Raw genomic sequence first — 57671 nt, 5'->3', positions numbered from 1 at the left:
ATACCGCCAAGCTGGTAGAACAACACGGTAATATTGCGAAGGTTGTTTTAGATACTACATTGTTTGGCAAACCGGATGATAAATTGACACTAACGATTGAATATGTAAATGATAAGTGGCTTCTGGCATCACCACTTGTACCTACTCTGCCAATATAGAAGACACAATGGAGTGCTGAACTAACGGAGAAAGATAGTGAAGGAGCTTACTTCGCGGAAGATCTTTTTTTGTTCGTTCAAGTAAAGGGAAGATTAGCTAAATGATATAATGTGGTTAGCGTTGTTTATCGATTGAAGGAGGTCTCTATGAATTACATATGGTTTAATTATGAAACGCCAATCTTAGAGCAGTTACCTCATCCGTTTAAAGAAGCAGCGATATTACTCAATCCGTTTATTATAATGCCAATTGGTTGGACAGATATGAAGAAAAAGAGTGAATACGAACATGTTTATCCAGAATTAGAGGAGTCAATAAAACTTGGCAAACCCAAGCCTTGGAAAGAAGTCATGCATGAGACAGGGATAAAATCTTATGAAGAACTTGCTGTTGCTCTAAAGACATCTATATCAGCATTAAAGAAAGAATTTGCTCGAGAAGATTTAGCAGAATTACTTAATTACAATCTATCCAAAGAGTTTTACTATCCTCGCGAAGACAATATATCCGAATATTTAATTACGGGTATTCTCGAGGTTCTGAGTTCTAATGGAGCAAATTCTTTCATGTATTCTGATCCGATTTTTGATCAATCTGGTGAGTTGCGAATAAAGGATGCCACCGAACTGGAAATGTGTGAGTTAGCTCCTAAAGAAATTGTCATAACAGACGAAAGAATGGATTATGCGTTTTTAAGTGTTTACGACTCATTTATTACCTTGTTCCTCTCCAAAGAAAAGAAAATTGAAGAAATCATCAATAAAAATAAATGGGAAGCAGTAATCTGCGGACCAGAAACCTATATTAGTTGGTATTTTGGCAAAATAGAATTTGGCTCAATTGATTAAGCTAATGGAGAACAATAGCACCATGACGAACAGGCAGCCGGCATATCGGCTGCCTGTTCAACTATTGGCTAAGATATTTCAATAGACAAAATATCGGAACATCAAATCTATATATAGGTGATGGCTTGTTTTCCCATTTGTTCCCAAGCTGCAATGAACTTACTTTTCGCAAGCTTTTTATTTTTTCCGTAGGAATCTAGCGGGTCATTGATATAAACGTAATTCGCATCATAGCCAGTAACTAAAACCGAGTGTTCATGCCAGGTGATTTTGACGGGTCCCGACTTCGTATACCATGTCTCAAACGAGTTCGGATCCAGTTGTTTAAATCTCGTGTTGGTAATGATCCAGACCGGAGTTCCTTTCGTTATCCCATTGATGACGCTGCTGAAATCCGAGCCGGTTAAATCTGTGACTCGACCCGGCATGTATTGCGAGGCTAATTCGTAGATCGGGCCATAGTACACCCCGTATCCCGGTTGATTGAGATCATACATATTCCCGACAAAACCCTCGTAAGGGTTTCCGTGAAAGCCATCCTCCCTATAAGGGGCTTTTTTAACCTGAGAAGCAAGTGTCATTTTATCAACATGGATGCCTGCATAATTTAACATCATTGCAAGAGAAGTCACTTCACATCCGCGTGGCAATTCAGGCAATTGAAGGATATGAGGCGCGTCAAGCAGCCTGCCAGTAGATGATTGTATGTAGCCTAATGCGGACCAAGTAATCGGCCCCACTATGCCATCTACGACTAAACTAGTTGCTTGCTGGAAAGCCTTTACGGCTTTTAATGTGCGGTTGCCAAAAATCCCGTCCGCGGCTCCCGGATCTAAGCCTCTGGCGGAAAGGGCTTTCTGCAAGGTGATAACATCATTACCGGTATCCCCAATACGCAGTGTTTTATTAGACATGGATGCACCCGCCAATCTTATGAATTTTAGTAGTGAGTAGAATAGAATATGCATGAATGGGTCTCATGGAGTGGACATGTAGCCTTGGCCATAAGAAATAAACGCCAGCCTCAAGGGCAGACGTTTATTTTCGTTGAGTTCGAAAAATAGTTGACTGAGAAGGGAGTAACCCGGCCCTCGAATTTCTTGTTGATGAACGAACGATACCAGAAGGACTTCGGCGTGGCAGTCCTTCACTCCGCTAACGGGCAGTAATGTTGAATAAATAAAAGATTAACTTATGGTCACGGGATAGGTTATTATGAAAGTATTCTAAGCTATACGGATTGGGTAGCAACCAGTCGTGATGATAATGTTAGTTGAAATTGATGGCTATTTTCACCGAGTTCATATTACAGGTGCCAAGTGTAATAAACAGGAGTTAATACAAAAGTATTTACAAGCAAAAAGGCTGATTTCTAATATTAGAGATTTACCTGAAGTATTTTGCAATCTCCATAGTTTTGAGCAAATACCTCTTGTGATGCAGAGGTTGATTTCGTAATTGATACAGATACTGATAGGATATACAAACCGATTTATTGAGCTAACGAAGAACGATAGTTTGCTTACGACATGATGGCAGCTGGTATATGATCGGCTGCCGTTTTCTATTGAAGTAACGGGCAGTAGAGCGTGGTGGATACTTTTGTATAGAGTTATTTGTGACCTCATAATAAGACCAACGAAGAGTGGGCAAGATTGAACGCTTTATTAACTCCAATAATGTTGTAATATAGACTTAACTCAAAAAATTGGGGTGTGATGGTTTTGAGGTTACAAATTAAAGATTTGAACGGTAATTCGACTCCAACGGTTTTCCATAGATTTTCAATGATTGACAGTATCAGGGATTTCAACCTTGCAATCGAGTCAGGCAAAATATACGGATTAGTTGGTTCTCTTGGAATGGGAGGATGGCTAGTAAGCTATCTCCTCGCAGGAAGAGACCCACGGTTTTTTGAAAACTTGGGGTTATCGAATTCTCCAATAACAATTGATGACCGACCAGCCAACAATGAACTTCTAAAAAGCATTTCTTGTTATATTGGTGAGGGAGTAGCAGAAATTCCTTATAAGGAATTTAACTCATATCCCTCAAAGTTAACTTGGAAATTAAGAAAGATAAAAACAGTAGCAGAGCAGATATCTGAGGGGATCACAAGTAGTGCAAATATCTTATCTTTACAAGAAATTGCAAATCTATTTGAACTATCAGGTATTAATGAGCCTGGATCTGGAAGAATTTATAGACCCCTTGAGTTTAATAGTGGCGAACGATGGAGAGCTACACTTGCAATAGGATTTGCTTTCCAGAAGAAATTGTTTTGTGCACCATGGATTGAGCCACATGGCATTGAGTACATATTAAGCGAATATAACAGAAAATATTTAAAGATACTCCAGGAGGCAGGAGCTTCAATAATTCTGCCTGTTAGTAACGTGAAATATGTAGCTGGAATTGCTGATGAAGTAGTCTACCTTAAAGAAACATTTATCTCCACTACTCAGAGCTAAAGTAACTCATTTTACGCGTTGGGTTGTTGGAACTTAGTACCACTTAGAATCCGTTATGACTAAGCTATCGGAGAACGATAGCTCAATAAAAACGAAGAAACGTTAGCCTGTATAATTGGTTGACGTTTTCTCAACTAAAGGGCAATTTTGTGGAACAATGTTGTGGTAATATGAAGAAGGGGGACCTGAATTTCACAAGGGGGATACTATGGGGAAAATTTTATTGTCTGAAGAAATGACGGTCCAAGTAGAAAGCAAATTAAGAACTGTATGGGATATCAATAAAGCGTACTGGTATCCCTTATTTGATTGTAAGAGAAATGATGTAATTGCATTTGATTCAGAATACATTCACGTACCAGTGAAATTAAAGTTATTAAAGGAAATATTTGAAGAACATAATATAACGACAGCATATGAAATAAGGGAAGATCGTTCTTCTTTTATAATTTCTGATTTTTTTAAGTATGAAATGTGGGATGAAGAACCGTATTTTGAGGTTAGTGAATGTTATTGGTTTGATAATAACATGGATTGGATTATATACGTTTCCCATGAAGGTACAACTACTTTTGGTGGTGAGTGGTTACTGTCAAAAGTAAAAGAAGAGTGGAATGATTGGAAAAATCATATTTCTTGGGATACAAAAAATTAAGATAGGGTTTATTACGCTAACGAGAAACGATAGTTCAATCATGACATGACGGCAGCTGGTATACGATCGGCTGCCTTTTCTATTTACGTAACGGGCAGGATAGCGTGGTCATTTTGCGAATACCTTAAGGTATGGCGAATAATGGAGTTTACGAAGATGAACTAGCCCAAGTGCGAGGTGCATAAAATGAAAAAAGCTGAGTTGATTAAACAAACACAGAGTGAATTTGATGCAATGTTATTAGACAAATCCATCGAAACTCTGAAGATATGGAATTGTAAAATTAAGGACTTTTCAAAACTAAACACTCTGAACGACCTACGGGAATTAGAGATTTTTTCATTTGAAACTGGAACATTAAATAATCTCAAGGAATTGAAGAACTTAGAGAAGCTTAGAATAATCCATCTGCCTCAAATTCATTCACTTGAAGAACTGACTAACTTGGAGAGTTTAACCGAATTATCACTCGAATCATTACCTGGTTGGGATTCATCAGGAAAGACTTTAATTTTTGATAACTTGAATTCTTTAAGTTCACTGACAAATCTAAAGAAACTTGTATTAATGAAAGCTAAAGTGCTCAATCACGGATTATCTCCACTTGAAAAACTAAATAAATTAGAAGTCTTTGAGACTGACAATACATTTTCAGTTAGGGACTTTGCAAAATTGTCACTGAAATTACCGAAAGTAAAATGTGCATATTTTAAGGCATATCATTCAGTAAATTATTCAAAGTGTAAGAAGTGTGATTCATTTAAAGTGAAATTAACAGGAATAGAGAATAATAAAATGCTTTGCCCGATTTGTAATATAGATAAGTTAAAAAAATATGAAATTGAATTTGAGAAACTAAAGAATGAAGGATAGTTCGAGAAGCGACCCATTAAGCTAACGGTAACGATAGTTGAATATCTGCACAAAGATGCTGCCCGCGGGATTCGCTTGGCAGCGTCTTTACGCTAACTGGCAGAATTACACAACAAATACTATTGTTTTAACGTCTAATTGTTAGGTTTCAAGGCTTCAAACTAAAAATGAGGTGTTATATATATATGGCAGTGGAAGCTGAAGTCTTACCATTATTAAAAACAGGGTTTGTGATTATAATGAGCCTGATATTCCTAGTGATTATTACCCTTCTAGTAAAATACAAAAAAGCTGGATATGGATGGTTATTAATGCACTCTATTTTATTCAGTTGGGCATGTTGGGGTTTGATTGATTTATTAGGAGTTAGAGGAACTGATGGCACTATGGCTTCAGAAGAAAATTCTTTGAAAATCGGAATGATTGGTATTATCTGGGCAGCCAGCATGATTTGTATGGCAATAGGATTAATAAAATTAAGACCATCACAGCGTAAAACGGAATAAACAGGGGCTACGATAGTAGGGCAACTTGTCAGAAGTGTTATTACGCTAACGGATAACGATAGTGTAAGATGAATATTCAATAAAAGTGTTGTATTGGTTGGAGGCAAAATGAATGATTATAAGAGAAATGATTGCAGATGACATTACAGAACTTGCACAGTTATATAAACAATTTTGGGACGAAGAATCTTGTATTGAAACAATGCAGGAGCAGTTTAATAAATTGCAAAAAAATAATTCGTACATATTCATAAGTGCGATTGAAAATAAAAAGCTAATAGGTTCTGTTATGGGAGTGGTTTGCGAGGAACTATATGGTGATTGTAAACCTTTTTTAGTTCTTGAAAACATGATAGTTGATAAGAATTATAGGAAAAAAGGCGTAGGGAAAGCATTAATATCCAAGCTTGAAGAAATTGCTACTAAGAAGAATTGTACCCAAGTTATACTTGTAACAGAAAGTAATAGGATTGATGCATGTATGTTCTATGAGTCAGTAGGATATACGCCACAAACTAATAGAGGGTTTAAAAAGAAGCTCAAATAATGTAGTGAATTTACACATTTGTATTCAACTAACGGGTAACGAGAGTTTAATAACCAATTAGGAGATAAAGAACGTGGGAATATTTGATTTATTCAAGAAAGATATAGGAAAAGAGTATATTGAAGAAATAACTAATAAATTGGGTTGTGACTATTGGATTATTAAAGAGAAAGATATTAAAGGTATTATGGCACGGTATCGTCGAGCCCTCATAGAGGGCAAAAAGGAAGGATATAATCCACTTATCATTATTCCTTCAGAGATGATGTTAGAGATTGTTGATGATAGCAATGGGGCTAAAGAATACTCTAAAGATAATCGAGAAACAATCATAGCCAAATCAAAGGAAATTGATGTAAAAAAAATATTAAAGAGACAGCTAGATGAAGTCATGCCAGAGGAAGACGATACTATCACTGGTGAGTTTTCTATTAAGGAACATGTAGACCATTTTCTATCACTTGAGGAAGGCATTAATAAGAAAATAATGATTGTAAAAATTCCTACGGATAAACCTTGGGAAGTAGCAGCTTGGGTTCCGATGGGGGGATTTAATGATTGTCCTATGCCCGAAGAGCAAGTTGCAATATTCAAATACTGGTTTGAAAAATATGGAGCTAGACCGGCTTTAGTAACTTCTGAAGTATGGGAGTTTTTTGTTGAAAACCCACCTAAAACACAAGAAGAATCAGAATCTTTAGCGTGGGAACAATTTGGATTTTGTGGTGATATAGTTTGGCAAGGGGTGGGGACAGTAAATTCACTTGCAGGAACACTAATTAATTCTTCCCAATGGTATTTTTGGTGGGACTAAACAGCAATCTGATAACCAGATTAGAGTTAAGGATGAAGCTTGGCTATTCTAGGTGGCATATGATTAACCTAACGGATAACGAGAGCTCAATAAACAATAAATGATGGCTGCCGATAACAATGGATCGGTAGCCTTTTCTACTAACGTCACTGGCTGACGCACAGTCAGACGTACCTCTTTTTTTTGAAGTATTAATCGTGGCTTTGCTCGGCTTCCGCAGCTCGGTTCCGAAGTAATGGGATGACAGCCCTTCAATAATTGGTCTATAGACCTAACACCACGTCTGCCGATAATTAATAAACTACTCTTGAAGTGACTTGACTCCAAGGGGATGACATTGTCGGATGGAAAAAAAGGCGACGAGAAAACGGCAGACGCATGTTCATGAATTTGAGGGAAGCACGAAGCTGGCAGAGGAAGGAGCGGACAGACATAATCATCGATTTGCAGGTGTAACAGGGCAAGTGATTCGGAGCGGCAAAAGCCATATTCATGAAATCGATCTATCGAATACGGACTTTTTAGACCATTTTCATAATCTCAAAAAAATCAGAACAGGGCCCGCCATTCCTGTCGGCAACGGCAAGCATGTGCACTTCGTCACCGGAATGACGACGCAGAATGATGAGCATAGACACCAATTCAATTTTGCTACGTTAATTGATAGACCGCTTGTATAAACAAACAAAAAAGGCCGGCCAGAGCTTTCTGGCGGGCCTTTTTGTCGGGTGCACTCCGCTCCGTCAAAACTCTCTAAACTTTGACAATATTTCACCTTTGAGGGAAAAATAATTATTTAGCACAACAAACAAGGAGCAGTTTGCCGCGGCAGCTGCTCTCTGTTTTCATTTAAGTAACGGGCAGATTACGCTAATGATAAGTGGTATAATTCAAGTCAACGTGTACATGGGATAATGACGGAATAATGAATCGATTTATGAGAACTAAAGCGGAAATTTTATTTGAGGAAGCGCTAGGAGAAATATATAAAGCAAATAATTATCGAATAATTGGTGAATTGATTGATGTTTTAGAAGATAATACTGAACACGAAGAAGTCATGTGGGGGATAATTCATACAATAGAGTATTTATGTAAATTTTCACCGTATGATGCCTTGAAGCTCCAGATAAACTCCATTCCAGATAACATTGAAAATTGCAGAGAATGGATTGATATTCTTCATTACAGGATTCTGAACCACGATGAATACAGAGTAGTATTTGCATCAGTATTAATAGATGTTAAAAAACAAGTCCAGAAAAAAATTACGTTATTAAATGATATTAAGAATGAGGACCCTGGAAAATTCGAGGGAAAAGTTAAAGAGGGATTAACAATCTGTATAGCTGATTAGAAAAGGTAGACTGATACACGGACCTTATTAAGCTAACGAGGAACAATAGTTGAATAAGTAAGAGGCAGACAGGAACATTGGTCTTATGCTCCTAGCTGCCTACAATTGAAATGTAGCTCACCAATTTAAGACGTTATTTTGACCGATCGGATATAACAGGAAAGTGATCAAGTGCTCATCTTTCGACACAATAGCATAACCGTCATCTTTGAAGGTTAGCGTATTATGGTTCATCAATATATTCTTCTTCATTCGGAATGCTGTTCAAAAGGTTTGTATCTTTTCTTTTCTGATCTTGCTCGGTGTCGCAGTTAACAATACACTTCATGATTTCTTCGGAGTTGTCTTGAATGTTAGTGTACTCAACCATGGATGTACCTCCTTTCATCGAGATTAGATTTTCCAATATCAAGAAAATTATTCGAGTGGTGATATGGATGCTTTCATTGAAGGGGCAACCCATTACGCTAACGGAGAACATTAGTTCAACATTCATATCTAAGGAGGCTACCGAAGATTTGCTCGGTAGCCTATTGTGCTTTCGTGCAGTATTAGGTAATAGAATTGTATTGGAACTTCAATATCTGCGTTCGTAAAATAGAACATTGGGACAATATCGATCAATACGAGTACCGAGCCGACATAACCTTTGAACGGCAAAATTTCGCGCGCACATGCTGAGTAATAATTACTAATACCTCAAAATGGGTTGTGGAAAGAATTGAGGTTATTAGCGATATGACAAAATAGTTTGAAACATAAAATCAAGAGGAAACGATTTTTTTGAAATATTATTTTAGATATTCGACAAATAGTAACAACCTTATTGTATCTGTCTGTTTTATAATATCTTAGTCGACTTATTGAACAGAAACGGAGATACGTGAAATGGAGCAATTCCTCTTAGAAAAAATCGAAACAGTGCGTCTTCAAATGGTTCAAGAAGCATTAGTACAAGGCAGTCTTACAAATGAAAATGTTGTTGCAATTAGCCACGAATTGGATAGATACATCTCTTTATATCAGAAGCTAAAAGTGGATACAGTACGAGTAATTGAGCAATATGAGAAGTTAGTAGTTGCATATTAGGAAATACGCCATATTAACGTTACTTTTTTAGATTAAATAAGTATACGTTCTGGCACGAGAATTTCCTTAAATCGTGAAGAAGCACCGATATAAATGGTAGTCATTTTTGCTTTTGTTTTTTCATTACAGTTCCTGTCGGATGACAAGCTCAATGTCCGGATCAAGTTCTTTTGACGTAGGTGCATTCAGTTGAAAATTGAATTTCCGTTACGCTAACGGAGAACTATAGCTTAATTAACCAAAGGGCTGCCGCGTGGCAGCCCTTTGCTCAACTAACGGGCAGATTTGTTTAATTGTGCAATAATGAACACTTCATTGCGTATGTATAAATAATACAATTTGTGGAGTTGATGGAAGTGCCAAAACACATCATTATATTATCTTGGGTTCATTTTTATTCTTGTGCATTTGGACAGCTATTGCTTTGTTTGGAGTGATTAAAGGAAGAAGTGTGGGGTAAATAGCAGATGGGGGTGTGTTAGTTGGATGAAGAAACCAGATTTAAAGTATATAAGGATTGGGCAGAGCGATTTGATTGTGATATTTCATCAATGACTATTCCGAACGTCATAGTCCGTGAACACTCCAAGACTTTGCAAGGATATAATGGTATTTATTGCTTTTTTAATGGAACGACAAGCATTATATCGTCTCCCACTAAGTATACCTCATATATAAAAAGGGCCATCAGTGGTAGACATCCAATGGAAACTTTTGATGCGAATTTTCTTGTAAAGTCAATTGATATAGGTAAATACAAGGTTATTGGTCCTGCATTTCAGGGATACATTGATAGGGCTTCATTTCTTGAAGCATCTTCCATTGAAGTTGTAGAACTTGTAACTTCAGATCAACTATCTCTACTTAATGATTTGCGTAAATCTTGCTCTGAAACAGAGTGGGAGCATAGCTCCATGGAAATCAATAGACAACCAATACTAGCAAGGATATCTGATGAAAGAATTGTAGCAGCAGGTTCTTGGAGAGTAGAGGAATCTGGTTTTCTTAGCGTAGGTATTTTAAGTCACCCAGATTTTCGAGGTAAAGGAAACGCCAAAGCAGTTGTAAGTGCTTTAACTAGGAAAGGGTTAGAAGATGGTTTCACGATGCATTATCAAACTTTAATGTCCAATAGTTCGTCAGTAGCTATTGCTAAATCGCTGGGATTTGAAAAATTAGCTTGTACTTTGGCTATAAGGATTCTTGAGTAATTCTTGGATTGGTTTTAGTCGGTAATTAATTTAAGTGGTTAGTTATTCTAGTGCTAATGAGGAAATATAGCTAAATAAACATTAGGAGAAGGCTGCCGAAATTAATTGATCGGCAGCCTTCTCAGCTAACGGGCAGTTATGCAAGCAACAGCACATAACCCTGCACCACGTATCCTAAGTGTATGTAGAGGGCATTATATGAGCATGTTTCGTGTATGGGGTGAATGATAATGATTGGAATATATGCAGCCCTTGTTATGTTCATCATAATCGGTACTATCGGGTATTTGATGTATAGGGAGATCAAGTATATTGATCGTGAAAATGTATCCGGCTTAGACTTCAATCAGATCAAGGCTGCAAAGCAAGTGGAAGAGGTAGCCAAGGACGTAGGCGAAAGCCTTGAAGAGCTTAGAAAGATCCATGCTGATATGGTCCAAAGGCAAGATGAAGAGAAAGTAAAGACGAAGGAACCAAACAGTCATTAAGCTAACGGGTAACGATAGCACAATGATCAACAGGCTGCCAGAATAATTGGCAGCCTGTTCAGTTATCGGGCAGATTTGCTTATCAACAGTAATGAGCTGAGAGAATGCTTGGCACAAATTTTTTAGGTATTGTAATTAGCCACGCATCGTATTATGTATTGTAGGAAATTCTATCTTCATCAGGAAGGAGTGGGTAGGATGAAACAAGAGTCAAAAACTGAAACGGGATCATTGAATGACAATAAAGAGGATTACGATTTGATTCGCGAATATGCTCAACAGCTCAATTGGGGAATAGAAGCTCTTGATGAGGATTCGGAAGTTACAAGTCACCAATCAATTGATGAATATAATCATATTTAAAGAGTTATTCCCAGCTGGTTTCGACTGAAGGACTATATTTTCTCGTCTTTATGGTATGGGACTCTTGACAAAGTATTCAATAAAAAGCCGATGATCCACTACAAAATATAGTGGATCATCGGCTTTTGTAATTTTATAGGTAGAGGGTGATGAGACATGTCTGGAGATTTTTATTGTGATGAGGTTTTAAGTAACCGAACTCCTGTAGTGAAAGTAATTGTTGTCAAAAAGGTAGCTTCCAGAGTGGTATCCGAATATGGAGCTTGTAGAGTAATAACGAATCTTGGGAAATATCAAGATTCGAAACATCTCCATTTCCACGTGGTTTACGGTCAGCCCATAAACGGAGCAGATTGAGCTAACGCAGAACTTTAGTTTAATCATGACATGACGGCAGTCGGCAAACGATCGGCTGCCGTTGTCTGTTGAAGTAGGGGCAGTTTAGCGCAACTATTGGTGATTATACGCGTCTTGATATGGGGGGATTTGCAAACACGGAAACAAGCTGATGAGGTGAAATATGATTCAGGGAGTAATTATCGAAGGGTTATCTAAATAAACATGAAGAAACGGCAACCTGCATATAACCGCATTATCTCCTCTGCTTCCCCAATTAGGAAACAACTATGTCTAATGGACGGTCTATAAAGTTAAAAACCGCCTCAAGGCGGTGAAGAGTACTTACATCAATTGGCTCGACGATGGTTATGTTTAGCTTTAATGATGCGGTAACAGAGCTTGATAGAATTCGGCACGGAAAATACTTTTTCAAAAAGATATGAGAATGCTGAACGGTTTCCTCGTTTCGTGTTGCATTCAATGCAAGAAGCGAGTAAGTTTTGGGGAAGATCTGAGCCTCCTTTGCTTGAAGGGACAATATGATCTACAGTCGTTGCGGGACGTCCACACCACAAACAAGTGTAATGATCCCGTTTTAATGCAGCTTTTCGATAGTCTCGAAATAAAAATGGGTTGTAAAGTAATTGGATTGTCTGCTCGTCAATCCAGACTGCACGGGCTCGATTAACTTCCCTCCAAGCCCGGTGAAGTAAACATGGGGTTAGTTTTTGGCCATCCACATTGAGTACTCGTATCATAATGAATCGCCTCCTAAGGCTAATTTTAGTATAACCACAGACAATTTGTTTATTTGATACGTTGTTATGTCTGTTGGAGGAGAGAGGAGTGTCGGATAAGTTAAATACCTTAGCAGCTCGATAATAGAAGCCTCGCTGGGAAAGCTCCCGCGGGGCTCTTTTTGTTAGGATCTACCATTTGAAAGCTTGGTCAAAGAACGAACAGAGCATGATTGGGGCCCATCGATTTAACACAAAAAAGAACCTTGATTTATCATTTATCAAGGTTCTTTTTCATTTGTGGAGATCTTCTTGTTGTATTTTTCATGACATGTCTTCCGAATTCCCTTATTTTTTAACCACAGGCACCCAAAATTCGCCGTAGAAAGTGCCGTCGCCGTTATCTTTGCGATAAGTCGCATTTGGACCACCAATGTAAGCATAATCAGTGATTTGGCTCAAGACTTCGCCAAAAGCACGGTAAGTCAGCTTATCAAACAAAGTTTCCTTGTCGCCATTCCCTGCGACCACGATGTACTCGCTCTCTGGAAACTCGATGATGCGCGTTGCGTCAGCCACTGATTTGCCAGCTTCTACCGCGAAATAATTCCACGGTTTTCCTTGATAAACCTCATTGACTGACCATTCGCGATCATCTTTTGCAGCGCCTTTGAGCTTATTAAAACGCCCGTCAGCCTTTAGTTTGTCCCAAAATTCGGTCTTTTCTTTTTGCAAAGCTGGCATGTCTTGAAAATTCGACTGGATTGAAAAACCATAAGCGGTCAATGTGAATGATTTTTTGTGTTCAAGTGTGTAAACTGTCATGTGCGTGCTCCTTTTATCGGTATAACTTCTGGGAGGTCAGGCTCTATTTGTTTTTTTCGACTTTATTTACACGAAGCCACATTTCGCCGTAGAATTCACCTGTTTCATTTGCTTTAACGAACGTTGAGTTACCAGGGCCAACGTATTTGTATTCTGTGATTTCTTGGATAAGGCCGCCGAAAACTTTGCCTGTGATTTCGTCAGCAAGGCGGTCTTTGTCAGCGCCTGTCCCAGGCACGACGAGGTAATCGCCAGCGAGGAAATCGAGGACGACCGCGCCTTCCACGTTGAACTCACCCATTACGCCGAAGCCGCGCCAAGGCTTGTGGTCGAGGTTGTAATTGATTTGATATTCTTGCCCGTCAGCGAGTGCGAGAAGTTTAGCAAGCTTGCCGTTTTCAGTGATTTCAGCTTTTTTCGCTGCAGTTTTTGCTGCATTACCTGCCCAGTCGTTGTAGTCGTCAAATGAAACACCGAAAGCAGTCATTTTGTAGTTTTCTGAGATTGTTTTGATGGAGTAATTAGACATTTTGTTCTCTCCTTTGTGGGATTTAATCTTTACAAGACTGATTCTATTCGCCAAATGTATCAAAAATTGATACTCTTTATTGGAAAGCGGAAATGTAAATCCGTCGATGCAGACATTTTATGCTACATTTTTGATATAATAAAATCATGAAGAAAACAGAACGAGTGAACCTGATCATGCGTTACATTAATAACCGCGCGCATTTTACGATTGCCGAGATTCAACGAGAGTTTAAGATTTCCCGCGCGACGGCGATACGCGACATAAACGAGATTCAAGCAATGGGTTTTCCGCTGACGTCCGAGCTTGGGCGCGGTGGTGGATACAATGTCCTGCAAAATCAATATTTGCCCGCCGCCCGCTTCACGCCAGATGAGCTGAAGGCGATATTTATCAGCTTTATCGCCTCGAAAAATTCGCAGCTACCTTATCTGCAAAATCGCCGCTCAATCACTGAAAAACTTATCGGCATCGCATCGCAAACCCAGCAAGACGAGCTGATCGAGCTGAATAATATCTTGCTTTTCGAAAATACAAATCCCGCCAATCCGAATCTTTTGGAGCTCGATGATACGGCACCTGCGGAGCTAAACCAGCTGATTTCGCTTGCTGTGAGGGATAAACATTTACGCGTGACTTATGAGCTGAGTCTTGGTTGGCCGATGTTGCTGGACGTTTTTTTGCTGCATATATTTAACTCGAACGCTCAGTGGCTGGTCGAGGTTTATGATTTTGATACGGATGAGTTTCGTTATTTGCCTGTTGAGATGCTGCGGGATTCGGCAATTTCTGAGCAGGAGATGAAGTTGTCTAAACAAGAGATTTTAAACAAGAAACTGCTTCGTGCACGTGAATCTAACCTTGTTGTGAAACTTGATACAATTGGGATTCAGCGCTTTAAGCGTATGCACCCACCTGGAATAATTTTGTCCTTAACTGGGATGTTTCAGTCGAGCGGGACTTTCAATGTTCAGTTGGATGTGACCGATGTTGAGGCGCTGGCGTATTACGCGGATTGGCTTTTGTTTTTGGGGAAAGGGGTCGAGTTTGAGCGGATTCCTGATGAACTGCGTGTGATTTTGGAAGAGCGTTTAGCCAATTTAAGATTCTCTTGAGGCTTATCTGAGATTTTTCTTTTTGCGATAAACCAGTAGGTACAACGAAAGTCGCATAGTACGCGGCTTTTTTTATTGATTGTATCGAAGTTCTTGTCGTATGTTCAGAGAAGGGAGGATTGGGTTTAAGGTTGTTTTATAATATAAAACATGGAGGACGAAATGGCCTGGAGTAAATTGAAACAACATCTAGAGAGTTTTCTCAGTCCTGCGCTATATGGAAGGGTCGAATACCTTTCAACCAGCTATCGCTATTTACCAGATAAAACAGGACTTTGTTATATTGCGGTAGATAAAAAGAACGTACTCAATATGAGTAATACCTTAATCAGATGGTATCAGACAGAGTTGGAAATTAAGAATGATTCAGATATCCAGATTCCAATTAACAATGAAGAAATCGAAGCGGTCAGGAAAGAAACCAAAGGGAGTGTTCCGGAGGATCGTTTAAAAGTAATAGCAAGAAGTAGAAAAATATCGGAATATGCAAAGGAGCTTTTGTCAGCACAGTCATCATTAAGTAAATCAAATTTTATCGTTATAGCAAACAAGTTTTTATCCATTTCTATAGAGGAAAGCATAGAGAGCAATGATATCTTATTGAATATTCTAGCTTTGGTTGACAGACGAGTTGGAAAAAAACGAATTTTAAACATGACCGAGAAGATGAAGTTAAAGCATCCAATTGTACAGTATTTTTTTGAACTACGACTTCGTACATATGAAAAATAAATAACTCATTCACCTACAAACGGGAGGTCTTTTTTGCGAACATTCTTGTTGTTTTTTGGAGATAGTAACTTCAATAAAAAATATCATTTCAGAGTTGAATAAAAATATTTTTGATTGGAAGGGAATTTGTGAGAACAAGAGGGAAGTACCTTCTAGCAGCATTGGTATGTATAATGCTTGGGATCGGTTCGAGGATGAATACCTCCGCGCTGCCCGAATTTGTGGTGAACCAGTTCGGTGACGCTCTCTGGGCGGCTATGATTTATTTCGGCGTTCGTGCAATATTCATCCGAATGTTATCTTTGAAAGCCCTGGTGCTTAGTCTTGGCTTCTGTTTTGTAATTGAATGCAGCCAATTGTACCAAGCAGAATGGATACGTTTTGTAAATCAAAACGAGGAGGTACTTTATGAGTTCCATTCTTTACGCTAACGCAGAACTTTGAGGAGGGGCTAACAGTTGGAAAGTAGGTTGCCATTATTTATTGTAACGGGTGCAAGTGGGTCAGGAAAAACATATGTGCTTAACGAATTACGCAGAAAAATGCCTGATTTTGATATATTTGACCCAGACAATATCATTGAGTTTATTGGGCATGATTGGGAGAAAATGCGTAATATTTGGTTACGCGTTGCGCGAAATATTGCACAAAGTGGACGAATGACTATCCTGTGTGGAACTATGATGCCTTGGGATAAATCCACCGATGCCTACTATTGATACAACAAAAGCTGAGGTAAGTTTTATTGCATCACAGATAAGGGATTGGGTTTTCCAAAACTCCGATACGGTTATAGCTAACGAGGAACTATAGCGCAGGAGCTGCACTGAAGCGGCTCTTTTTTATATAAGAGCTAATGAAAGGGAAATCAACCTATGAAGAAAATATGGACCGATTTTAAATGGTTCCATTAAGCCTTTTCGGATTCGGTGAGCCAGTAGATCGATTTATTTCAAGCAAATAATTAACAATGCGTGATCTCACAAATTTGGGTTAAAAAATGTTTAATTGAGAGCCACATTAAGAATAGCCCTCCTGCAAGAATAAACACTGCTCCCGCAATTGCAATCCAAATATGCGTCTTCGTTCTACCGATCTTGTTTCTATTTCTGTTATTCCGTTCATCCGTAGGTTTTATATAGCTCCCTCCTCTTCCTCACCAACCATACTCACCCCATACCGTGCCAACGCCTTCGTCGACGTCTCCAACATACGCATTTTCAAAAAATCCCCCTCAATAACCCGAACACGTTTCCCTAGAAAACGGATCTTGGAGAGGAGATACTCTACTTCGTCGCCAAACAAGATGACCCGCACGCGGTACAGATCATGCTCCGAATCGAATTCAACGTCTTTTTCGAAGCTGGAGAGTGCGTATAGGATACGCGACAACTCTCTATTGTAATCACGAACCACTTCAAGGAGAACTTCGCTTCTCCGAGCGTCGAGGGCCATCTTAATTTTTACAAGGATGCTTTCTGCTTCAATAGTTTGCAATGCCTCTGCAGTGACGGAAGCAATCTTATCCAATTTGGTACGCATGAATGTGTGTAGCCGAAGGTGGAACCAGAGTAGATACCATTCTCTTTTGACCATGGAATATTCTAATTTATAGGGCAGCCCTGACTGGTCCGAATGAATGCGTCCACCTTTGATCTCGTAAGATAAACGGATTCCACTTTTCTCAGTTATAAGCCTTCGTAAAGAACGCAGAAGCGGGTGATAGACCTGTTTCTCCCTGCTGCGGGCTTTTTCAATGAGATGGTCAGAGGTATCCATGACTCGATCTTGCCCTAGGATAGCGCGCAGCTTGCTCAACGTATCAGGAGTGAAAGCCTCAACTGCCGCATGATGCCCGAGCATCGTTTTCAGCCAGGCTCTTTCGTGCGAGGTGACCATGAACGTACCCGAGTCCTCAAGACGGGAAATAATCTGATAGTTAAAAATCTTCTCAAACAGATTCATAGTAAGCTTGAATCTCCTTCCATTCAGCGATCATTTCTCTGCGGAACTGATTAGGTGCAAGTACCTCACAGCTAGACCCGAAGCTGCGCAGCCACGGCTTAATTTCAGTCGTCCCGTTAACCGTGATCTCATAGATGAAAGAATGCTCGTCTTCATCCACGATTTGTCCCCATTGGCCTTGCAGCAATACGCGCTCCCTAACAAAGTTAGGCGCAGAACCTTCTGGATTGTAAAATCGGGCACGAACCATCACAGGTTGCCCGGTGTCAATCAGCCAGCTATAGCGAATTTTCTCCATAAGCTCGTTCGTCCTGTTCGCAAACACATCCTCGGGCACGGGTTCATCTTCTTCAATCTGTGTAATTCCTTCCAAACGATATTTCCGAATCCCCTCTCTGCCACTTGCGAGTAGATACCATCGTCCGTACTGGTGATCGTAGACCACTTTGATGGGGAGCGTTTTCTCCATCTTACCGTTGGTATCCCGTTCGAATAACGGGTTAGTGTTCTTGGAGGCGTAGCTTCTTTCGGACTTTGGTGAAAAATATAAGAATCGAATCTTACGAAGGCTGCGGATGGCAGTGAGGATCGTGAACAAATGCGCTTCATCTAAGATTCGGGAATAATAGTGATACTTATATAAAAAAGGCTCAATGGCCTGCTTCTCGGCTTGTTGGCGAGTAAGATGCTTCTTCAAGCCATCGCGCAGCAAATATCCTTGAACAGAAGGTACCTGTGTGTTCGCCATGACATCCACGAAATCATAGAGATCATAAAGTTCCTCGTCCGACAGTCCATGGATCAAATCATTTTGGATGCGGTAGCGATATGGACGAGCACCCGCCTTTCTTGTAATGACACCAACTTCTTCCAAATATTTGAGGTCAGAACGAATTGTTTTCTCATCTGGCAGAGATAAATCGGCAGACTGACTGCTACAGATGATGTCTAACAGCTCCATGGCTGTCAAAGCTTGTTCGTTCATCGCGGCTAAAAGCAACGAGATCCTCTGAGATTCCGATTCCTTCAGAGATTTGGCTCGAAATAAGAATAGCAGCATCGGATCGGTGGACTCGTAATAGCTGAAGCGAATCGTTTCGGCGAACTCTTTTCGCTCCTCCTGCGGTAAGTGTTGATATGAGGAGCTTGCGATCTCTTTTAACCGTCGAATGGTCTTGTCAAAAGTATGGATAGAAATGCCCAGTCTCTCTGAGAATTGCTGTCTGTTGTAGGCACCACTCGTTAGCACGAGCATGCGTAGGAACTGGATTTCTTTATCAAAGCTTTCCTTAGCCACCACAATCCTCCGTTCAATCTACATCTAACTTCATTGTAACAGGGGATGGATTTGGGCGAAATGGGAAACTTTCTCTGTTGTCGTAATACTTTTACCATGTTCGATTGGATGGAAATGAGCGAAGATAGGTACATAAGGCCGACACGATAACGTGTTGGAGATAACAATCATCGAGGCGCCTGGAAGGGTTACTTCGACTCCTAATCGGCAGGTCGTTGGTTCGAATCCAACTTCCTCTATTGTAGAGGAATAGCTCAGTGGTAGAGCAGCATGTGCCTTTCCGACACATTTCCTCGATGATTTTACACAAAAGTATAATTGGTGAGGCGCTGAGATGGGTTACTTCGAGCTAAATCGACGAATAGTATTACCCGGGCAATATGGCAGGTTCGACTCCTGCAGACTACCTATCTCGCCTTTTCCTCACCAGTTTTTAATTAAGGAGGTTTTTGAACATGAGCATAGCTAAAAAGCTGTTCGGGTCGCTTAGACCGAATACGGTTAACCATGACAACTTTCCAGCATTCGCGCGATCTGTGGAAGAGCAGTATCTACAGACACTTCTAACCAATACAATGAGCAATACGTTTTATGCGGATCAAAATGAGTTATTAACCGAGGCAGCGCAGCTTCATCACGAGATGGCGAATGCGAATCCGACGTTTATGGCCAAAGCGATTGTTTTTGCTCGAAATGAAGGCTTCATGCGGTTGCAGCCGTTGTTCGGTCTTGCGATTTTGTCACAATACCGTCCAGACTTGTTCGCCTTAATCTTTCTACAGGTCATCCGTATTCCATCTGATTTGTCGGACATTCTAATGATTCTGAATGGGCTTGGACGAGGAGAAGGCGGCCGTGCTGTGAAACGGCAGGTGAACCGCTTCTTAGCGGGCGTATCTGAATATTGGGCGATTAAGTATAACGGGCACGGTAGAGGGTATAGTCTAGGAGATGCGATCGCTACTGCACATCCGAAGCCAGAGGATTTGAAACAGCAAGCGTTGTTCCGTTATTTGCGGGGACAAGAGGCGAACCTTTCCTTGCTTCCGCAAGTGGAAGCGCTGGAGAAGTTGAAGCTTTCCACAACCGAGATAGATCAGATCGCATGGATTGAGCGTGGAAAACTGCCGTATGAAACCGTGACAGGTGTCATCAAGCCATCAAAGGCAGTTTGGGAAGCGCTGCTCTATCAGATGCCGACATTTGCGCTGCTTCGTCATATGAACGCATTGCTGCGGGCTGGGGTTTTAGATAATAAACAAAATCTGGATTATGTCATTCATCGCATCACTGACAAGCAGGCGTTACGTAAAGCCAAAAGCATGCCATTCCGGTTAGCAACCGCGTTCCGCCAAGTGGAGCACTCGGACTTGCGAGATGCTTTGCGTGAAGCGACGGATCTTACTTTTGACAATCTGCCGGAGCTTGGGGATCGTACTGCTATTTTCTTAGATATCTCGGGCTCGATGAACGGTCAGTATCTAGAAATTGGTTCAGTATTTGCCTTGGCCCTGTACAAAAAGACGCAAGGAAACTCCCTATTCTGGCTATTCGATACAGATGTCGTGGATGCAAAACCCTCTCGTAAGGATAGTATCCTCACGCAGGCGGCACAGATTCACGCTCGCGGCGGAACGGATACTGGGGCACCGGTAAGAAAGCTTATCCAAGAGCGCAAGAAAGTAGATCAAATCATCATCATCACGGATGAGCAGCAGAACAGCGGCAGTTCCTTCTACGAGGAGTTGAGAAGATATCGTACGAAGGTGAACCGTGATGTGAAAGCCTTCGTCGTCGATATAGCGCCTTACCGGCATGCGATGGTTCCCGTTCAGGATCCGCAAACCTTTTACATTTACGGGTGGAGTGATACCGTGCTTGCTTACATTGCGCAGTCGGTGCAAGGGTATTCAACACTGGTGGAGCGGGTAGCAGCGATAGAGTTAGAGGGTTGAACTTATACATGAACAAAGGAGGAAGAACCGCATGTCCGATGTACAACAACAAATCCTAGAAGAATTGAAACGGATCGAGAAGGAAGAAGGCATAGGCATCTTGTATGCTTGTGAATCAGGCAGTCGAGCATGGGGCTTCCCGTCCAAAGATAGCGATTACGATGTAAGATTTATATACATCAGGCCTGTGGATTGGTATCTATCGATTTTTGAGAAGCGCGATGTCATCGAGCGACCGATCAGTGATTTGCTGGATATCAATGGATGGGACTTGAAGAAGGCCTTGAATTTGTTTCGTAAGTCGAATCCGCCTTTACTAGAGTGGTTACAGTCTCCCATACTTTATATGGAGAATTTCACGATTGCCGATCAAATCCGTCGCATTTCGCCACTCACCTTTTCGCCAAAATCTTGTATGCATCACTATCTGCACATGGCAAAAGGGAATTATCGGGAATACTTGCAAGGTGATCATGTCAAAATCAAAAAGTATTTCTATGTCCTGCGTCCGATCTTGGCCTGTGAATGGATTGAGCGAAATAACACAATGCCACCCATCGAGTTTCAAGATCTTGTCGACCGTTTAGTACCAGAAGGCAGTCCGCTGAAGGCGGCTATTCAAGAGCTGCTTGCTCGTAAAATAGCAGGTGACGAGATGGATTATGAGCCAAGAATCAATCCAATTAACGAGTTTTTAGAGGCGAGAATAGCCTACTATGATCGAACCGCATCCACCATGCAGGTTGGTGAAGGTGGTCAGGATCGGCAGCTAGACGATTTGTTTCGCTCGGCATTGAGGGAAGTATGGGGATAGGGTTTACAATTTTCAAATACAGGAGCTGAACTACATGGCCTATCAAAATATAGACGGCGTACGTGTCTGGGGGCAACCAGATGAAGGCGCTTTGTCACAAGCGAAAACATGTTCAGAAACAGGAAGAGTCGTTCAAACGCTTTTAATGGCTGATCATCATAAAGGGTATAGCCAGCCGATAGGCGGGGTTGTCGTATACGATGGTCAATTATCCCCATCAGGCGTAGGCTATGATATCGCTTGCGGGAATAAAGCCGTTAGAACAGACTTAATGGCGACGGATATTAAGCCTCGCATGGTAGGCATGATGGATCAAATTGCACGTAAAATTTCCTTCGGTATCGGGCGTGTAAACAACGAGAAGGTTGATCATGCGTTGTTCGATGACCCAGATTGGGATGTGTATAAAACAATTGGTAAACAAGAGCATGACAAATTAAAGGCGCTAGCGCGTGATCAGCTTGGAACCGTAGGCAGCGGGAATCATTTCGTGGATGTGTTTGAGGAAGTGAGCACGGGCCGAGTGTGGGTGGCGAATCATTTTGGCAGCCGCGGTTTTGGCCATAAGACAGCGAGCGGTTTCATCAATCTGTCGGCCGGTCGCGAATTTCTGGGCAACGCACCAGGTGAGAAGATGGATCAACCGCCGATTCTTTTAGATTTGTCGAGCGAACTGGGAGACATGTACTACAGAGCCATGAAGCTGGCAGGGCGGTATGCCTATGCGGGGCGAGATTATGTGATGGAGCAGGTACTTGCTACTTTAGGAGCAGAAGCGGATTTCGCGGTGCATAATCACCACAATTTTGCATGGAAAGAGGTTCATAATGGTCAGGAGACCGTAGTGGTCCGTAAAGGGGCTACGCCTTCTGCACCTGGGCAATTGGGCTTTATCGGGGGCAGCATGTGTGATATCTCCGTGATTGTCAGAGGGAAAGATACCGAGGAGAACAGGGATGCTTTCTACAGCACCGTGCATGGTGCAGGCAGGGTTATGAGTCGGACGCAGGCAGCAGGCAAAATGAACTGGAAAACCCGCACCCGTAGCGGCGGACAAATATCAACAGATCGCATGATGGACGCGGTCAACGATTACGGTGTTGAGCTCCGTGGAGCAGGTACGGACGAAAGTCCCTTTGTCTATCGGAAGCTGGAAGATGTGCTGGGCGCGCATGAGGAGACGATAGAGGTTCTGCATGTGTTGAAGCCAATCGGTGTTTGTATGGCTGGGGCGGATGAGTTTGATCCGTATAAGGATTAAGTATAAGTTGATCGTAAAGCCCTGAGAAATCAGGGCTTTTTAGAGTTAACGTACTGTCAGAAAGTGTCGGTTATGCTATACTAATAGATGCTAGTTTACGAGAGGAAGGCCTATTTCATGACATACGATGACCGACACAATCCATTTAATACACAAAAAACGATTGAGGCTAATTTCATTCGTTCCTTACAATCGAAATCTAACGTAAATCTTTACAACGAACTTATTGAAATTTCTAATAAAGTGGGGGCTAACACGAAAATAGTAGAAGATATCAACGCTTCCATTTCGTATAAAAAATTAATTCTATCTATTAATGTGTTAAGTATCAAATTAAAATCGGTTTTGGCAAAAGAGCAACACATTGGCGTCTTTTTGCCGAATGCGATCGGGAACATTGTTACGATTTTTTCGTTGTTTCGGATCGGGAAAACACCAGCCATGCTCAATTTTTCAATGGGAGCTGAATCGCTAAATGATTGTTGTGAAACCGCTTCCATAAAAACCATTTTAACCTCCAGGCTATTTATAGAGAAAGGCAATCTTCATGGCGTAATTGACCACCTTTCAACAGGGTATCGTATTCTGTATTTGGAGGATATTCAGAAGGAAATTACGTTTGGTGATAAACTGAAGGGCTTGTTGCTGTATGTAACTGGGAAAAAAGCCTATTGTGAGGTCAACGAGATCATCCAGTTTACTTCAGGAACCGAAAGCAAACCGAAGGGCGTTGTGCTCAGTCATGACAACCTGTTTATTAATGCTAAGCAGGCACTTGCTGTGCTGGATATTAACAGCCAGGACAAAGTGTTCAATTCTTTACCCATGTTTCATTGTTTCGGTTTAATGCTGGTCATCCTGCCGGTGTTAAACGGATTACCGCTATATTTGTATCCAAGTCCGCTACACTACAAAGAAATTCCTCAAATGGTCCGCAGAACGAAATCGACGATCATGTGCGGAACTTCCACGTTTTTGGAGGGGTATGCTACATACGCAGGTGATCAAGATTTTTCAAGTATGCGTTATGTGATTGCCGGAGGAGAGAAGCTTAAAGAAGAAGTTGCTGGGCTATGGCACAATCGTTTCGGCATTACGATCCTAGAAGGGTATGGCGTTACAGAGACATCGCCGATTTTATCGCTCAATACGCCCGAGGCTATTCGAAAAGGAACAGTTGGACGTTTTGTGCCGGGAGTCGAGTTTAAGATTGTACCGGTTGAAGGTATAACAATGGGAGGCAACCTTCATGTGAAAGGTCCCAATGTCATGAAAGGGTATCTCATCCATGGAAAAGGTTATGTACCACTTGACGAATGGCATGATTGCGGTGACATAGCTTCCGTAGACGAAGACGGTTTTATAAGTATTCATTCAAGACTGAAGCGCTTTGCGAAAATTGGAGGCGAGATGGTTTCGCTGAATCTAGTTGAGAAGCTGGCGATGGAATGCTTTAGTCATACAGGCTTTTACGCGGTCAGCGTGCCCGCAGAGAAAAAAGGAGAGCATGTCATTTTATACACGACAAAAGAAGATACCGATGAAAAGGTACTTCGAAAATACATTATTCAGCAAAAGCGCTCAGCTCTTCTGATTCCAGCTAAAATGGCTTATACGCATTCCGTGCCTCTTCTTGGAAGCGGGAAAACGGACTATGTGACCTTTGCCGAAAAAGCAAAACAAATAAGTCTATAAAACATCTGAGGGAGACTGACATGTATAAATCGGGAGTCGTCACTTTTTCACAAAGAAAAGAGCGAAGAAAGCGTTGGCCACGGGTACTAGGCAGCATTGTTTTAATTATCGTTTTATTGGTTGCTTGTGCAAGCGGTTTTCTGTATTGGCTGGTGAACAAAAGCTTACCGGTCAGTACAGGGGAGTTAAAGATTAGGGGGTTGGAAAAGCCCGTCTCTGTTTGGCGGGACGCCTCGGGGGTGCCGCACATTGAGGCTCAGAGCGAGCATGATTTGTACATGGCACAGGGCTACGTGACGGCGCAGGATCGGATGTTCCAGATGGACTTGAGCCGACGTCAGGCGTCCGGACAATTGAGTGAAGTTGTTGGTGAAAAGGCGATCGATCGCGATAAGTTTTTCCGAGCGTTCGGACTGCGCCGAGCGGCAGAAGATTCGCTGAATGTGTATTCCGAAGAGTCTAAGAAGGTAATGGATTGGTATGCTCAAGGCGTGAACAATTATATCCGCCAAGCTAAGGAAAAAGGATCGCTGCCGATTGAGTTCAAGATTCTAGGCTACGAGCCGACGGAATGGTTGCCAGTCGATTCGTTGACCATTGGTAAATATATGGCTTACGATCTGGGCGGACATTGGCAGGGACAAGCATTTCGCTATCAGCTTGTTCAGCAAGTTTCCCCGGATATGGCGCAGTCGCTGTTCCCCTCCTATCCAAAGGACGGAGCTACGATTATTCAGGCTATGATGGACAATCCGGTGGATCTAACGGCATTAGCTTCGGCTGCGGTCATTCCAGATCCGTTCAACGGCAGCAACAACTGGGTCGTGTCGGGCGCTAAGTCAGCTTCTGGCAAGCCGATGCTGGCGAATGATCCGCATTTGGGCTTAAGCACGCCATCCATCTGGTATGAAACGCATCTGCATGCTGCGGATCTTGATGTGAGCGGTGTAATTTTCGCAGGTGTTCCGGGCATTATTCTTGGGCACAATCAGCATATTGCCTGGGGAGTAACGAATCTCGGACCTGATGTGCAGGATCTTTACATTGAGAAAAGGAATCCGAGCAATCCACATGAGTTCGAGTATATGGGCAAGTGGGAAGCGGCGAAAGTATATAACGAGGAGATTAAGATTAAAGGACAACCTTCTGTGCCTTATGAAGTCCTCGTAACGCGGCATGGGCCGATCATTTCCGAATTTGCAAAGGATCAACAACAGGGCACAGCGCTTGCTATGAAATGGACTGCGCTGGAGCCGACGACTGAACTGGAGGCTGTTCAGCGTTTTGCCAAGACTCGCAATTGGGAGGAGTTCAAGACAAATCTGGCGTACTTCAAGGCTCCGGCGCAGAACTTCGTTTTCGCATCGGATGATGGCACAATTGCTTACCGTGCGAACGGAAATATTCCAATTCGCAAGAAGGGCAATGGTTCACTTCCAGTACCAGGCTGGACGGACGAGTATGAATGGGAAGATTATATTCCGTGGGATAAGCTTCCAACAACCGTTAATCCGCCGAAGGGGTACATTGCGACCGCGAACAACAAGGTCATAGATGACAGTTACCCGTACCATATCACGGATAGCTGGGCACAGCCGTATCGCGAGGCGCGTATCCAACAGGTGCTCGAAAGCAAGCAAGTGCTAACGCCGGAGGATCTGCAGAAGCTGCAGTTCGACCGCAAAAATCTGCAAGCGGAGGAGTTTCTCAGCGGTCTGATCGCCAAGGTGAAGGACAGTGCCGCACTGCGTCCGATTGATCGGGAGTCGATCCAGCTGCTGCAGAATTGGAATAAGTTCAATGATCCAGAGCAAGCGGCACCGCTGGTGTATGAGCTGTGGATGCAGCGTTTTGACGATGTGGTGTTCAAGCCAGAGCTTTCCGATGACTTGATGAAGCTATTTGAAGATAAAGCGATTGTGAAGGATGAGTTGATCCGCAAATCGCTGAAAGGACAGAAAGAGCCTTGGATTGACGGCAAAGGCGGTCTTGAACAGGTGGCGATGAAGGCGCTGCAGCTTGCTGTCGATCAAGCGGTCAGCTTACAAGGCAAACAGCTGACAAAATGGCAATGGGGCAAGTTCCATCAGGTAGATTTCGCACATCCGCTTGGCTCCGTAAAACCACTGGATCTGATATTTAACGCGAAGCCAGTCGCAATGGGCGGCAGTCGCGTTACCGTTGGTGCGGCGGGTTGGGATAAAACGACCGGAGAAGTGAATCACGGAGGCGCATGGCGTACAGTGATTGACCTTGCGGATCCGCTGAAATCGTTTAATGTGGTCGGTCCCGGTCAGTCGGGGCATGTGCTGAGCCGATGGTACCACGATCAGGTCGATGACTGGACGACCGGCGGATACCATGTGACCAGCATGACGCCATCTGTTTATCAGACCGGAAGCTATCATCTGGCATTGATTCCTGAATAAGATGTAAAAGAAACCCGAAAGAGAGCACTTTAACAGTGCCGATCATTCGGGTTTCTTTTTATGGACTTTGCTTCGAAGGTTTGCGTCACTTTGTGGGGCAGAATAGCGGTCGCTCATCATTGAAATTATGTAGAGGATTCAGTTCTTTTCTTTATCAAAATTTTATGGAGGAATTGTAAGTTTTACCATACAAAACTATTGATTGAATCGCAATCATTTTGATACAATACGTATCGGACTGCACCAATATCTTAATGGGTGTTATCCAATCAAGGATTACATACAAATTTATTTGGCGAGGAGAATTGTTGAATGCGCAAAAAGGTATTGGCTTTATTGTTATCTTCAGCTTTAATGCTCACTTCGTTTGGAACTGCATTTGCGGCAGATAGTACCGCCGCTCCACAAACGTGGAATGTTTCCGTAGGAAAGGAGCAAGATCAAACGTCTTTGGATTCGATGTTTCCGAAAGTCATTTATGTTCATGAAGGGGATACTGTTAAATTTACGGACGGTGCGAAGTTTACGCCTCACACGGTAACGTTCCTTGCAGGGTCAGCACCGATTAGTCCGGAAGATCCGAAAAATCTAGCGCCTTCCGCTCCTAGTGGAAGCAAGTGGGATGGCAAAAGCTTGATCAACTCAGGCATTCTGACACCGGGTCAAGATTATTCGATTACATTTACGAAAGCTGGGGCATATGGTTACGCTTGTATTTTGCATCCACTCATGACAGGGACGGTTGTAGTTCTTCCAGCAGGTGCTTCCATTCCAAATCTCATTGAACAAATGGCTAGTGTTAAGTCCGATGTAGACGATCTTCTGGCACAAGTGGATGTCTTGAAACAAATGAATATGAATGATCACTACATGCATAATGCAGATGGCAGCACAATGTATATGGTGAATGCGGGTATGGGCCATCGCGGCTTCACGTTGAATACGATGATGCCAGAATTTCTATATATCAACGAGGGCGATTCCGTAGAATGGACGAACGACAACTTATACGAACCCCATTTCATTACCTTTAATAAACCGGCTGATCTAAACTTTTTCGGCCCGATGGGGGATTTGAATCCCGCATTTTTTGCTCCTGCTGGTGGGGGTAAATTTGATGGCAGCGGGTTTACCAATTCTGGTATGCTCATGGCGCAAAAGTCGTACACACTGACTTTTACCAAAGCGGGTAGCTATACCTATGAATGTTACTTGCATTCAGGCGGTAAAATGACAGGTACAATTGTTGTTGCGCCAAAAGGTGCAGTTAAGCTTATGGTGAACGGCAAGCCATTCACTACGGCGTCGGCGCAGCTGTATCATAATCATGCGTATGCGGCGATTGTCCCTGTGATCGCGGCTTTAGGCGGGACTACGGTATGGAATGATAATCTGCACGCCGTGGTTGTTAACATTGGAGGCACACATGACCTGCCTGCACAGCTATTACCTACACCAGGCGTTAAGGTCATCATCAACGGCAAACAGTTTCTATCCGATCTTGCACCACAAATCATAGACGGACATAGCTACGCTGCGATTCAAGATATGGTTAGTTTGCTCGGCGGCAGCTATAGCTGGAACGAAGCATTGAAATTAGCCACAGTTACAATTAATTAATTGACAATTAATGAGGACATGAGAGAAGCGTTACTGCTTCTCTCATGCTTTTTACCAGGAGGACTGCACGCGATGAATACGATAGGTTCGAATAGATTGCTGCGCCGAGCGTGTCTTCTCTTCTTTTCCGCAGCGATTATTGTGTTAACCGGCTTCCTATATTTCCAATCTCAGTTCGCTATGGCTGAGGGTGCTGTGACAGTTAAGAAGTTCCATTTGTATGCGACAGACGGCTATTTAACGTTACCCGATCAAACTCAGGTGTATGTCTGGGGATACAGTTTAAAGAACGAACAAGGAACTGCCGTATATCCTGCGCCAACTTTAATTGTGAACGAAGGGGATCAGGTAGAAGTTACGTTAACCAACATCGGACCCAAAAAAACGGGCATAAAGCGGTTAGCCCATACGATCCATTTCCATGGACTCGATACGGATCAAGCCAATGACGGGGTACCGCATACCTCAACAGATATTTTGGTGGGTGATAGCTTTACTTATCATTTTACGGCAGACCATGCAGGTACCTATTTTTATCATTGTCATGTGGATACTGTGGAACATTTGCAGATGGGCATGCATGGTGCATTTATTGTCAAAGCAAAAGACGGAGCAAATCAAGCATGGACTGGCGGCCCAGCCTATGACAAAGAATATACGTTTGTTATGAATGAAATTGATCCTGTTTGGCATAAAGCCGTTGAAACGGGCACTGCCTACGATCGTACCGATTTCCATCCGCGATATTGGACGATTAACGGAAAGGCTTTTCCAGATACAGAAGCCGATCCAACAACCTTAATTGAAGGCAAAGTCGGAGAAACGATCCTAGTTCGCGTGATTAACTCGGGCTATCAGGCACATGCTTTGCATTTGCATGGTCATCATTTTCAAGTCATTGCTTCTGATGGGAGGCCGTTACCGGCTTATTTGGATAAGGATACAATTAATGTCGGCCCGGCGGAAAGATACGACTTGCTAATTACCTTCACACAGGACGGCGATTTCCCCTTCCATAGTCACAATATCGTAGACAATACGAATAATGGCGTGTATCCAGGCGGATTGCATACGATGGTCAGCATCGCTTCTGCAGCGAGTAAATCGATTGTTTTGCATGCCGGAGATGCGATTGTACAAGTGAACGGGCAACCGACCGAGTTAGAGGTTCCGCCGCAACTGATCGACGATACGACATATGTCCCGTTAAGGTTCATCGGGAATGAGCTGGGAGCCGAGATTCGCTGGATCGATGAGGAGAAATCGGTTGTTTATTCGACCAAGGATACCCGAATTCAACTATGGATTGATCGACCAAAAGTCGTAATAAATGGCAAAGAGCTTACCTTGGATCAGCAGCCAATTAACCAAAATGGATTCAGTATGGTTCCGCTTAGATTTGTCTCTGAGAACCTCGGAGCTAAAGTTAGATATGATCCAGCAACGGGGAATGTCACGCTCATATATGATCCGGATAAACATGAAATGAACATGCACGCGGGCATGAACATGGATATGGGCACACACTCGCAAACACCTGAGGATGCATCCGCTATAACACAATCAGGTGAGCAAATCGTGACGATCAATCAAGCAGCTTTTTCTATCAAGGAGCTCAGGGTAAAAGCAGGTACCAAAGTGACTTGGATCAACAAGGATACGCAAATTCATACCGTTACAGATCTTAACGTTCAATTTGAAAGCCGAAACATTATTCCAGGTGATAAATTTAGTTATACTTTTACTCGGCCAGGCACGTATACATACTATTGTTCTACCCATACGAGCATGCAAGCAACAGTGATCGTTGAATAACACTATCTAACCTAATGGAGGATTTAATACGCATGCGTAGGAAGAAAATAGCAATCATCGCGCTTACCGCAGCGCTCACATTCAGTCTGGCAGCACAGGCGTTTGCCCATGATGGTTGGTCTCAAACTAACGCTCCAATCATGGCTCAGGGCGAAGTATCCTATGTGGAACTGCTGCTTGGCAATCACTCGAATGAGCATAAGAGTTATCGGATTGCTGGTCAGTGGAGCCCAGATACCTCCAAGGTATATGTAACGACGCCTGCAGGTAAAAAGGTAGATATTACAGCCACGCGTTTCTACACAGGCGAAGCGGCCACGGACAAAGAGCCTGCGGTTAATAATGGCTTTGTCGCTAGCTTCACATCATCTGCACCCGGTGCCTATGTGGTTACCGCCGAAGCAGATAGCATCAACACAACGGCGGCTAGCCGGTCGCTTCGCAGTGCCAAATCATTTGTGGCCATAAGTGACATTCCGACGGTCGACCGGGTTAAAGCATTGCGTGGATTCTCTAAGCCAGTCAATCTTGACCGTGCCGAATTCGTCCCGCTTTTTAACCCTGCAGCCGTTACGCCGAATGAAAAGGTTGCTGTTCAGCTTCTTATGAAGGGGAAACCAGTAGAGAATACGGAAGTATCGCTCATTCGTCGAAGCAATTCCGAGGCGGAAACCTTTCAAACAGATGCCAATGGTCTGATTACCTTCCAAACAGGGCCAGCAGATGACTATTTATTGAGAGCTTCCATTTCAACGGACGAAAGCAAAGTGGGTGAGTACTCCAAAGTAAATTATTCGCTAACGATGACATATAGGGTGCAGAAGGGTTCTGTTCATTTGCCCTTGGGTCAGGTAAATCCGATTCCTCATGTTTATGTGAATGGGAAATTAATTGAAGGGGAGGACATTATCAACCAAGAAGGTGTAACTTATGTTAATGCGTCATTTCTGCAGGAACATGTGGATCCAGCCTATAGCAAAGAGGGGCTAGTAGGACTTCGAACTGCTGCAGAAAGCTTGGGAGCAACCGTCGAATATTTGCCTGCAGTAGGGGAATCTCGAGCAGCGGTCCTGATTTACACCAAACCATAGAACCATACAACAGAGCCCATCATTTCCTATCATGCGGCTCTGTTTGTTCTGGAAGGATGTGTGCTGTTGAGGTACCCATGGTTGAGATTTGCTTTATGCCTGATCGTTGTCTTGCTGGGGCTGCCCTCTCAAGTAAGTGCTCATGCCAGTATGGCGCGATCTACACCGTTGAAGGATGCAGTTCTTAAGGAGTCACCTACTGAAATTCGTGTTCAGTTTACGGAAGCGGTTGACTCGAAATTGAGTCAAATTACGATTGAGGATCGAAATGGCAAATTAATCGGCGGCAAGTTAAGCGCAGCTGAAGATCGATGGTTGATTTATACAATCCCAAAGCTGGATGATGGAATCTATAAGGTGAAGTGGCAGGTCCTGTCTGCTGATACGCATGTGACTGAAGGCTCTTTCCGATTCTCCGTTGCGGTTCCGATAAACAAAGAGAAGCCGAGCGAAACCATTTCACTAGAGATGGCCGTACCCTCATCTGAGCCAAGTGCAGCGCCTATTAAAGCGGAGTCAACGCCAGAGATAAAGCCCGAAATAAAGTCCGAAATAAAGTCCGAAATAAAGCCTGAATTAAAGCCTAATCCTGAATTAAAACCCGAAATTGAAAAGCCTGCTCTTTCATCACCTCAACCACAATCGAGCCCCAAACAACCGCCTACGTCTTTGCAAAATGAAGCCCAGGAAAACAAAGAGAAGATCAATAGCGGGATTACTACTGCTAACACAGAAAATCCCATTCATTTGGACAATGGTCAGGATTCAACACCAGTTATCGAGATGTCACCGGAATCCGAAGCAGGGAAGATGAAGGAGACTACAGAGAGTGAAGTAGAGTTGGAGTCAAATGTACAGCATCCCGAAACTGAAACTTGGCGAAGTAACATCTATCATTTACTGCGGATTTTAGATGTGCTGGCAACGATTGTCCTATCAGGTGTACTGTTTATTAAATTTGTTAGTTGGGATTTTCCTCAGAAGGTAACCAGGGACATACGTTCACAAAGCAATGAGCGTCGGATATATGTCATCGTATTGGTCCTTTTGTTTATGTCGGGGGCTTTGCATGATTGGATGTTGGCGGACCAGTTGAGCGGAGGCAGTTTGAAAAGTGTTTGGAATAACTTGAGAACAATCATACCCTCAACGATGATCGGTATGACTTCGTGGATACGACCTGCTTTAGTAGGTTGGATGCTTGTATTAACCTTCGTCCCGACAAGGGATGAACGCAGGACTTTCTTTTTGAAAGCGACATTAGCCATTCTACTCATTGTCACGTTTCCGTTAACTGGACATGCTTATGCTTCTGTATCCGGTGTTTGGTACGGCGTTTTGACACACGGACTACATATGATTGCCGCAGCTATATGGTTCGGAGGATTAACTGCTGTATGGGCTGCAACAAGTAAACGCGACTATACGCTCGAGAGTTTAACTCGATTGAACAAATTGATTGGGCGATTTTCCTCATTCGCACTACCGGCCATGGGTGTCGTATCCATAAGCGGAATTATACTTTCTTTGTACCGGCTAAAAAGTTGGGAAGCACTATTTCAGAGCGATTATGGCCAATTAGTGCTGGCCAAATCATCGACATTTATAGTCATTATAATGATTGCAGGCTTTCACCGACTGATACTGATGCCTCAAATGAAAGCTATGATACTGAGGAATACGGTTGCTGACACGATTGTTCTCAAAAGATTTTTATGGGGAGTTCGTCTGGAAATTGTGCTAGCTATTGTAATTTTTTTGCTTGCTGGCATGCTTTCAACAACAGCTCCGCCTGAATTATGAAGGAGGGACGCGTGTCCCTCCTTAGATGTTTGGACAAAGCCTCAACATTTTACTGATAAGGAAAGTAAGGGATCTGAACGTGCTCGATTTTTACACCTACGGGTTTAATAATGATATCCTTGGAATCTAGCGTTTTTTTTGGCAATTGAATTGTACCGCTTCCATCATAATACATAGGCTTGTCTTGTTCATTTTTCATCCTTACACCACCCTGTAAAGTATATCTTACAATAAATAGCGTATCATTTTTTTGGGGATTTAACAATCAATAAAAGCTATCGTCTTTCGCTAAAAATCGATTGAATGACATCATTTCGAACGGCACGTGGCGGCATAATGGGAGCTTCAGTTTAGCTCTCATAAATATATTTTTAAATATTCAAAATGAAGAAGGAATTTCTCCAAGAATGTCGAAAAATCTAAGGGATTTTGTATTTTTCACATTTCCATCACACATTTTTTACAATTTCATCACAATTAGAGATTTGGAGATGTAAACAACGTGTATCAACTCTATCAGAAATACAAAAACAACGAATGGATCTATATCCTCCCCCTCGTACTACTTTCACTGAAGGAAGTTTTGCATTACTTTTTTATTAAATTGAACTCAGAGAAGGGATTTCCGAAGTCGGAAGATACAGAGTGGTATCTAAACTACGCATATTCTTTGTTAAAAGATTTTAAAATTGGCTTACATATGAATGACCTTTTATATTTGGGCTATAACCTCATTCTCACGCTGCTGTTAGGTGTGTTTAAGGATCCACATGCCGTTATTTTTATACAGGCTGTCACGACAGCGTTGAGTGTTGTCCTCGTATATCTCATTTCACTTTCCTTATTTAACCGAATAACAGCTATTATTGCCTCGTACTTCTATGCCACCTCATGGAACATTATGATTTGGTCGATGTACATTCTTTCAGATAGTTTTTTCATGAGTTTAGTTCTGCTTAATGTCTTTTGGCTGCTTAAAATGCTTGAGAATTATAAGAAAGTTTATGTCTCGTTGTTTGCGATTTCATCGCTCATCATGCTGGTATTCCGGCCGACGGGCGTGCTGACACTAGTTTTTATTTTCCTATATCTAGCCATACATTTTAACAAATATAAAATAATAGACTTGCTGAAACGGTACAGGTATCTCTTTGTATGCGCTTTATTCATTGCGCTAGCTGCGGTCGTTTATCTGGCGGTTGGTCATACGTATAATCCATTCATTGCATCTTTGCAATATAACGCGAAGCTGATCCTCTATAATATTTATGCCAAAGGGTGGATTTATGATAGCCCCTCGAGTCATGACTATGTGTATCGTCCAGATTATCGCATAGATATTTTTGGCAGCGTGATCCTAAGCTTTCTTATTCATAATTGGGACCATGTCCTGTTGTTATATGGTAGAAGGGCAATCGCCTTCCTCGGCTGGTGGGTATGGAAGACAGATTTGCGGAATATGGATGGGATTATGAAGTTTGGCAAAGATGTCATCCCATTGCTTCTGTTTCTACTCGGAACGTATGCGGCAATAAAGAACCGTATTTTCAGAAAAGCATCGATTATGTGGTTGGTTATTCTCTCGATATTTATATTTTGCATGGTCTTGTTCATGGATAGCATGTATCGATACAAGCTGCCTGCGTTACCATTTATCTGCATTGTCTGTGGGTACGGGTTGGACAGATTGATCAGCTTCATCCTTTTCATAGTCAGGAAACTTAGGGGGAGGCTGCGTCTATGGCAACGAAACAAACACTGATTGTAATTCCGGCCTACAATGAGCAAAGCAATATCTTGAATGTAATCAAGGATGTACGAGAGAATCTTCCGAATTGCGATATTCTAGTCATCAATGATTGCTCTAAGGACAGCACTTCGGACATAGCCAAGCAAGCAGGAGGAGTCAAAGTCGTGGATCTCTCCTATAATTTAGGGATTGGCGGCGCGGTGCAAACCGGCTTCAAATATGCGGATGCTCACGGTTATGCGTATATGGTACAAATTGACGGCGATGGTCAGCATCTTCCCTGCGAGGTAAGCAAGCTGTATGCTTCCATGACGCAAACGGGCTGCGATATGGTTATCGGCTCTAGGTTTCTAGATATTAAATCGTTTCAAACAACATGGTCAAGACGGTTAGGTATTAAAGTGTTCTATTATTTGTTCCGCTTATTGATTCAGACGAAAATTACGGATGGGACTTCAGGCTTTCGTATGTACAATCGCAAGAGCATTGAGCTATTAAGCCAAATCTATCCAGACGATTATCCAGAACCTGATGCCATTATTCTGCTAAGCAAACATGGGCTTCGGATCGGTGAAATAGGTGTTGAAATGAGAGAACGTGAACATGGCGTCTCATCCATTACCCCGATCAAAAGTCCCTACTATATGACGAAAGTGATCATGTCAATCTTATTCTCCTATTCAAGGACAAGAACAAGGACAAGGTGGGAGGTATGATGATGAGCGAAAATCATCTGTATAGTGTGCAATTAATGGGTGTGATTTTCAGTTTAATTCTAATTAGTACCGTGTTTATGATGGTTAGAGCAAGAAGACTTAGAGAGAAATACGCCATTGTATGGTTTGTCATCGGCATATTTACGTTAGTCATGTCCATGTTCACGAATCTGATGGAGTGGTTCTCTGGTCTACTTGGCATCGACTATGCGCCTTCCGCTTTTTTCGCCATTCTCATCGCATCTGCCTATCTACTCCTACTGAATACGAGTATCAGTATTTCGGGCTTAAAGCTGCATAACAAAACGCTAACACAAGAATTAGGTCTGACGAAGCTTAGACTGGAAGAGCTGGAGAAGAAGATTAGCAAGGAGGAAAAGTCATCAAATATATCATGCTAGTTGCTAGTGTACTTATGACTGTTGTGGCCAGTACATTGCTTAAATTGGGTGGCCGAGCTGTCAATTTTGAAGGCGGGATCATGGCGATTGCCTTAGGCTATATGACGACACCATTGATTGTGACCGGCTTTGCCTTTTATGCGCTGGCTGCGTTTATTTGGATTTATTGCCTATCCCAATTTGATCTGAGCTATGTGACTTTTGTGTCGAGTATTCAATATATTTTTATGATCCTCGTTTCTATTATGATTTTCCATGAACAAATTAGTGCTATAAAGTGGGCTGGATGTGTGTTTATCATGATTGGCGTTATTTTATGGCTGAGAGGATAGTCCGTATGTACCGTTGTTTGCCATTTACAAAAGACATGAGGGAAGAGTGGGACAGGCTTGCATGGTCTCAGGGGACCGTTTTTCATACGTTGGCTTTTAGACAGATTCTACTCGATTCGTTCGGTTATCGTTGCTTATATCATGCTGTTGTTGATCAAAACGATCATATTTGCGCCTTAATTCCATTGATCTGCGGCCGAAACTTAGGGTTCAAAAAGGTAGCTGTTTCGCTTCCTTTCGTCAATTACACCGACATTTGTGCCGTAAATAAGTTGGCTGCTCACTTTGCAATTGCTGCACTTGCTGAACTTAAGGGGAAATATCGTCTGAGCTACATTGAGCTGAGACTTAAGGACGGGACGAGCTCTAACATAGACGCGCAAATGTCGCAGTTGCGTACACAACTGGATACATGTCATGGCAAGCTGAACCTTACCAATCACACATTTGTGTTGCCACTAACCGAGGAAGCTGAGGTATTGTCCCTCTCCACTCGAAGCAATAGAAATCATGTTCGGAAGGTCTACAAAAACAATTGGTTTCAGGTTTCCTTCGATAAGGGGAATCTGGAACAATTTCATAAGGTGTATGTCCGGCGAATGAAGCAGCTCGGTTCACCAGCTCAGGATATCCGATTTTTTCAGAGATTCTTTGAATATTTACCCAATCATTCCGTTCTGTTAACGGTCATTGATGTGGAGAGCGGCGAGGTTGCAGGCGGTATGCTGCTAGTCATGAGTCCGGGAGATTCAACGCTTTATTATCCATATGGCGCTAATCTGACGCAGTATAATCATAAGTATCTGAATAACTTTATGTACTGGGAAGCTGTGAAGTTTGGTATAAAGAGCGGTCTCAAGAAGCTTGATCTCGGTCGTTCTCAGACAGGTTCGGGAACGTATGCGTACAAAGAACAATGGGGGGCCAAGGCGGAGCAGCTGCAGTATTTCGTTATGGGTGCTGATGAGAAGGAAGGTCCTCCAGACAAAGAAAAGCTTCGCTTATTTATAGAGCTCTGGAAAGTAATGCCTAACTATATGACAGAACCGGCTGGCAAGCAGCTTATTAAGTATCTGATGCCGTAACGTTTAAACTATATTTGTTATCTAAATCGGGGGAAATAAATCATGTCTAATCTTAGCTGGAAGCAGTATTTTGACAAGCGGGCAGAGGTTCATGGAGCGTCTGTACAATCCTCTGACTATTATAACGAGGAAAGTTTCTTTCTGCAGCGAGATCACACGTTGCGTTGGCTGGGGGAGCTCCAAGGCAAAGAAATTTTGGATGCGGGCTGTGGCGTAGGCGCCTTTAGTGAACCTCTCGCCCAGAACAACACGGTGTATGGGGTGGATTTCTCGGAGAGAAGCCTTGCATTCGCGGCGGAGAGAGGTCTGCGAACATCTTCGGATGATCTAACGGCTCTTCATTTTGAGAAGGGCAAGTTTGATCTCGTATTATGTATTGGTGTGATTCAGCTCATTGACCAATATCGAGCGGTGATCGGGGAACTAACTAGGGTGACGAAGCCTGGTGGGACACTTCTGATTGAAACCTTGCATCGCAGGTCATGGCAGAGGAAAATGCTGCGTCTATTCGAGAAGACCAAGAAGTTTGATCACATGTACGCTATGGATGAACTTAAGAAAGTATTCATCGAGCACGGATTTGAGCATATCGAGTTCTTAAAGATCTATCATCCCTTCCCATACGTTTCCAAGGGAAGCGCAGAATGGAAGGTGTATGATCGTTTATGCACCTCATTCGCCATTAAGGGGAGCAAGAAGCATGTCTAATTCCGCGAAGCCCATGACAAACATCCTCACGTTTGATATTGAGGAATGGTTTCATGCGAACTATGACAACGTAAGACCGGATCGCAGCAAGGGTTCTAGCTTCCGAGCGCATATGGATACACTGCTTCAGATGTGCAGCGATGCGGGTTGTAAAGCGACCTTTTTTACACTTGGCTGTATTGGTGAGGATTACCCAGATATCGTGAAGGCGATAGCGAATGAAGGTCATGATGTCGCGTCTCATGGTTATGCCCATGAATTGGCCTATAAGCAAACTAGAGAAGAGTTTCGTATGGATGTCCAAAAATCAGTCGATATCCTCGAAAATCTAACCGGAACGAAGGTATTGGGGTATCGGGCGCCGTCGTGGTCGATTGTAGAAAGCAATCTTCACTATCTCGAAGTATTGGAAGAGATGGGCTTACGCTATGACGCTAGTATCTTTCCTGTTAAAACCTTTTTGTATGGTATTCCTACAGCTCCGACTGAGATTCATAAGCCTACGGTTAATGGCAGAGAATTGGATCTATTCGAGATTCCAATGTCTGTGATGAAAGTGGCTGGAAGAAATATCGGTTACTCCGGCGGATTTTATTTTAGATTTTTCCCTGAATTTTTAATTAGAAAGGCTATTCAATCAGCCAATCGCCAAGGGAAGAGCTCCATTGTATACTTGCATCCACGGGAAATTGATGTGAAGGAGCACAAGCTGGAGCTTCCCTTCAAAGAGCATTTCATCCATTACTATAATGTGAATGGAACGAAAGAAAAGCTAGAAATCATGTTGAAGGCATTCACCTTTACGTCGATTTCGGAGCATTTGAAAAGGGAATATAAATAAGCCTCCCGTCCGATACTCTTTATAAGTTGCTCACATATATATTAAAGTGTACATTTAATATTTATTAGGCATGTTAATGTAAGAGCAAAGGAGTACGGAAACTATGATGTATACCACCAATAGAAACAAACTAACTGACGTAAGCCAAGCGCTGGCTAAGGTTGCCATGGGAGAAGCAGCGGCGGATCTCGTTATCCAAAATGGTACCTTAGTGAATGTGCATTCGGGTGAACTCCTTGCACATATGGATATAGCAATTGCTGCAGGACGAATTGCCTACATAGGGAAAGCTGACCATACCATCGGGGCACAAACGAGTGTCATCGATGCCACTGGGAAATACATGGTGCCTGGCTTGCTGGACGGCCACATGCATGTGGAAAGTACGATGCTTTCCGTTACGGAATTTGCCAAGGCTGCTATTGTCAAAGGGACAACTGGGATTTTCATGGACCCGCATGAGATTGCGAATGTGTTTGGTGCTGAAGGTGTTCGTCTTATGCATGAAGAGGGGCAAGGGCTGCCGCTTAAAGTGTTTACGACTTTTCCATCCTGCGTACCAGCGACGAATGATTTGGAAGATGCCGGTGCTACGCTGGAGGTAGCGGATATTCAAGCGGGTCTGCAGTGGGAGAACGTGGTTGGACTGGGTGAAGTCATGAATTTCCCAGGTGTCGTGTACGGTGATCCGAAGATGTGCGGAGAAATCGAAGCAACGCTGCAAAGCGGAAAGACGGTTACAGGGCATTTCCCAAGTGACGATGATCGTATGCTGCAAGCTTACCTCGCAGCTGGTGTTACGTCAGATCACGAAACGGTAACTCGAGAGCAAGGTCTGCATAAGGTTCGGATGGGGATGCACCTGATGATTCGGGAGGGCTCTGCGTGGCATGATGTCAAAGAGGTGATCAAGATTGTCACCGAAGATGGCGTCAACACGTCCAATATTTCCCTCGTTACAGATGACGTGAATCCGCAAACGCTGGTGGAGAGAGGGCATCTCAATCATGTGGCACGACGCGCCATGGAAGAGGGCGTTAATCCGGTCACCGCGATCCAAATGGTGACGATCAATGCAGCGCGCTACTTCAAGCTGGAGCATGATTTGGGTTCAATCACACCTGGCAAGTGTGCGGACATCCTGTTAATGGATGATCTGCAGAAGATGGAGCCTTCCACCGTGATTACGGATGGTCAAGTGATTGCTGAGCAAGGGGAGCTCGTGGTGGAATTCCCAACTTTCACTTACCCGGAACATATACGCAATTCGATGAATGTGAAGCGGGAGCTGCAGGTGGAAGACTGTAGGCTTACGAGTCGCGTACAGCAGAATACGACGAGAGTCAATGTCATTAAAACGATCGAGAATAGTGCGAGAACAGAGAAAATGACGGCGGAACTTCGTGTCGTAGAAGGTATCATTCAACCAGATGCATCTCAAGATGTGATCCGTTTAGCTTGTATCGAGCGGCATAAGGGTACAGGCCAAATTTCACTTGCTTTTGCGCATGGCTTTGGGATTAAATCAGGTGCGGTCGCATCGACGGTGGCACATGATAGTCACAATCTACTTGTAATGGGACTGGATGAAGCAGATATGGCTTTCGCAGCGAATGAGCTTGTTCGATTAGGCGGCGGTACGATTGTTGTTGAGCATGGTGTCGTGCTGGCACAAGTGCCGCTGACCATTGCGGGTCTCATGTCGGATAAACCGTTAGCCGAAGTCGTTCAAGAGGTTGCACAGTTGGACCAAGCATGGAAACAAATCGGTTGTTTCATGAACGCTCCGTTCATGACGTTCTCGCTGATCGCTCTACCTGTGATTCCGGAAATTCGCATTTCCAACCGCGGGCTTGTCGATGTGACCCAGTTTAAGCTGATTGATGTGGAGATTGTTTAGCGACTCAATACAATTCGTTATGCCGGATACACTAATGGCAAATACGACATTGTCCGTAATTACATTATGACATACCAAAAAGCCGAAGGAGTCAGCGGGTGATTTGCTGGGATTCGGCTTTTTGGTATGACCGCGCGATGAGGTGCCGAGCACTGGACTATTCTTTCTGGGGATGATTTGTCTTCCATTTGTGAAACTCCAGAAGCTCCCGAAATTGTTCTTTATTCACACCTGATGCCATCGCTTCTAACACGAGTTGATACCAACCAGCGTCTAATTCTCCTCCTTCAGTTGTTTCAACTAGAATGGATTCAATCGAGACCTCTAAAGCCGCAGCAATTTTCTCAATAACCTGGATCGAAGGGTTGGATTGAATCCCCCTCTCCACATTGCTTAAATAAGACTTAGCGATGGAGGCCTTCTCGGCTAACTCAGATAAGGACAGCCCTCTTTCATTACGGAGTTGGTGGATACGCTGACCGATCATAATAAACTTCCTTTTTAGAGTTAATGTAATGATTTCATTATAGCAAATGTTTATTTAAAAAAGTATAAAACTGATAAAATTTGTAAAAATGAAAACGAAGCAAAATTCTACATAAAGATGCATAATAATTTGAAATATACCTACGACAAGTGACAAACTTTGTAAGGCATCCTAGTTATAATAGGACTATAGCTGCATATGAAGAGAAGAGGACTTCTTAGGAGGACGCTACATTGGAAAATAAGGCGTGGTCAAACAGTTCAAGCGAGGAAGAAGAATGGATTCAATTAATGAAGATAGCTCGTGATCAAGGATTAATGATGGAACAAGTAAGAGGGATGTTGGATGAAATAGCAGCGAAGAAAAAGGCTCCCACTGAAGAATCGGATCTTAAGCTTTATTCGAGGAAGTTACGATTTTTAATGAATCGTGTTCCAGAGTCTCGGAAAGGTGAAAGCAGTGGCTTTTTGTAATATTAATGATACAAATTGTAACAAAGTAACTCCTTAACTCCTGCGGAGATTCATGGTGCAGGATATCTTTGATCTCAAGCCAACTTGAAAGAATGGGACAAGAGTTCAGATTTTTGTGAAGTAAATACAAAGAAGCCCGGGGATGCTTTCCCACGGGCTTTTTACACGTAAAAATATATATTTAAAATTAAGAATTATTTATAAATTTATTCCGTTTTATTGGAGAATTTGCCGATCCACTGATTCTCAAGTAAAAGATGCGGATGCCCCCTAATAAAGTCTCATTTCCGTTCACTGATAATTTATTTTTTGAAATAAAAGGAAACCTTCGATTTCAAGAGATAATTAAAGATATTTACGGATTTATTTGGGGAAACCAAGCGAAATAGATGTATTTGGCGTTTTATTTTGGTTATTTTTACCTATATAATCAGCCTATCGGTTCTTAATAAAGAACGAAAATAAAGAAATTAGTGAACAACCGATGTGTTCTAGGCGTTCTTTAAAAGAAAGTTTATCATGATCGCCGGTCAAGCCCTTTTTTAAGGATGAGATTACATACCAGAAAATTTGGTATCTTAATCGTTTATGAGATGAAGAACACGGAGTGATTTAAAAATGCGTCGTAAGCGTTCTTCTAGGAATCGTGAGGATAGTATCTTGGGCCAGCATCATATTATTACATCAACATTAACAGGTGTCTTCTGCCTACTATTGATTCATGGCTCACAACTAAAGGTTATTGATACTACATATGCAAGATTCAATGATATTGAAAGTATTTCAGGAATAATATCAACACTACCGAATTTTGGAAGGTGCGGTCCCATTGGCACAACAGTGACCGGAAGCGTGTACAATACTTCGGCGTTACCAAACAATGCGAGTGATGCAACGGTAACTGGCTATGTGTACAACACCCAAGAGATAACTCAACCAACACTAATGAATGCGCCAACAGTCCCTAATAATGCGGGTGGTTCAACGGTAACTAACAGCGTGTACAATACGCAAGAGATGACCCAACCAACTCCAGTAAATATGCCAATGTTACCAAGTGATGCAATTGTAGCCGGTAACGCGTGCAGCTCTCCAGTTATTACACAACCGATAATAGTAATTACACCAACTGTACTCAATGGTGACGCGACCGTAACCGACAATGTGTACAAAACACCAGTTACTACACAACCAATACAAGTAGTCACGCCTATGTTGCCTAATGATGACGCAACTGTAACCAACAACGTGTACAAAACTCCAGTTACTACACAACCAATACAAGTAGTCACGCCTAGATTACCTAATGGTGACGCAACTGTAACCGACAACGTGTACAACCCTCCTATAATTACACAACCAAATCCGACACCTGTGATTTCGTTGACTGCACGATCGAAAGAAATCTTCAATCAACATCATGTAAAAATTCGGATAGGAAATATAAAAATGACAGAAGGAGTGATATCCCCTAATGAAAATAAAGAAATGGTTTAGTGGTTTTCTAACAGTTACTTTGTTCATTCTGATGCTTACCACAGGATATGCTGTATTTCTTTCTAAGGCATCTAAAGGTGAGCCTAACATATTTGGTTACCAAATAAAAACCGTACTCTCCGGTTCCATGGAACCGGGAATTAAAACTGGATCAGTCATTGCAGTCAAACCTGGTGGTGATACGACAAAACTAAATACAGGTGATGTGGTTACTTTTAAACAAATGAATGATGGGAAACAAATTCTTATCACTCACCGAATTATTGATGTTATCACAAAAGGCCAAGTGATGTATAAAACGAAGGGTGATAATAATCCTGCACCCGATAGTGAACTGGTATTACCCCAAAATGTAGTGGCTATATATACAGGACTAACTATTCCGAAGCTAGGCTATGCCATTGAATTTGCTAAATCAAAATCTGGTACTATTTGGTTCCTTATTGTCCCTGGAATACTTCTTGTAATTTATTCCATTATAAATATTTGGAGTGCGATATCAAAGTTGGAAATCAAAAGTAAAGAAACAATTGTTGACACGAAAACTAACGTTTGAACTTCCTTATCTCAAATAAGGATTCAATATATAAAAACCCCCAGGGGTAAAAAATGGAGGAATTCACAAATGAGTATCAAGCAAAAGTTAGGAATGGGTATGTTGACAGCTTCACTAGGGCTTTCATTAATTGGAGGCGGTACATACGCATACTTCAATGATGTTGACACGATCAACAATAGCTTTGCATCAGGCACATTAGATTTGAAAGTTACACAAGGTGAAAATAGCCCAATTAATTTCGATCTCAGCAATTTGAAGCCTCAAGACTCTGTTACCAGACTATTTAAATTAGATGCAGATGGTTCATTATCCATTCAGAAAGTCTTACTGGAACTTAAAGCTAGTGGAAGTGATTTTGTTGATGGATATACAGGTGCAATTGGAAATGTCAATGAAATGAAAGATTTCTTAAATCAGTTCCGTGTAACAATGTTTAAAGGTGTAATTGCACCTGATGGAACTGTTGGCTTTGGTCCAAATGGTGATATCGTCAAAGCGGGACAATATCTAACGCTGCTTGACCTTTGGGAAGCTAACCCTACTCAAGGTACCGGAGTATTGTCAGCTAAAATTGCAGCTCCTTTCTATGATTCTCTAACCGATACTATTAATTTGGCTCCTACAGGAATATCAGTTAATCCAAATGATCAAGATGGAGTACAAATGACAATTACATTTAATGATGATGGTACTAACCAAAATCGCTTCCAAGGTGACTCTGCGAAGTTCCAATTCGTACTTACCGCAACACAGGCTGCAGGAGTTGCTGTAGGTGCTGCACCTAATAGTAACGGGAATTTATCAGGTAATGAGGCAATTGCACCTACTTCAACGGTTACACCTGGTTCAACAGTATCACCAGCTGTAAACCCAGGAACAGATGTTCCTGCTGATAGCTAATATTACTTAAAAGTTAAAAAAAGGGTGGGATTCTCCCCACCCTTTTTTTAGTGTAATCTCCGGACAGGGGTTATCATTATGATTAAAAAAGCGGCTTTTTTCTCAAGAATAATTAGCTTTCTTTTGGTGGGTATTTTACTAATTACTGCTGGGCTAATTGCTGTAAGTGCAGCACCGATAGGTGAAACGTGGGCAATAAACGGTCCAAAAGTCATTGATATAGCAACGACACCGACACGCACCTTATTTAACGTCAACAATATGAAGCCCGGAGATTGGGCAACACAAAGGTTGACCATAAAAAACAATGGGAACATTGATTTTGTTTATACGGGGAAAGCTGACTTTACGTCAGGTAATAAAAATCTATACCGTGAGTTACTACTTAACATAAGTTATAATAATTTAATCTTATACGAAGGAAAACTAAGTGACTTTAAGACATTTGCACCGCGATTCTTAGCAAACTTTAGTGAAGAATCACTTGACTTTACAATTAAATTTCCCGAATATCTCGGAAATGAATATCAGGGCGTATCTGTCTCTTTTAAACTAGATTTTCTTGCGGAAAACAACACATTAATTGCTACAAATTTAACTTTGAATGGACCTTCAAGCGGAGACTATAATGATCCGGTCACTTTTATCGCTCATTTGACAGATGATTCAAGGGTACCTGTTCCTGGTGCACGACTTACCTTACATCTAGGAAATCAAAGTTTTAGCTCGATTACCGACAATATGGGTAATGCCTCCTTTACCATTATTCCAAATCAGCCTGCGGGTCCATATACGTTATCTGCCAGCTTTGCAGGGGATTCAACCTACGTACCAAGCCGGACCTCAAAAACATTTATAATAACTCTAGAGGAAACCACACTCAATATCATTTCTTCTAGTACCTTGCCGACGGGTGCAGTTGAAGTCAAGGCGCAGCTGAAAGAGGATGGAATTACCCCTATTGCTAATCGTACAGTGACCTTTAAAGCTGGGGGAGTACAAGGAAGCGGTATAACGGATGCAAATGGTATCGCAACAGTAACGTTACAGTTATCTTCGAATCAATATGCACTGAATGCCAACTTCGCTGGGGATGCTTACTATGAACCAAACTCCGCAGCAGCACAAATCTTATATGTGTATCAACCTTCACAGTTTGTCATTTGGGGCGGAAACTTTCCAAATTTATTGGACGCAGTGAAACCTGGACAAAATTACGTTTTCTGGGGAGCCCAATGGGCTAAGCAAGTTACCGCGGGAGATTATCAGGCAAACCCAAGTTTTAAAGGATATGCTTCTAATGTAGGTTCTGACATTTGGGTAACATCTCCTGGGAATTCTAGTAATCCACCGCAAAATATATCGAACTATATTAGTGTCATTGTGGCAACACACATCGATAAGAATGGAAGCTCAATAACAGGTGACATTGCGGAAGTTGTGATATTAAAAGTGGATAACCCGAATTCTTATGGACCGAATCCAGGGCATAGCGGTTCAGGAACCATGATTACTGTAGCTCAAAGGTGAGATAGTAAAAAAGCGACCGATCTAAATGATCGGCCGCTTTTTTGCGTTAACGCAAATGGCGTTTCCAATATTTATAATTTTTTCTGGGAAATAGGGCAAACTGAAACGAACATAGCACATATCACATCTGGGTGGTGTACACATTGTTATCTGATCTGAAGCGATTGTTAATTGGTCAACCCCTGAAGTCACACGAATTGGGGGAGCAGAAGCTTAATAAAAAGAAAGCCCTAGCGATTCTTTCATCGGATGCGCTTTCCTCGGTTGCATATGGACCTGAGCAGATTCTGCTCGTGTTAATAACGGTTAGTGCAGCGGCTTTTTGGTATACAATCCCTATCGCTTTCGGTGTTCTGTTTCTCTTAGTAGCTCTTGTTTTGTCGTATCGACAAATCATCTTTGCTTATCCGCAAGGAGGGGGAGCCTATGTCGTTTCGAAGGAAAACCTCGGAATGAACGCAGGATTATTCGCTGGAGGCTCCTTATTAGTCGATTACATTTTGACCGTAGCAGTAAGTATATCCGCGGGTACTGATGCGGTGACGTCAGCCTTTCCAAGTCTGCACGCGTACACGGTCCCTATTGCACTCGCACTTGTGCTCTTTATTACGATTCTCAATCTTCGCGGAATAACAGAGTCAGCCTCTATTTTAGCCTATCCCGTGTATTTGTTTGTGGTTGCGCTGTTTATCCTTATTGGTGTCGGTTTGTATAAGATCTTTACAGGTCAAATTTCTCCTGATTTGCATGCTCCCTTAGGGACACCTGTTACGGGTATTTCCTTATTCATATTGTTAAGAGCCTTCTCATCGGGAAGCTCGGCTTTAACGGGGGTCGAGGCCATATCCAATGCCATTCCCAACTTCAAGGAGCCTGCCCCGCAAAATGCTTCCAAAACCTTGATGGCCATGGGCTTGCTATTGGCTATTTTATTCGCGGGCATCATTTACTTAGCGTACTACTATGGCATTACGCCACTTGAAAAGGAAACAGTCGTTTCCCAAATCGCAACGGTCACGTTTGGGCGAAACGTGATGTATTATGTGGTTCAAGGTACAACGGCGATGATTCTAGTTCTCGCTGCGAATACGGGATATTCCGCGTTCCCCCTGTTGGCGGTTAATCTGGCCAAAGATAAATTTATTGCCAGAATGTTTACGATGCGCGGAGACCGATTAGGGTACTCGAACGGGATCATTTTCCTAGCTGTTACCTCGATGCTGCTAATCATCTTGTTCAAAGGGCAAACGGAGCAGCTAATCCCTCTCTATGCCGTCGGTGTATTCATCCCATTTACGCTTGCACAGACCGGTATGCTGATGAAGTGGATACGGGAGAAGCCGAGCGGCTGGTTGCTTAAATTAACAATAAATTTGGTCGGTGCGTTCATGAGCTTCATTGTCATGATGATTTTCTTTATCACCAAGTTTGGACAAGTGTGGAGTGTGCTTATCTTCCTGCCACTGATTGTTTTCATTTTTCATCAAATCAAAAAGCACTACGATGCCGTCGGCGAACAATTGCGATTATCTTCTTGTGAACCAGCGATTCCGATTGAAGGAAATGTCATGATCGTACCTGTTGCTGGCTTCACATATGTGGTGGAGAATTCGTTGAACTATGCCAAATCGCTGTCCCCAGATCAGATTATCGCGGTGTATGTGGCTTTTGAGAGAGATGATGAGAAAAAGTTTGAGGAGAAATGGATTAAGTGGCAGCCTGATGTGCGTTTAGTCACGTTGCATTCCCATTATCGAAGTATTGTTCATCCGTTGACGAAATTTATTGATACTGTTGAACATAAAGCCGCGGAATCTAATTACCGGGTAACCGTTATCATCCCCCAGTTTATACCGAAAAAAAACTGGCACAATATCCTTCACAATCAATCGAGTTTGCTGATCAGGGCATTCCTGCTGTATAAGCGGAATCTTATCGTAACGACGGTGCCGTATCATTTGAAAAAATAACATGCCTGAAAAGGGTAGTACTACTTCACAGTAGGGCTACCCTTTTTCATTAAGTTTTCCATCTGATGCTCTTCACTCACCCGTTTCATGAATGCATGAAGCTCTTCCTCTGTTTCACAAATGGCTGTATGCTCCAACCAAACAAAGAATTTCTTCTTAAGAATGGCTGAAGCATGAAGGGGGTATCTGTCCCGAGATTTAATGATATACAAACCTGAGGAAACTTCATTCCATGGTGACTTGAAAATCGTACGAATGGATAATCGAGTCCGAGTCTCCCAGTCCTGTTTCTTTTGCTTGTTTCTTATCGACTCATACATTCTCATGATGATCTGATGATCGGATATTTCGGTCCATTAGCCATAATACACCGAACCACTCATAATCTAAATCAATCGGATTCAACAAATGGGGTAGGATCCCTAAATAATAACGGGGGGAGGAAGTCATGACATTTCTCCTTCTGACTCTTTGGTCGTAACAGCGGAACTGCCAAAAGTCACTTTGCTTGATTGAAAACCATCACTTTTACGAAATAATTGTAACGTTGAACCGTATAAAAAGGGGGTAAAGAATCGATAGCAATCGTATAAAAATACAATAAAAAGGCAAATCTACTGATTTTCTCAAAGCCGTGGGAGTATAGGCTAATTACTACGAAATGACAAAAACGGAAGCGAGCCGAAGCATTTATATCAAAAATGGATGTTTTTTTAATTTGGATCCGCTTTCATTTGCCTAATTAGCTGGAAAATACCAAATAAAGTCCCTCCACGGCGTTTTACAATCTTAGCTATAAGGCGTAACATTCGGTTCAACAACAGATCATGTTAAAGCATAACGCTGAGTTCCCGTAAGGGAAACGGGGGAACCAATAGAAGCCGATTGGATACAGCATCGGTTTCTCGGGGTGAATCTAAAGCAAGCGCAGCTTGCTAAGGTAGGGCACTTCCAAGCCCGAATCCGACAGCTAACCTCGTAAGCGCATTGGGAGAGAACCGCCTTCTTTTCGTGCCTTCAACAGCGCGTGTATTAACGCTGCTCCGAAGCCCGAGAGTAGAGATTCTCTGCTCTTTGGCTTCTTTTTGTTGTTCACAATTGAGGAGAGTGAATCTATTATGTATCCCGAACCCCTGACTCTAATAAGAGAATCAGATGAATGACGAAGGAATGTAAGATTACCCGCATTGAATGTTTTCGATTTGATTGTGAATTATCCGATAAACTGGATCCTGGGCATGGTACAGACTGTCAATGCGGTTTACTGACGATTTCAACGAATCTTGGAACATGCGGTTTAGGGCAATTCGTGATTCCATGCGGCAACCTTAAAGGGGATTTCGTTCAATGGGCGGCAGTTTTCCAGAAGCTCAAAGGTTTAACCCTTAAGGACGGTTTGCAGTACGTTCATCAGAAACAAGAGGCATGGGGAGAAGTACGAACACATTTAATTGCATCTGCACTAACGAATTTATCTGAAAAGCTAGAGAACTCATCACATGCAAGTGAACAAGAACTATCTTGCCTATCTGATCGCACTTATTTATTTGATCATTCTGGGGCGTACGTCTCTTTCTAGGGGCGACGCTTGTTGGCAAATTAAAAGAGCACCTCCATCCACTTGTGATACGAGTGGTGAGGTGCTCTTTTAATTTAGCTAGGATTGGCTGGGACGAGAATATATTTTTATACTTTTTTTATACGGATGCTATAGATTCTTTACCCCCTTTTTATGCGGATCGGCGTTACAATGTTTCAGGAAAGGGGGCGGTGATCGTCATGCAAAGTGATTTTTTGCTGATAGCTGCGCCAACCAAAGCAGGCGAGGAGTTTATGAAACATACGAAATTGGTTGGCCTTCCTTTTGTTGCATTAACTAACAACAAGATGGAGAGAATCAAGTTAGAGAGTCAAGGAGTGAAACAAATTATCCAAGTGGATACTTCGGATCCTGGGGCGTCCATCATTCCCGATTTTCCGATTGGGAATGTCGTTCTGTTCGAGGAAAGCTTACCTTTATGCTGCAGGTATATCCGGATATGCCGTAGTTGGACCTCCAGGTCCATTTATGTCATCACGCAAAGCGTGAATCCCCGGTTAATTTACAAAGGATTGGGTGCTGATTATGTCATTTATTCTAAAAATGGTGATGTCAAATTTCTAATATCATCCCTTAAAACAAATAAAACATAAGTTTGTCTGATTTGAAGGAGGTGTGTCATGTACAACGATGTAACGATGATATTATTATTTGCACTAACTTTTCTAGGGTTTTGGGGATTTGCGAAATATTGTGAAAAAGCGTAAAGGAGGTAACCATATGATTGTTATAGGACTCATTGGATGTGCCATTATGGTATATCTCGGTTTTGTTTTAGTAAAGCCAGAGAAATTTTAATTATAGAATATGAACTTATGTAAGCAGGGGGAGAACCTACTATGGGTATGGGATTGTTACAAGTAGTCGTCACACTAGGGATTATCATGCTTTTGGTAAAGCCTGTGGGAAGTTACTTGGTAAAAGTTTTCGGCTATGAAAAGAGTGGCCTTGATCGTGTTTTTGGTCCTTTCGAACGTGTATCTTATCGCATTATGGGCGTTAAAGAAGACGAAGCCATGGGTTGGAAAAAGTATTTAGGAGCTGTACTGTTAGTTAACTTTGTCATGATGCTGCTCATTTATGCAGTATTTCGGCTTCAAAGATACTTACCGCTTAACCCTGATGGTATAAGTAATATGCCTCCGGCATTAGCTTTCAATACAGCTGTTTCCTTTATTACAAATACGAACTGGCAAGCCTACAGCGGTGAAAATACCCTGTCATATTTCTCTCAAATGGTGGCCATTACGTTTCCGATGTTTACATCGGCGGCAACCGGATTCGCTATTGCCGTTGCATTCACACGCGGTCTAGTTGGCCGTCAAGATAATCTTGGGAACTTTTACGTGGATATAACAAGAGCGATTACACGCGTATTTCTACCGCTAAGCTTCATTGTTGCTTTAGTTTTAGTGTTTCAAGGTATTCCACAAACATTACTAGGAGCCGTACAAGCTACAACTATTGAAGGTGCTCAGCAAACGATTACTCGTGGTTTAGTTGCTTCTCTGGAATCGATTAAACATATTGGCACCAACGGTGGTGGCTGGTTCGGTACGAATGCTGCACATCCTTTTGAAAATCCGACGCCTGTATCCAACTTGATCCACATTATCTGTATGATGCTGCTTCCTACTTCACTGGTGTACGCATTCGGACTTATGATCAAGAACAAGAAGCAAGGCTGGACGATCTTTGCTGCTATGGGAATTATCTTTATCGTGATGTTGTCAACGGTTTTCTATGCCGAGTATAAAGGGATAACTGCGATCGATGCGATGGGTGTGCATGGCAATATGGAAGGCAAGGAAGTTCGGTTTGGTGTGTCTGAGACTGCCTTATTTACAGCAGTAACTACGGCAGCAACCACAGGCAGCGTAAATGCGATGCACGAGTCGCTTACTCCGCTCGGAAGCATTGCCCCTTTTGCAGAGATGATGCTGAACAATGTGTTCGGGGGTAAAGGAGTAGGCTTGTTAAACGGATTGCTTTACTTGATCTTATCCGTCTTTATCTGTGGACTCATGGTTGGTCGTACACCTGAGTTTTTAGGTAAAAAAATTGAAGGTAAAGAGGTCAAGTTAGCCGCCATCGCGATTCTGATCCATCCGCTCATCATTCTGGCACCAACAGCTTGGGCGCTGATTCGCCCTGAATCTGTTACTTCTATAGCGAATCAAGGCATGCATGGTCTTTCGGAAGTGCTGTATGCCTTCACATCGGGTGCATCCAATAATGGATCTGCCTTCGGTGGTTTGACTGCCAATACGAACTTCTACAACTTGGGTATTGGTATGGTCATGCTGTTTGGCCGTTACATTTCAATCATCGCGATGCTGGCCATTGCGGGTTCCCTTGCTACGAAGCGAGTCGTTCCTGTGACGACAGGTACATTGCGGACAAATACACCCTTATTTATGGGGATTTTAATCATGATTATTCTAGTTATTGGTGCTCTAACGTTCTTCCCGGCGCTGGCATTGGGGCCGATTGCTGAACACTTGGCGGCGCGTTAAGGGATAGACGTAGAATCTGAGAGACTTTGAGCTACGCTCAAAGGTCCCTGTAACACCCCACAAAGTGACGCTAAGCTCAGAAGCATATTCCGATTACTTTGCGGGGGCCCCAAATGAAACTTTAGGAGTGATTTACTTGGCTGCGGAACGTAAAAAAACAATGACAAAAGACATTATGAATCAAGCTATCGTTGATTCGTTTAAAAAATTAAATCCTTGGGTGATGATCAAAAACCCGGTTATGTTTGTAGTAGAGATTGGTACTGTAATTACCTTACTGCTTTCACTCGCACCAGAGTTATTCGGCAGTACAGAAGTAGGGCGGGGTTATAACATCGCGGTGTTCTTGATCTTATTGTTCACCTTGCTTTTCGCTAACTTCGCAGAAGCTTTGGCGGAAGGCCGCGGTAAGGCGCAGGCCGATTCTTTACGGAAGACGAAATCAGATACAATGGCTCGCCTGGTTCAAAAGGATGGTTCTTATAAGCAAGTGTCTTCGACTTCTCTTCGTAAGGGGGATGTGGTTCGTATTGAAATGGGAGAGATCATCCCGTCCGATGGCGAAATCATTGAGGGCTTAGCTTCCATTGATGAGTCAGCTATTACAGGGGAATCTGCTCCGGTAATTAAGGAAGCAGGCGGCGATTTCTCATCTGTGACAGGCGGTACGCGGGTAGCTTCTGACTACATTGTAGTGAAAGTGTTGACGGATCCCGGCGAATCATTCTTGGATCGCATGATTGCGCTCGTGGAAGGTGCCAAACGGCAGAAAACACCAAACGAAATTGCGTTAACTACGCTGCTTGCTGTATTAACACTGATCTTCTTAATCGTCATTATGACGATGGTTCCGATGGCATCGTATTTAAACGTAAAATTAGAAATTTCCACGTTGATTGCGCTGCTTGTTTGTCTCATTCCAACGACAATCGGCGGTCTCTTGTCAGCGATTGGTATCGCAGGTATGGACCGTGTGACCCAGTTTAATGTGCTAGCGATGTCCGGTAAGGCGGTTGAAGCCGCTGGCGATATCGACACTATGATATTGGATAAAACAGGGACGATTACGTTCGGTAATCGGATGGCTTCCGAGTTTGTACCTGTGAACGGTGTAGCTGCGAAAGAAATCACCTTTGCAGCGCTGCAAGCCTCTGTGAAGGATGAAACACCAGAAGGACGATCCATTGTAGAGCTTGCCAATAAACTTGGCGAGTCTTGGCAAGCGAGTGGCTATGAGGGTGCAGAAGTGGTCGAGTTTACCGCTGAAACGCGTATGTCTGGGCTTGATTTAGCTAACGGCGTGAAAATCCGCAAAGGCGCGGTAGATGCGATCAAAAAATATGTAGCTGCGCTTGGCGGCAAAATTCCAGCAGACCTAGAAACGATAACGAACAAAATTGCGAAAGCCGGAGGCACTCCGCTGGCCGTCGCGGTTAACGAGCGGATCTATGGCGTTATTTACCTCAAGGATACGGTAAAACCGGGCTTGAAGGAACGTTTTGCGGAACTTCGCGCAATGGGCATCAAAACCGTTATGTGTACAGGCGATAACCCATTAACAGCTGCAACGATTGCACTCGAGGCCGGTGTTGATGAGTTTATAGCTGAAGCGAAGCCGGAAGATAAAATTGCTGCGATCAAGAAAGAACAGCAAGAAGGCAAACTCGTTGCCATGACAGGCGACGGGACGAATGACGCTCCTGCGCTTGCTCAAGCGGATGTAGGACTTGCGATGAATTCAGGGACGATGGCTGCCAAAGAGGCGGCTAACATGATCGATTTGGATTCTGATCCTACCAAGCTGCTTTCTGTGATATCCATTGGTAAACAACTCTTAATCACTCGTGGAGCTTTGACGACGTTTTCGATCGCCAACGACATTGCTAAATACTTCGCAATCATCCCTGCGATGTTTATTCTAGCTATGCCGCAGCTGCAGGCCTTGAATATTATGAATCTGGCGTCGCCAGAATCGGCCATTCTATCCGCCTTAATTTTCAATGCCATCATCATCCCGCTGTTGATTCCAATAGCAATGAAGGGTGTTAAGTATCGGGCGATGTCGGCTGATAAATTGTTATCGCGTAATGTTTTGATCTACGGTATCGGCGGTGTCGTTGTGCCATTTATTGGGATTAAAATTATTGATATGGTACTTCACGGCTTAAACATCGTGTAAAGAGAAAGAGAAACGAGGAGATCGCGTTATGAAATCGGTTATGATAGCTGTTCGTGTGTCGTTATTGTTCATGATCGTCTGTGGGCTAATCTATCCACTTGCTACGACAGGGGTGGCTCAAGTTTTATTTCCCAAACAAGCAAATGGAAGTCTCATAGAATCAAGCGGTACGGTCATTGGATCGGAATTATTGGCTCAAAGCTTCGAGTCTCCAAAGCTTTTCCACCCAAGAGCTTCTGCAGCCAAGTATGATCCTACGGCATCATCAGGTTCAAATACAGCAGTAGCATCAAGCGATTATGCTGCGGCAATGGCAGAGAAGATTGATGCCTGGAAGAAAGAAAATCCGAAGCTAACGGAAGTTCCGGCTGACTTGGTTACTGTCTCTGGTTCCGGTTTTGACCCTGACTTGTCTCCAGAAGGGGCAAAAGCCCAAGTCCCTAGAATTAGTAAAGAAACGGGGATTGCTGAGAGCAAACTGAATGACCTAGTTGATCAATTTACGAAAACAAGGCAGCTCGGAATATTCGGTGAACCTAGAGTCAATGTGACTGAATTGAATATGGAACTGCTCAAGCAAGTGAAATTGTGACCGCAGGCAACCACTCTCGATATGTGAGAGTGGTTTCTGCACGTTTAGAGAAAGGGGGAGGAAGTGACTAGTATGGATGGTTTCAAAAGAAAAACACCAGAAGAGATCCTATTATCCATCTCCAAACTGCACCGCGGTACCTTTAAAATTTATATCGGGGCGGTCAGCGGATCTGGTAAAACGTATCACATGCTGCGAGAAGGACATAATCTCAAGGGACAAGGAATCGATGTGGTGATATGTGCGGTTTCGACGCTCCAACGACCGGAAACCGTGGAACAATTGGGGGATTTGGAGAGGATACCAAGCATTCATTGGATGAAAGACGGCGTGGAACAAAAGGATCTGAACATGGATGCCTTACTCGAGAGAAACCCTGAAGTTGTTCTCGTTGATGGGCTTGCTCATCAGAACCGAGAAGGCGCCAAATTTCCAACCAGGCTCGAAGATATTAAATATTTACTCTCCCACGATATTAGCGTGATCAGCACGGCGAATGTCTATGAGCTAGAAGGGACGATGGAAGTTGCTCATAAGCTAACAGGCATTGAAGTAGGGCACTGTGTTCCCTCGGATACACTAGAACTGGCCGATGAGGTGAGGCTGATCGATGCAACGCCGGAAACGATTTTAACGCGGCTTGGAGAGGGGCATTTAAAGGGGAACAAAGATGCAGCCTTATTTAAACGCGGTAATTTGGGTGTTCTGCGGGAATTGGCTCTTCGTCTTGTTGCCGAGGATGTAAATGATTCTTTGGAAGCACATCGTGAACAAATGGGGTTTCAGGGGCCATCCGGAGCGACGGAACGCATTCTGGTTACAACGCAATATCACTGGAATGGATCCATTTATGTACGCCGTGGTCAACAAATCGCGAAGCGATTGAATGGTGATCTGCATGTGGTCACGCTGCGCAAACAAGGTAAAACGCTTACCAAAGAAGCGGCTACTTTTCGAAGGTCAATTATGAAGCTTGTAGAGAAAGTAGGCGGTAAATTTGAAGAGCTGCCGCTTTCTTTTCGCCGCTGCATTCCTAAGATCTTAGTGAACTATGCGAATGCAAATCATGTTACACGCATTGTATTAGGGCATTCCAAACAAACGAAATGGCAAACTTTTTTACAAGGCTCGGTTATCAATGGCGTGTTAAAAAGAACCCAAAATATCGATGTGTTTCTGGTAGCTGATCGTGCTTCTCAGGAGGGAGAGCGTATTCTGCCTGCTCATATTCACACGCCCAAGGAGCCTTACAAATATAGACGTCTGAGCAAACAAGAAGTGGAGGCGAAAATCGAAAAAATCAGACGCGGCAGATTCAAGGTTTACATTGGCGCTGCGCCTGGTGTCGGTAAAACGTACACGATGCTGCGGGAAGGAAATGATCTGCTCAAAAAGGGGATCGATGTGAAGATTGGCTTGCTTGAAACCCATGGAAGAAAAGAGACGACCCAGCAAGTGGGTGATCTTGACATCGTGCCGCGAGCCGTAAACCAATATCAAGGCGTAAGGCTGGAGGAAATGGATACAGAAGCCATTATTCGTCTGCGACCTGAAGTGGTCTTAGTGGATGAGCTTGCGCATTCCAACGTACCAGGAAGTAAGAATAAAAAACGCTATGAAGATGTGTTGGAGATTCTGGAAGCGGGCATTTCGGTTATCTCGACTGTAAATGTTCAGCATTTGGAGAGCCTGAATGATGCAGTTGAGCATATAACGGGTATTCGCGTGCGGGAAACTGTACCAGATAGCATCCTACGTACAGCAGATGAAGTTCAGTTAATTGACGTTTCCCCAGAAGCGCTGCAGCTTCGTATGAGAGACGGCAAGATTTATGCGATGGTCAAGGTAGATCAGGCGTTAAACAACTTTTTTAAAACGGGGAATCTGATCGCTTTGCGTGAATTAGCGCTGCGCGAAATCGCGGATGATGTGGATGAACGTTTGGAATCGATGGAGCGTAAGAGCTCTCTGCGTGGTCCATGGCGGCGGAAAGAAGTCATTTACGTGTGTGTGACGGAAATCACGCAGGCTGACCGATTAATTAGGCGGGGGTTTCGCATTGCACATCGGCTTAAAGCCGCTTGGCATGTAAGCTTTATTGCGGCTCGGCATACGGATGACGAGTGGAAGACAATGCTAGAGACGCTAGAGAAGCTGACCCTTCGCTTGGGAGGCGAATTTTCCTATCAGGAGGTAATGAATCGTAATCAAATTCCACGTGTTTTTGCAGCG

The 57671-nt window shown here is 42.8% G+C and carries 58 protein-coding genes and 1 riboswitch (2 of these 59 cut by a window edge); of the genes, 49 read left to right on the top strand and 9 right to left on the bottom strand.

Annotated elements, in window-relative coordinates:
- On the top strand, positions 1-158 hold the 3' portion of the coding sequence (locus AC58QC_RS25525; protein ID WP_497417857.1) for a hypothetical protein. Its footprint begins 562 nt before the window's first position; only the last 158 of its 720 coding nucleotides appear in the window; its start codon lies off the left edge, out of view; the stop codon is at positions 156-158.
- Between the two features lie 147 nt (positions 159-305).
- The gene (locus AC58QC_RS25520; RefSeq protein WP_497417856.1) at positions 306-1007 is read left to right on the top strand and encodes a DUF2711 family protein; all 702 of its coding nucleotides are present in this window, start codon (positions 306-308) and stop codon (positions 1005-1007) included.
- 107 nt (positions 1008-1114) lie between these two features.
- Here the strand turns inward: AC58QC_RS25520 and AC58QC_RS25515 are convergent, their stop codons facing one another.
- Positions 1115-1921, bottom strand: a complete 807-nt coding sequence (locus tag AC58QC_RS25515) for a C39 family peptidase (protein WP_497417855.1) — start codon at positions 1919-1921, stop codon at positions 1115-1117.
- Positions 1922-2731: 810 nt separating this feature from the next.
- Here AC58QC_RS25515 and AC58QC_RS25510 point away from each other — a divergent pair.
- The 8 genes from AC58QC_RS25510 (at position 2732) to AC58QC_RS25475 (ending at position 8230) form a co-directional block, all read left to right on the top strand.
- Complete coding sequence (locus AC58QC_RS25510) at positions 2732-3478, top strand: ABC transporter ATP-binding protein (RefSeq protein ID WP_497417854.1); 747 nt, start codon at positions 2732-2734, stop codon at positions 3476-3478.
- Between the two features lie 208 nt (positions 3479-3686).
- Positions 3687-4133 carry a hypothetical protein gene (locus tag AC58QC_RS25505; RefSeq protein WP_497417853.1) on the top strand — a complete coding sequence of 149 codons (447 nt, stop codon included), beginning with the start codon at positions 3687-3689 and terminating at the stop codon, positions 4131-4133.
- Positions 4134-4319: 186 nt separating this feature from the next.
- Positions 4320-5006 carry a leucine-rich repeat domain-containing protein gene (locus AC58QC_RS25500; protein ID WP_497417852.1) on the top strand — a complete coding sequence of 229 codons (687 nt, stop codon included), beginning with the start codon at positions 4320-4322 and terminating at the stop codon, positions 5004-5006.
- 185 nt (positions 5007-5191) lie between these two features.
- Complete coding sequence (locus AC58QC_RS25495; protein ID WP_497417851.1) at positions 5192-5512, top strand: hypothetical protein; 321 nt, start codon at positions 5192-5194, stop codon at positions 5510-5512.
- Positions 5513-5624: 112 nt separating this feature from the next.
- Positions 5625-6059 (top strand): GNAT family N-acetyltransferase, encoded by a 435-nt coding sequence (locus AC58QC_RS25490; RefSeq protein WP_497417850.1) that lies wholly within the window; start codon positions 5625-5627, stop codon positions 6057-6059.
- A gap of 73 nt (positions 6060-6132) precedes the next feature.
- Positions 6133-6873, top strand: coding sequence for a DUF4253 domain-containing protein (locus AC58QC_RS25485; RefSeq protein WP_497417849.1), 741 nt, complete (start codon positions 6133-6135; stop codon positions 6871-6873).
- Between the two features lie 344 nt (positions 6874-7217).
- Positions 7218-7553 carry a YmaF family protein gene (locus AC58QC_RS25480; protein ID WP_497417848.1) on the top strand — a complete coding sequence of 112 codons (336 nt, stop codon included), beginning with the start codon at positions 7218-7220 and terminating at the stop codon, positions 7551-7553.
- A gap of 257 nt (positions 7554-7810) precedes the next feature.
- Positions 7811-8230 carry an Imm30 family immunity protein gene (locus AC58QC_RS25475; protein WP_497417847.1) on the top strand — a complete coding sequence of 140 codons (420 nt, stop codon included), beginning with the start codon at positions 7811-7813 and terminating at the stop codon, positions 8228-8230.
- Between the two features lie 223 nt (positions 8231-8453).
- On the opposite strand, the gene AC58QC_RS25470 is transcribed toward AC58QC_RS25475, so the two are convergent.
- Positions 8454-8600 carry a hypothetical protein gene (locus AC58QC_RS25470; protein ID WP_497417846.1) on the bottom strand — a complete coding sequence of 49 codons (147 nt, stop codon included), beginning with the start codon at positions 8598-8600 and terminating at the stop codon, positions 8454-8456.
- A 518-nt stretch (positions 8601-9118) separates the two neighbouring features.
- On the opposite strand from AC58QC_RS25470, the gene AC58QC_RS25465 reads away from it, so the two are divergent.
- The 5 genes from AC58QC_RS25465 to AC58QC_RS25445 all read left to right on the top strand — a co-directional run bounded on the left by AC58QC_RS25465 (position 9119) and on the right by AC58QC_RS25445 (position 11738).
- Positions 9119-9319: a Spo0E family sporulation regulatory protein-aspartic acid phosphatase gene (locus AC58QC_RS25465; RefSeq protein ID WP_497417845.1), complete on the top strand. Its 201-nt coding sequence runs from the start codon at positions 9119-9121 to the stop codon at positions 9317-9319.
- A 482-nt stretch (positions 9320-9801) separates the two neighbouring features.
- A complete protein-coding gene (locus AC58QC_RS25460; protein ID WP_497417844.1) occupies positions 9802-10530 on the top strand; it encodes a GNAT family N-acetyltransferase in 729 nt (242 codons plus the stop codon).
- A 230-nt stretch (positions 10531-10760) separates the two neighbouring features.
- A complete protein-coding gene (locus AC58QC_RS25455; protein ID WP_497417843.1) occupies positions 10761-11018 on the top strand; it encodes a hypothetical protein in 258 nt (85 codons plus the stop codon).
- Positions 11019-11216: 198 nt separating this feature from the next.
- Entirely contained in the window at positions 11217-11381 is a 165-nt protein-coding gene (locus AC58QC_RS25450; protein WP_497417842.1) for a hypothetical protein, read from the top strand.
- A gap of 156 nt (positions 11382-11537) precedes the next feature.
- Positions 11538-11738: a hypothetical protein gene (locus AC58QC_RS25445; RefSeq protein WP_497417841.1), complete on the top strand. Its 201-nt coding sequence runs from the start codon at positions 11538-11540 to the stop codon at positions 11736-11738.
- Positions 11739-12067: 329 nt separating this feature from the next.
- Here the strand turns inward: AC58QC_RS25445 and AC58QC_RS25440 are convergent, their stop codons facing one another.
- The 3 genes from AC58QC_RS25440 to AC58QC_RS25430 form a co-directional block, all read right to left on the bottom strand.
- Positions 12068-12478 (bottom strand): HNH endonuclease, encoded by a 411-nt coding sequence (locus AC58QC_RS25440; RefSeq protein ID WP_497417840.1) that lies wholly within the window; start codon positions 12476-12478, stop codon positions 12068-12070.
- Between the two features lie 327 nt (positions 12479-12805).
- Positions 12806-13282, bottom strand: a complete 477-nt coding sequence (locus AC58QC_RS25435) for a GyrI-like domain-containing protein (RefSeq protein ID WP_497417839.1) — start codon at positions 13280-13282, stop codon at positions 12806-12808.
- Between the two features lie 43 nt (positions 13283-13325).
- On the bottom strand, positions 13326-13811 hold the full coding sequence (locus AC58QC_RS25430) for a hypothetical protein (RefSeq protein ID WP_497417838.1): 486 nt from the start codon (positions 13809-13811) through the stop codon (positions 13326-13328).
- A gap of 146 nt (positions 13812-13957) precedes the next feature.
- Between AC58QC_RS25430 and AC58QC_RS25425 the strand changes: the two genes are divergently transcribed.
- The 4 genes from AC58QC_RS25425 to AC58QC_RS25410 all read left to right on the top strand — a co-directional run bounded on the left by AC58QC_RS25425 (position 13958) and on the right by AC58QC_RS25410 (position 16377).
- Positions 13958-14926 (top strand): helix-turn-helix transcriptional regulator, encoded by a 969-nt coding sequence (locus AC58QC_RS25425; protein WP_497417837.1) that lies wholly within the window; start codon positions 13958-13960, stop codon positions 14924-14926.
- A gap of 162 nt (positions 14927-15088) precedes the next feature.
- On the top strand, positions 15089-15658 hold the full coding sequence (locus tag AC58QC_RS25420) for an SF0329 family protein (protein WP_497417836.1): 570 nt from the start codon (positions 15089-15091) through the stop codon (positions 15656-15658).
- 173 nt (positions 15659-15831) lie between these two features.
- A complete protein-coding gene (locus tag AC58QC_RS25415) occupies positions 15832-16089 on the top strand; it encodes a ribosomal maturation YjgA family protein (RefSeq protein ID WP_497417865.1) in 258 nt (85 codons plus the stop codon).
- Between the two features lie 27 nt (positions 16090-16116).
- The gene (locus tag AC58QC_RS25410) at positions 16117-16377 is read left to right on the top strand and encodes a hypothetical protein (protein WP_497417835.1); all 261 of its coding nucleotides are present in this window, start codon (positions 16117-16119) and stop codon (positions 16375-16377) included.
- A gap of 415 nt (positions 16378-16792) precedes the next feature.
- On the opposite strand, the gene AC58QC_RS25405 is transcribed toward AC58QC_RS25410, so the two are convergent.
- Positions 16793-17623: a WYL domain-containing protein gene (locus AC58QC_RS25405; protein WP_497417834.1), complete on the bottom strand. Its 831-nt coding sequence runs from the start codon at positions 17621-17623 to the stop codon at positions 16793-16795.
- The gene (locus tag AC58QC_RS25400; protein WP_497417833.1) at positions 17610-18920 is read right to left on the bottom strand and encodes a helix-turn-helix transcriptional regulator; all 1311 of its coding nucleotides are present in this window, start codon (positions 18918-18920) and stop codon (positions 17610-17612) included. Before AC58QC_RS25400 ends, AC58QC_RS25405 begins: the two co-directional genes overlap by 14 nt.
- A 455-nt stretch (positions 18921-19375) precedes the next feature.
- Between AC58QC_RS25400 and AC58QC_RS25395 the strand changes: the two genes are divergently transcribed.
- The 9 genes from AC58QC_RS25395 (at position 19376) to AC58QC_RS25355 (ending at position 33403) form a co-directional block, all read left to right on the top strand.
- The gene (locus AC58QC_RS25395; protein WP_497417832.1) at positions 19376-20875 is read left to right on the top strand and encodes a TROVE domain-containing protein; all 1500 of its coding nucleotides are present in this window, start codon (positions 19376-19378) and stop codon (positions 20873-20875) included.
- 31 nt (positions 20876-20906) lie between these two features.
- On the top strand, positions 20907-21689 hold the full coding sequence (locus AC58QC_RS25390) for a nucleotidyltransferase domain-containing protein (protein ID WP_497417831.1): 783 nt from the start codon (positions 20907-20909) through the stop codon (positions 21687-21689).
- A gap of 34 nt (positions 21690-21723) precedes the next feature.
- On the top strand, positions 21724-22950 hold the full coding sequence (locus AC58QC_RS25385; protein ID WP_497417830.1) for an RtcB family protein: 1227 nt from the start codon (positions 21724-21726) through the stop codon (positions 22948-22950).
- Positions 22951-23067: 117 nt separating this feature from the next.
- Positions 23068-24645, top strand: coding sequence for an AMP-binding protein (locus AC58QC_RS25380; protein WP_497417829.1), 1578 nt, complete (start codon positions 23068-23070; stop codon positions 24643-24645).
- Between the two features lie 20 nt (positions 24646-24665).
- Positions 24666-27074: a penicillin acylase family protein gene (locus tag AC58QC_RS25375; protein WP_497417828.1), complete on the top strand. Its 2409-nt coding sequence runs from the start codon at positions 24666-24668 to the stop codon at positions 27072-27074.
- A 312-nt stretch (positions 27075-27386) separates the two neighbouring features.
- Positions 27387-28694 (top strand): plastocyanin/azurin family copper-binding protein, encoded by a 1308-nt coding sequence (locus AC58QC_RS25370; RefSeq protein WP_497417827.1) that lies wholly within the window; start codon positions 27387-27389, stop codon positions 28692-28694.
- 72 nt (positions 28695-28766) lie between these two features.
- Positions 28767-30509: a stalk domain-containing protein gene (locus tag AC58QC_RS25365; protein WP_497417826.1), complete on the top strand. Its 1743-nt coding sequence runs from the start codon at positions 28767-28769 to the stop codon at positions 30507-30509.
- A 32-nt stretch (positions 30510-30541) separates the two neighbouring features.
- The gene (locus tag AC58QC_RS25360; RefSeq protein WP_497417825.1) at positions 30542-31600 is read left to right on the top strand and encodes a DUF4198 domain-containing protein; all 1059 of its coding nucleotides are present in this window, start codon (positions 30542-30544) and stop codon (positions 31598-31600) included.
- 81 nt (positions 31601-31681) lie between these two features.
- Entirely contained in the window at positions 31682-33403 is a 1722-nt protein-coding gene (locus AC58QC_RS25355; RefSeq protein ID WP_497417824.1) for a copper resistance CopC/CopD family protein, read from the top strand.
- A gap of 49 nt (positions 33404-33452) precedes the next feature.
- Here AC58QC_RS25355 and AC58QC_RS25350 read toward each other — a convergent pair whose 3' ends face one another.
- Entirely contained in the window at positions 33453-33602 is a 150-nt protein-coding gene (locus AC58QC_RS25350; RefSeq protein WP_497417823.1) for a hypothetical protein, read from the bottom strand.
- Between the two features lie 303 nt (positions 33603-33905).
- Between AC58QC_RS25350 and AC58QC_RS25345 the strand changes: the two genes are divergently transcribed.
- The 8 genes from AC58QC_RS25345 (at position 33906) to ade (ending at position 41136) form a co-directional block, all read left to right on the top strand.
- Positions 33906-35165 carry a glycosyltransferase family 39 protein gene (locus AC58QC_RS25345; protein ID WP_497417822.1) on the top strand — a complete coding sequence of 420 codons (1260 nt, stop codon included), beginning with the start codon at positions 33906-33908 and terminating at the stop codon, positions 35163-35165.
- Positions 35144-35869, top strand: a complete 726-nt coding sequence (locus AC58QC_RS25340; RefSeq protein ID WP_497417821.1) for a glycosyltransferase family 2 protein — start codon at positions 35144-35146, stop codon at positions 35867-35869. Before AC58QC_RS25345 ends, AC58QC_RS25340 begins: the two co-directional genes overlap by 22 nt.
- 2 nt (positions 35870-35871) lie before the next feature.
- A complete protein-coding gene (locus tag AC58QC_RS25335) occupies positions 35872-36270 on the top strand; it encodes a DUF2304 domain-containing protein (protein WP_497417820.1) in 399 nt (132 codons plus the stop codon).
- Positions 36264-36602: a DMT family transporter gene (locus AC58QC_RS25330; RefSeq protein ID WP_497417819.1), complete on the top strand. Its 339-nt coding sequence runs from the start codon at positions 36264-36266 to the stop codon at positions 36600-36602. Before AC58QC_RS25335 ends, AC58QC_RS25330 begins: the two co-directional genes overlap by 7 nt.
- 5 nt (positions 36603-36607) lie before the next feature.
- Positions 36608-37687, top strand: a complete 1080-nt coding sequence (locus AC58QC_RS25325; RefSeq protein ID WP_497417818.1) for a GNAT family N-acetyltransferase — start codon at positions 36608-36610, stop codon at positions 37685-37687.
- Between the two features lie 42 nt (positions 37688-37729).
- Positions 37730-38395, top strand: coding sequence for a class I SAM-dependent methyltransferase (locus tag AC58QC_RS25320; protein ID WP_497417817.1), 666 nt, complete (start codon positions 37730-37732; stop codon positions 38393-38395).
- On the top strand, positions 38388-39236 hold the full coding sequence (locus AC58QC_RS25315; protein ID WP_497417816.1) for a DUF3473 domain-containing protein: 849 nt from the start codon (positions 38388-38390) through the stop codon (positions 39234-39236). The genes AC58QC_RS25320 and AC58QC_RS25315 overlap by 8 nt, the downstream gene beginning before the upstream one ends.
- A 106-nt stretch (positions 39237-39342) precedes the next feature.
- Positions 39343-41136 carry an adenine deaminase gene (ade, locus tag AC58QC_RS25310; RefSeq protein ID WP_497417864.1) on the top strand — a complete coding sequence of 598 codons (1794 nt, stop codon included), beginning with the start codon at positions 39343-39345 and terminating at the stop codon, positions 41134-41136.
- Between the two features lie 157 nt (positions 41137-41293).
- Here the strand turns inward: ade and AC58QC_RS25305 are convergent, their stop codons facing one another.
- Positions 41294-41623 carry a helix-turn-helix domain-containing protein gene (locus AC58QC_RS25305; protein ID WP_497417815.1) on the bottom strand — a complete coding sequence of 110 codons (330 nt, stop codon included), beginning with the start codon at positions 41621-41623 and terminating at the stop codon, positions 41294-41296.
- Positions 41624-41856: 233 nt separating this feature from the next.
- Here AC58QC_RS25305 and AC58QC_RS25300 point away from each other — a divergent pair, with 233 nt between their 5' ends.
- From AC58QC_RS25300 to AC58QC_RS25240, 13 genes are all read left to right on the top strand, one after another.
- Positions 41857-42096 (top strand): hypothetical protein, encoded by a 240-nt coding sequence (locus AC58QC_RS25300; protein ID WP_497417814.1) that lies wholly within the window; start codon positions 41857-41859, stop codon positions 42094-42096.
- A 618-nt stretch (positions 42097-42714) separates the two neighbouring features.
- Positions 42715-43593 (top strand): hypothetical protein, encoded by an 879-nt coding sequence (locus tag AC58QC_RS25295; protein ID WP_497417813.1) that lies wholly within the window; start codon positions 42715-42717, stop codon positions 43591-43593.
- The gene (gene sipW / locus AC58QC_RS25290) at positions 43571-44149 is read left to right on the top strand and encodes a signal peptidase I SipW (protein WP_497417812.1); all 579 of its coding nucleotides are present in this window, start codon (positions 43571-43573) and stop codon (positions 44147-44149) included. Before AC58QC_RS25295 ends, sipW begins: the two co-directional genes overlap by 23 nt.
- Positions 44150-44218: 69 nt before the next feature.
- A complete protein-coding gene (locus AC58QC_RS25285; RefSeq protein WP_497417811.1) occupies positions 44219-45052 on the top strand; it encodes a TasA family protein in 834 nt (277 codons plus the stop codon).
- Positions 45053-45130: 78 nt separating this feature from the next.
- Positions 45131-46582, top strand: coding sequence for a hypothetical protein (locus tag AC58QC_RS25280; RefSeq protein WP_497417810.1), 1452 nt, complete (start codon positions 45131-45133; stop codon positions 46580-46582).
- A 143-nt stretch (positions 46583-46725) separates the two neighbouring features.
- On the top strand, positions 46726-48552 hold the full coding sequence (locus AC58QC_RS25275) for an APC family permease (RefSeq protein WP_497417809.1): 1827 nt from the start codon (positions 46726-46728) through the stop codon (positions 48550-48552).
- Positions 48553-49383: 831 nt separating this feature from the next.
- Positions 49384-49553, top strand: a riboswitch (cyclic di-AMP (ydaO/yuaA leader).
- A 158-nt stretch (positions 49554-49711) separates the two neighbouring features.
- Positions 49712-50131, top strand: a complete 420-nt coding sequence (locus AC58QC_RS25270) for a hypothetical protein (protein ID WP_497417808.1) — start codon at positions 49712-49714, stop codon at positions 50129-50131.
- A 200-nt stretch (positions 50132-50331) separates the two neighbouring features.
- Complete coding sequence (locus AC58QC_RS25265) at positions 50332-50745, top strand: hypothetical protein (RefSeq protein ID WP_497417807.1); 414 nt, start codon at positions 50332-50334, stop codon at positions 50743-50745.
- A gap of 127 nt (positions 50746-50872) precedes the next feature.
- Positions 50873-50950 (top strand): potassium-transporting ATPase subunit F, encoded by a 78-nt coding sequence (locus tag AC58QC_RS25260; RefSeq protein WP_171631218.1) that lies wholly within the window; start codon positions 50873-50875, stop codon positions 50948-50950.
- Positions 50951-50997: 47 nt separating this feature from the next.
- Entirely contained in the window at positions 50998-52668 is a 1671-nt protein-coding gene (gene kdpA, locus AC58QC_RS25255; protein WP_497417863.1) for a potassium-transporting ATPase subunit KdpA, read from the top strand.
- Positions 52669-52828: 160 nt separating this feature from the next.
- Complete coding sequence (gene kdpB, locus AC58QC_RS25250) at positions 52829-54847, top strand: potassium-transporting ATPase subunit KdpB (protein WP_497417862.1); 2019 nt, start codon at positions 52829-52831, stop codon at positions 54845-54847.
- Positions 54848-54875: 28 nt separating this feature from the next.
- Entirely contained in the window at positions 54876-55439 is a 564-nt protein-coding gene (gene kdpC / locus AC58QC_RS25245; protein ID WP_497417806.1) for a potassium-transporting ATPase subunit KdpC, read from the top strand.
- 72 nt (positions 55440-55511) lie between these two features.
- Positions 55512-57671 carry the 5' portion of a histidine kinase gene (locus AC58QC_RS25240; RefSeq protein WP_497417805.1) on the top strand. It continues 144 nt past the right edge of the window, so the window shows 2160 of its 2304 coding nt (coding positions 1-2160); it begins with the start codon at positions 55512-55514; the stop codon falls past the right edge of the window.

This window comes from Paenibacillus sp. J22P51 (assembly GCF_059692215.1).
This window is presented reverse-complemented; position numbering and strand designations above follow the sequence as displayed.

Excerpts from the sequence above, each read along its gene's own strand:
- AC58QC_RS25520 (WP_497417856.1), top strand. The coding sequence starts at position 306 with ATGAATTACATATGGTTTAATTATGAAACGCCAATCTTAGAGCAGTTA.
- AC58QC_RS25515 (WP_497417855.1), bottom strand. The coding sequence starts at position 1,921 with ATGTCTAATAAAACACTGCGTATTGGGGATACCGGTAATGATGTTATC.
- AC58QC_RS25505 (WP_497417853.1), top strand. The coding sequence starts at position 3,687 with ATGGGGAAAATTTTATTGTCTGAAGAAATGACGGTCCAAGTAGAAAGC.
- AC58QC_RS25500 (WP_497417852.1), top strand. The coding sequence starts at position 4,320 with ATGAAAAAAGCTGAGTTGATTAAACAAACACAGAGTGAATTTGATGCA.
- AC58QC_RS25495 (WP_497417851.1), top strand. The coding sequence starts at position 5,192 with ATGGCAGTGGAAGCTGAAGTCTTACCATTATTAAAAACAGGGTTTGTG.
- AC58QC_RS25490 (WP_497417850.1), top strand. The coding sequence starts at position 5,625 with ATGATTATAAGAGAAATGATTGCAGATGACATTACAGAACTTGCACAG.
- AC58QC_RS25480 (WP_497417848.1), top strand. The coding sequence starts at position 7,218 with ATGGAAAAAAAGGCGACGAGAAAACGGCAGACGCATGTTCATGAATTT.
- AC58QC_RS25475 (WP_497417847.1), top strand. The coding sequence starts at position 7,811 with ATGAGAACTAAAGCGGAAATTTTATTTGAGGAAGCGCTAGGAGAAATA.
- AC58QC_RS25470 (WP_497417846.1), bottom strand. The coding sequence starts at position 8,600 with ATGGTTGAGTACACTAACATTCAAGACAACTCCGAAGAAATCATGAAG.
- AC58QC_RS25465 (WP_497417845.1), top strand. The coding sequence starts at position 9,119 with ATGGAGCAATTCCTCTTAGAAAAAATCGAAACAGTGCGTCTTCAAATG.
- AC58QC_RS25455 (WP_497417843.1), top strand. The coding sequence starts at position 10,761 with ATGATTGGAATATATGCAGCCCTTGTTATGTTCATCATAATCGGTACT.
- AC58QC_RS25450 (WP_497417842.1), top strand. The coding sequence starts at position 11,217 with ATGAAACAAGAGTCAAAAACTGAAACGGGATCATTGAATGACAATAAA.
- AC58QC_RS25445 (WP_497417841.1), top strand. The coding sequence starts at position 11,538 with ATGTCTGGAGATTTTTATTGTGATGAGGTTTTAAGTAACCGAACTCCT.
- AC58QC_RS25440 (WP_497417840.1), bottom strand. The coding sequence starts at position 12,478 with ATGATACGAGTACTCAATGTGGATGGCCAAAAACTAACCCCATGTTTA.
- AC58QC_RS25435 (WP_497417839.1), bottom strand. The coding sequence starts at position 13,282 with ATGACAGTTTACACACTTGAACACAAAAAATCATTCACATTGACCGCT.
- AC58QC_RS25430 (WP_497417838.1), bottom strand. The coding sequence starts at position 13,811 with ATGTCTAATTACTCCATCAAAACAATCTCAGAAAACTACAAAATGACT.
- AC58QC_RS25425 (WP_497417837.1), top strand. The coding sequence starts at position 13,958 with ATGAAGAAAACAGAACGAGTGAACCTGATCATGCGTTACATTAATAAC.
- AC58QC_RS25420 (WP_497417836.1), top strand. The coding sequence starts at position 15,089 with ATGGCCTGGAGTAAATTGAAACAACATCTAGAGAGTTTTCTCAGTCCT.
- AC58QC_RS25415 (WP_497417865.1), top strand. The coding sequence starts at position 15,832 with ATGCTTGGGATCGGTTCGAGGATGAATACCTCCGCGCTGCCCGAATTT.
- AC58QC_RS25405 (WP_497417834.1), bottom strand. The coding sequence starts at position 17,623 with ATGAATCTGTTTGAGAAGATTTTTAACTATCAGATTATTTCCCGTCTT.
- AC58QC_RS25395 (WP_497417832.1), top strand. The coding sequence starts at position 19,376 with ATGAGCATAGCTAAAAAGCTGTTCGGGTCGCTTAGACCGAATACGGTT.
- AC58QC_RS25390 (WP_497417831.1), top strand. The coding sequence starts at position 20,907 with ATGTCCGATGTACAACAACAAATCCTAGAAGAATTGAAACGGATCGAG.
- AC58QC_RS25385 (WP_497417830.1), top strand. The coding sequence starts at position 21,724 with ATGGCCTATCAAAATATAGACGGCGTACGTGTCTGGGGGCAACCAGAT.
- AC58QC_RS25380 (WP_497417829.1), top strand. The coding sequence starts at position 23,068 with ATGACATACGATGACCGACACAATCCATTTAATACACAAAAAACGATT.
- AC58QC_RS25375 (WP_497417828.1), top strand. The coding sequence starts at position 24,666 with ATGTATAAATCGGGAGTCGTCACTTTTTCACAAAGAAAAGAGCGAAGA.
- AC58QC_RS25370 (WP_497417827.1), top strand. The coding sequence starts at position 27,387 with ATGCGCAAAAAGGTATTGGCTTTATTGTTATCTTCAGCTTTAATGCTC.
- AC58QC_RS25365 (WP_497417826.1), top strand. The coding sequence starts at position 28,767 with ATGAATACGATAGGTTCGAATAGATTGCTGCGCCGAGCGTGTCTTCTC.
- AC58QC_RS25360 (WP_497417825.1), top strand. The coding sequence starts at position 30,542 with ATGCGTAGGAAGAAAATAGCAATCATCGCGCTTACCGCAGCGCTCACA.
- AC58QC_RS25350 (WP_497417823.1), bottom strand. The coding sequence starts at position 33,602 with ATGAAAAATGAACAAGACAAGCCTATGTATTATGATGGAAGCGGTACA.
- AC58QC_RS25340 (WP_497417821.1), top strand. The coding sequence starts at position 35,144 with ATGGCAACGAAACAAACACTGATTGTAATTCCGGCCTACAATGAGCAA.
- AC58QC_RS25335 (WP_497417820.1), top strand. The coding sequence starts at position 35,872 with ATGAGCGAAAATCATCTGTATAGTGTGCAATTAATGGGTGTGATTTTC.
- AC58QC_RS25330 (WP_497417819.1), top strand. The coding sequence starts at position 36,264 with ATGCTAGTTGCTAGTGTACTTATGACTGTTGTGGCCAGTACATTGCTT.
- AC58QC_RS25325 (WP_497417818.1), top strand. The coding sequence starts at position 36,608 with ATGTACCGTTGTTTGCCATTTACAAAAGACATGAGGGAAGAGTGGGAC.
- AC58QC_RS25320 (WP_497417817.1), top strand. The coding sequence starts at position 37,730 with ATGTCTAATCTTAGCTGGAAGCAGTATTTTGACAAGCGGGCAGAGGTT.
- AC58QC_RS25315 (WP_497417816.1), top strand. The coding sequence starts at position 38,388 with ATGTCTAATTCCGCGAAGCCCATGACAAACATCCTCACGTTTGATATT.
- ade (WP_497417864.1), top strand. The coding sequence starts at position 39,343 with ATGTATACCACCAATAGAAACAAACTAACTGACGTAAGCCAAGCGCTG.
- AC58QC_RS25305 (WP_497417815.1), bottom strand. The coding sequence starts at position 41,623 with ATGATCGGTCAGCGTATCCACCAACTCCGTAATGAAAGAGGGCTGTCC.
- AC58QC_RS25295 (WP_497417813.1), top strand. The coding sequence starts at position 42,715 with ATGCGTCGTAAGCGTTCTTCTAGGAATCGTGAGGATAGTATCTTGGGC.
- sipW (WP_497417812.1), top strand. The coding sequence starts at position 43,571 with ATGAAAATAAAGAAATGGTTTAGTGGTTTTCTAACAGTTACTTTGTTC.
- AC58QC_RS25285 (WP_497417811.1), top strand. The coding sequence starts at position 44,219 with ATGAGTATCAAGCAAAAGTTAGGAATGGGTATGTTGACAGCTTCACTA.
- AC58QC_RS25280 (WP_497417810.1), top strand. The coding sequence starts at position 45,131 with ATGATTAAAAAAGCGGCTTTTTTCTCAAGAATAATTAGCTTTCTTTTG.
- AC58QC_RS25270 (WP_497417808.1), top strand. The coding sequence starts at position 49,712 with ATGACGAAGGAATGTAAGATTACCCGCATTGAATGTTTTCGATTTGAT.
- AC58QC_RS25265 (WP_497417807.1), top strand. The coding sequence starts at position 50,332 with ATGCAAAGTGATTTTTTGCTGATAGCTGCGCCAACCAAAGCAGGCGAG.
- AC58QC_RS25260 (WP_171631218.1), top strand. The coding sequence starts at position 50,873 with ATGATTGTTATAGGACTCATTGGATGTGCCATTATGGTATATCTCGGT.
- kdpA (WP_497417863.1), top strand. The coding sequence starts at position 50,998 with ATGGGATTGTTACAAGTAGTCGTCACACTAGGGATTATCATGCTTTTG.
- kdpB (WP_497417862.1), top strand. The coding sequence starts at position 52,829 with ATGACAAAAGACATTATGAATCAAGCTATCGTTGATTCGTTTAAAAAA.
- kdpC (WP_497417806.1), top strand. The coding sequence starts at position 54,876 with ATGAAATCGGTTATGATAGCTGTTCGTGTGTCGTTATTGTTCATGATC.